51 protein-coding genes, 2 pseudogenes and 1 riboswitch (1 of these 54 only partly in view) are annotated in these 55,782 nt (G+C 71.6%); of the genes and pseudogenes, 29 read left to right on the top strand and 24 right to left on the bottom strand.

The window, feature by feature from the left end; translation table 11 throughout:
• Positions 1-241: the 3' end of a family 43 glycosylhydrolase gene (locus SGFS_RS47500; RefSeq protein ID WP_286258894.1), read on the top strand. Its footprint begins 4,967 nt before the window's first position; the window shows 241 of its 5,208 coding nt (coding positions 4,968-5,208); its start codon lies off the left edge, out of view; its stop codon occupies positions 239-241.
• 269 nt (positions 242-510) lie between these two features.
• Positions 511-1,512 carry an LLM class flavin-dependent oxidoreductase gene (locus SGFS_RS47495; RefSeq protein ID WP_286258891.1) on the top strand — a complete coding sequence of 334 codons (1,002 nt, stop codon included), beginning with the start codon at positions 511-513 and terminating at the stop codon, positions 1,510-1,512.
• Here SGFS_RS47495 and SGFS_RS47490 read toward each other — a convergent pair.
• Both SGFS_RS47490 and SGFS_RS47485 read right to left on the bottom strand, forming a co-directional pair.
• Complete coding sequence (locus tag SGFS_RS47490; protein ID WP_286258890.1) at positions 1,476-2,333, bottom strand: lysophospholipid acyltransferase family protein; 858 nt, start codon at positions 2,331-2,333, stop codon at positions 1,476-1,478. The two genes, SGFS_RS47495 and SGFS_RS47490, sit on opposite strands and share 37 nt — an antisense overlap.
• Positions 2,334-2,338: 5 nt before the next feature.
• Entirely contained in the window at positions 2,339-3,109 is a 771-nt protein-coding gene (locus SGFS_RS47485; RefSeq protein ID WP_286258889.1) for a GNAT family N-acetyltransferase, read from the bottom strand.
• 302 nt (positions 3,110-3,411) lie between these two features.
• On the opposite strand from SGFS_RS47485, the gene SGFS_RS47480 reads away from it, so the two are divergent.
• The gene (locus SGFS_RS47480) at positions 3,412-5,472 is read left to right on the top strand and encodes a HEAT repeat domain-containing protein (protein WP_286258887.1); all 2,061 of its coding nucleotides are present in this window, start codon (positions 3,412-3,414) and stop codon (positions 5,470-5,472) included.
• A gap of 66 nt (positions 5,473-5,538) precedes the next feature.
• Here SGFS_RS47480 and SGFS_RS47475 read toward each other — a convergent pair whose 3' ends face one another.
• From SGFS_RS47475 to SGFS_RS47465, 3 genes are read right to left on the bottom strand one after another with little or no spacing between them, the layout of a single operon-like run.
• Entirely contained in the window at positions 5,539-6,288 is a 750-nt protein-coding gene (locus SGFS_RS47475; RefSeq protein WP_286258886.1) for a succinate dehydrogenase/fumarate reductase iron-sulfur subunit, read from the bottom strand.
• Complete coding sequence (locus SGFS_RS47470; RefSeq protein ID WP_286258884.1) at positions 6,285-8,243, bottom strand: fumarate reductase/succinate dehydrogenase flavoprotein subunit; 1,959 nt, start codon at positions 8,241-8,243, stop codon at positions 6,285-6,287. The genes SGFS_RS47475 and SGFS_RS47470 overlap by 4 nt, the downstream gene beginning before the upstream one ends.
• 2 nt (positions 8,244-8,245) lie before the next feature.
• Positions 8,246-8,953, bottom strand: a complete 708-nt coding sequence (locus SGFS_RS47465; RefSeq protein ID WP_286258882.1) for a succinate dehydrogenase — start codon at positions 8,951-8,953, stop codon at positions 8,246-8,248.
• Positions 8,954-9,047: 94 nt separating this feature from the next.
• Between SGFS_RS47465 and SGFS_RS47460 the strand changes: the two genes are divergently transcribed.
• Entirely contained in the window at positions 9,048-9,932 is an 885-nt protein-coding gene (locus tag SGFS_RS47460) for a LysR family transcriptional regulator (protein ID WP_286258881.1), read from the top strand.
• A gap of 25 nt (positions 9,933-9,957) precedes the next feature.
• Here SGFS_RS47460 and SGFS_RS47455 read toward each other — a convergent pair whose 3' ends face one another.
• The 4 genes from SGFS_RS47455 to SGFS_RS47440 all read right to left on the bottom strand — a co-directional run bounded on the left by SGFS_RS47455 (position 9,958) and on the right by SGFS_RS47440 (position 15,511).
• Positions 9,958-11,235: a serine/threonine-protein kinase gene (locus tag SGFS_RS47455; protein ID WP_286258879.1), complete on the bottom strand. Its 1,278-nt coding sequence runs from the start codon at positions 11,233-11,235 to the stop codon at positions 9,958-9,960.
• Between the two features lie 20 nt (positions 11,236-11,255).
• Entirely contained in the window at positions 11,256-13,397 is a 2,142-nt protein-coding gene (locus SGFS_RS47450) for a putative bifunctional diguanylate cyclase/phosphodiesterase (protein ID WP_286258878.1), read from the bottom strand.
• Positions 13,394-14,206: an SAM-dependent methyltransferase gene (locus SGFS_RS47445; protein WP_286258877.1), complete on the bottom strand. Its 813-nt coding sequence runs from the start codon at positions 14,204-14,206 to the stop codon at positions 13,394-13,396. The genes SGFS_RS47450 and SGFS_RS47445 overlap by 4 nt, the downstream gene beginning before the upstream one ends.
• 306 nt (positions 14,207-14,512) lie before the next feature.
• Positions 14,513-15,511 (bottom strand): SCO0930 family lipoprotein, encoded by a 999-nt coding sequence (locus tag SGFS_RS47440; RefSeq protein ID WP_286258876.1) that lies wholly within the window; start codon positions 15,509-15,511, stop codon positions 14,513-14,515.
• A gap of 317 nt (positions 15,512-15,828) precedes the next feature.
• On the opposite strand from SGFS_RS47440, the gene SGFS_RS47435 reads away from it, so the two are divergent.
• From SGFS_RS47435 to SGFS_RS47425, 3 genes are all read left to right on the top strand, one after another.
• Positions 15,829-16,434: a hypothetical protein gene (locus SGFS_RS47435; RefSeq protein ID WP_286258875.1), complete on the top strand. Its 606-nt coding sequence runs from the start codon at positions 15,829-15,831 to the stop codon at positions 16,432-16,434.
• Between the two features lie 16 nt (positions 16,435-16,450).
• On the top strand, positions 16,451-17,215 hold the full coding sequence (locus SGFS_RS47430; protein ID WP_286258873.1) for a bestrophin-like domain: 765 nt from the start codon (positions 16,451-16,453) through the stop codon (positions 17,213-17,215).
• 305 nt (positions 17,216-17,520) lie between these two features.
• Positions 17,521-18,039 carry a hypothetical protein gene (locus SGFS_RS47425; protein WP_286258871.1) on the top strand — a complete coding sequence of 173 codons (519 nt, stop codon included), beginning with the start codon at positions 17,521-17,523 and terminating at the stop codon, positions 18,037-18,039.
• Positions 18,040-18,160: 121 nt separating this feature from the next.
• On the opposite strand, the gene SGFS_RS47420 is transcribed toward SGFS_RS47425, so the two are convergent.
• Complete coding sequence (locus SGFS_RS47420; RefSeq protein ID WP_286258870.1) at positions 18,161-18,652, bottom strand: hypothetical protein; 492 nt, start codon at positions 18,650-18,652, stop codon at positions 18,161-18,163.
• 331 nt (positions 18,653-18,983) lie between these two features.
• On the opposite strand from SGFS_RS47420, the gene SGFS_RS47415 reads away from it, so the two are divergent.
• Positions 18,984-19,658: a class F sortase gene (locus SGFS_RS47415; protein ID WP_286258868.1), complete on the top strand. Its 675-nt coding sequence runs from the start codon at positions 18,984-18,986 to the stop codon at positions 19,656-19,658.
• Between the two features lie 51 nt (positions 19,659-19,709).
• On the opposite strand, the gene SGFS_RS47410 is transcribed toward SGFS_RS47415, so the two are convergent.
• Positions 19,710-20,588 carry a polysaccharide deacetylase family protein gene (locus tag SGFS_RS47410; RefSeq protein WP_286258867.1) on the bottom strand — a complete coding sequence of 293 codons (879 nt, stop codon included), beginning with the start codon at positions 20,586-20,588 and terminating at the stop codon, positions 19,710-19,712.
• Between the two features lie 136 nt (positions 20,589-20,724).
• Between SGFS_RS47410 and SGFS_RS47405 the strand changes: the two genes are divergently transcribed.
• Complete coding sequence (locus SGFS_RS47405) at positions 20,725-21,186, top strand: universal stress protein (RefSeq protein WP_286258866.1); 462 nt, start codon at positions 20,725-20,727, stop codon at positions 21,184-21,186.
• Between the two features lie 33 nt (positions 21,187-21,219).
• On the opposite strand, the gene SGFS_RS47400 is transcribed toward SGFS_RS47405, so the two are convergent.
• A complete protein-coding gene (locus SGFS_RS47400; protein ID WP_286258864.1) occupies positions 21,220-22,404 on the bottom strand; it encodes a CapA family protein in 1,185 nt (394 codons plus the stop codon).
• Positions 22,405-22,678: 274 nt separating this feature from the next.
• Here SGFS_RS47400 and SGFS_RS47395 point away from each other — a divergent pair, with 274 nt between their 5' ends.
• From SGFS_RS47395 to SGFS_RS47385, 3 genes are all read left to right on the top strand, one after another.
• A complete protein-coding gene (locus SGFS_RS47395) occupies positions 22,679-23,224 on the top strand; it encodes a sigma-70 family RNA polymerase sigma factor (RefSeq protein WP_286258862.1) in 546 nt (181 codons plus the stop codon).
• A gap of 181 nt (positions 23,225-23,405) precedes the next feature.
• Positions 23,406-23,921, top strand: coding sequence for a hypothetical protein (locus SGFS_RS47390; protein ID WP_286258861.1), 516 nt, complete (start codon positions 23,406-23,408; stop codon positions 23,919-23,921).
• Between the two features lie 146 nt (positions 23,922-24,067).
• Positions 24,068-24,724, top strand: coding sequence for a hypothetical protein (locus SGFS_RS47385; RefSeq protein ID WP_286258859.1), 657 nt, complete (start codon positions 24,068-24,070; stop codon positions 24,722-24,724).
• Between the two features lie 89 nt (positions 24,725-24,813).
• On the opposite strand, the gene SGFS_RS47380 is transcribed toward SGFS_RS47385, so the two are convergent.
• Positions 24,814-25,683, bottom strand: coding sequence for an Fpg/Nei family DNA glycosylase (locus SGFS_RS47380; protein ID WP_286258858.1), 870 nt, complete (start codon positions 25,681-25,683; stop codon positions 24,814-24,816).
• Positions 25,684-25,759: 76 nt separating this feature from the next.
• Positions 25,760-27,850, bottom strand: a complete 2,091-nt coding sequence (locus SGFS_RS47375) for a SpoIIE family protein phosphatase (protein WP_286258857.1) — start codon at positions 27,848-27,850, stop codon at positions 25,760-25,762.
• Between the two features lie 126 nt (positions 27,851-27,976).
• Here SGFS_RS47375 and SGFS_RS47370 point away from each other — a divergent pair, with 126 nt between their 5' ends.
• The 4 genes from SGFS_RS47370 (at position 27,977) to SGFS_RS47355 (ending at position 31,642) form a co-directional block, all read left to right on the top strand.
• Positions 27,977-29,398: a lipase maturation factor family protein gene (locus SGFS_RS47370; protein ID WP_286258855.1), complete on the top strand. Its 1,422-nt coding sequence runs from the start codon at positions 27,977-27,979 to the stop codon at positions 29,396-29,398.
• A 181-nt stretch (positions 29,399-29,579) separates the two neighbouring features.
• The gene (locus tag SGFS_RS47365; protein WP_286258854.1) at positions 29,580-30,200 is read left to right on the top strand and encodes a PIG-L deacetylase family protein; all 621 of its coding nucleotides are present in this window, start codon (positions 29,580-29,582) and stop codon (positions 30,198-30,200) included.
• 25 nt (positions 30,201-30,225) lie between these two features.
• Positions 30,226-30,759 (top strand): GNAT family N-acetyltransferase, encoded by a 534-nt coding sequence (locus SGFS_RS47360; RefSeq protein WP_286258853.1) that lies wholly within the window; start codon positions 30,226-30,228, stop codon positions 30,757-30,759.
• 16 nt (positions 30,760-30,775) lie between these two features.
• Positions 30,776-31,642: a hypothetical protein gene (locus SGFS_RS47355; RefSeq protein WP_286258852.1), complete on the top strand. Its 867-nt coding sequence runs from the start codon at positions 30,776-30,778 to the stop codon at positions 31,640-31,642.
• Positions 31,643-31,741: 99 nt separating this feature from the next.
• Here the strand turns inward: SGFS_RS47355 and SGFS_RS47350 are convergent, their stop codons facing one another.
• Both SGFS_RS47350 and SGFS_RS51575 read right to left on the bottom strand, forming a co-directional pair.
• Positions 31,742-32,293: a zinc-binding dehydrogenase gene (locus tag SGFS_RS47350; protein WP_286258851.1), complete on the bottom strand. Its 552-nt coding sequence runs from the start codon at positions 32,291-32,293 to the stop codon at positions 31,742-31,744.
• Positions 32,188-32,502, bottom strand: a complete 315-nt coding sequence (locus tag SGFS_RS51575; protein WP_350284102.1) for an SDR family NAD(P)-dependent oxidoreductase — start codon at positions 32,500-32,502, stop codon at positions 32,188-32,190. The genes SGFS_RS47350 and SGFS_RS51575 overlap by 106 nt, the downstream gene beginning before the upstream one ends.
• Here SGFS_RS51575 and SGFS_RS47345 point away from each other — a divergent pair.
• Positions 32,476-32,913: pseudogene (locus SGFS_RS47345) on the top strand (GMC oxidoreductase); the annotation flags it as partial. The gene SGFS_RS51575 and the pseudogene SGFS_RS47345 sit on opposite strands and share 27 nt — an antisense overlap.
• Positions 32,914-32,989: 76 nt before the next feature.
• On the opposite strand, the gene mftR reads toward SGFS_RS47345, so the two are convergent.
• Entirely contained in the window at positions 32,990-33,619 is a 630-nt protein-coding gene (gene mftR, locus SGFS_RS47340; protein ID WP_286258850.1) for a mycofactocin system transcriptional regulator, read from the bottom strand.
• A gap of 212 nt (positions 33,620-33,831) precedes the next feature.
• Between mftR and SGFS_RS47335 the strand changes: the two genes are divergently transcribed.
• From SGFS_RS47335 to SGFS_RS47325, 3 genes are read left to right on the top strand one after another with little or no spacing between them, the layout of a single operon-like run.
• Positions 33,832-34,590, top strand: coding sequence for a GntR family transcriptional regulator (locus SGFS_RS47335; RefSeq protein ID WP_286258849.1), 759 nt, complete (start codon positions 33,832-33,834; stop codon positions 34,588-34,590).
• Between the two features lie 49 nt (positions 34,591-34,639).
• Complete coding sequence (locus SGFS_RS47330) at positions 34,640-35,425, top strand: electron transfer flavoprotein subunit beta/FixA family protein (RefSeq protein ID WP_286258848.1); 786 nt, start codon at positions 34,640-34,642, stop codon at positions 35,423-35,425.
• A gap of 19 nt (positions 35,426-35,444) precedes the next feature.
• A complete protein-coding gene (locus tag SGFS_RS47325) occupies positions 35,445-36,407 on the top strand; it encodes an electron transfer flavoprotein subunit alpha/FixB family protein (RefSeq protein ID WP_286258847.1) in 963 nt (320 codons plus the stop codon).
• A 374-nt stretch (positions 36,408-36,781) separates the two neighbouring features.
• Here SGFS_RS47325 and SGFS_RS47320 read toward each other — a convergent pair whose 3' ends face one another.
• On the bottom strand, positions 36,782-37,420 hold the full coding sequence (locus SGFS_RS47320) for an SDR family oxidoreductase (RefSeq protein WP_286258846.1): 639 nt from the start codon (positions 37,418-37,420) through the stop codon (positions 36,782-36,784).
• A 295-nt stretch (positions 37,421-37,715) separates the two neighbouring features.
• Here SGFS_RS47320 and SGFS_RS47315 point away from each other — a divergent pair, with 295 nt between their 5' ends.
• On the top strand, positions 37,716-38,423 hold the full coding sequence (locus SGFS_RS47315) for a TetR/AcrR family transcriptional regulator (RefSeq protein ID WP_286258845.1): 708 nt from the start codon (positions 37,716-37,718) through the stop codon (positions 38,421-38,423).
• An 89-nt stretch (positions 38,424-38,512) separates the two neighbouring features.
• Here the strand turns inward: SGFS_RS47315 and SGFS_RS47310 are convergent, their stop codons facing one another.
• Positions 38,513-39,373 carry a LuxR C-terminal-related transcriptional regulator gene (locus tag SGFS_RS47310; protein ID WP_286258844.1) on the bottom strand — a complete coding sequence of 287 codons (861 nt, stop codon included), beginning with the start codon at positions 39,371-39,373 and terminating at the stop codon, positions 38,513-38,515.
• A 1,020-nt stretch (positions 39,374-40,393) separates the two neighbouring features.
• Here SGFS_RS47310 and SGFS_RS47305 point away from each other — a divergent pair.
• The 3 genes from SGFS_RS47305 to SGFS_RS47295 all read left to right on the top strand — a co-directional run bounded on the left by SGFS_RS47305 (position 40,394) and on the right by SGFS_RS47295 (position 42,265).
• Positions 40,394-40,888 carry a hypothetical protein gene (locus SGFS_RS47305; protein WP_286258843.1) on the top strand — a complete coding sequence of 165 codons (495 nt, stop codon included), beginning with the start codon at positions 40,394-40,396 and terminating at the stop codon, positions 40,886-40,888.
• On the top strand, positions 40,888-41,226 hold the full coding sequence (locus SGFS_RS47300; protein ID WP_286258841.1) for a hotdog family protein: 339 nt from the start codon (positions 40,888-40,890) through the stop codon (positions 41,224-41,226). The genes SGFS_RS47305 and SGFS_RS47300 overlap by 1 nt, the downstream gene beginning before the upstream one ends.
• A 175-nt stretch (positions 41,227-41,401) precedes the next feature.
• Entirely contained in the window at positions 41,402-42,265 is an 864-nt protein-coding gene (locus SGFS_RS47295) for a helix-turn-helix transcriptional regulator (protein ID WP_286258839.1), read from the top strand.
• A 98-nt stretch (positions 42,266-42,363) separates the two neighbouring features.
• On the opposite strand, the gene SGFS_RS47290 is transcribed toward SGFS_RS47295, so the two are convergent.
• Both SGFS_RS47290 and cobN read right to left on the bottom strand, forming a co-directional pair.
• On the bottom strand, positions 42,364-43,407 hold the full coding sequence (locus SGFS_RS47290) for a 2-oxoglutarate and iron-dependent oxygenase domain-containing protein (RefSeq protein WP_286258837.1): 1,044 nt from the start codon (positions 43,405-43,407) through the stop codon (positions 42,364-42,366).
• Positions 43,408-43,619: 212 nt separating this feature from the next.
• Positions 43,620-47,210 carry a cobaltochelatase subunit CobN gene (cobN, locus tag SGFS_RS47285; RefSeq protein WP_286258835.1) on the bottom strand — a complete coding sequence of 1,197 codons (3,591 nt, stop codon included), beginning with the start codon at positions 47,208-47,210 and terminating at the stop codon, positions 43,620-43,622.
• A 70-nt stretch (positions 47,211-47,280) separates the two neighbouring features.
• Positions 47,281-47,435, bottom strand: a riboswitch (cobalamin riboswitch).
• Between the two features lie 45 nt (positions 47,436-47,480).
• On the opposite strand from cobN, the gene cobG reads away from it, so the two are divergent.
• Genes cobG through SGFS_RS47270 form a run of 3 tightly spaced genes read left to right on the top strand, consistent with a single transcriptional unit; the run spans position 47,481 to position 50,960 of the window.
• Entirely contained in the window at positions 47,481-48,776 is a 1,296-nt protein-coding gene (gene cobG, locus SGFS_RS47280) for a precorrin-3B synthase (protein ID WP_286260400.1), read from the top strand.
• 34 nt (positions 48,777-48,810) lie between these two features.
• Positions 48,811-49,473 (top strand): precorrin-8X methylmutase, encoded by a 663-nt coding sequence (locus tag SGFS_RS47275; protein WP_286258834.1) that lies wholly within the window; start codon positions 48,811-48,813, stop codon positions 49,471-49,473.
• On the top strand, positions 49,470-50,960 hold the full coding sequence (locus SGFS_RS47270; RefSeq protein ID WP_286258833.1) for a precorrin-2 C(20)-methyltransferase: 1,491 nt from the start codon (positions 49,470-49,472) through the stop codon (positions 50,958-50,960). Before SGFS_RS47275 ends, SGFS_RS47270 begins: the two co-directional genes overlap by 4 nt.
• A gap of 20 nt (positions 50,961-50,980) precedes the next feature.
• On the opposite strand, the gene SGFS_RS47265 is transcribed toward SGFS_RS47270, so the two are convergent.
• On the bottom strand, positions 50,981-51,727 hold the full coding sequence (locus tag SGFS_RS47265; RefSeq protein WP_286260399.1) for a cobalt-precorrin-6A reductase: 747 nt from the start codon (positions 51,725-51,727) through the stop codon (positions 50,981-50,983).
• A gap of 159 nt (positions 51,728-51,886) precedes the next feature.
• Here SGFS_RS47265 and SGFS_RS47260 point away from each other — a divergent pair, with 159 nt between their 5' ends.
• A complete protein-coding gene (locus SGFS_RS47260; RefSeq protein ID WP_286258831.1) occupies positions 51,887-53,020 on the top strand; it encodes a cobalt-precorrin-5B (C(1))-methyltransferase in 1,134 nt (377 codons plus the stop codon).
• 203 nt (positions 53,021-53,223) lie between these two features.
• Here SGFS_RS47260 and cobM read toward each other — a convergent pair whose 3' ends face one another.
• Both cobM and cbiE read right to left on the bottom strand, forming a co-directional pair.
• Positions 53,224-53,973, bottom strand: a complete 750-nt coding sequence (gene cobM / locus SGFS_RS47255; protein WP_286258830.1) for a precorrin-4 C(11)-methyltransferase — start codon at positions 53,971-53,973, stop codon at positions 53,224-53,226.
• Positions 53,970-55,226, bottom strand: coding sequence for a precorrin-6y C5,15-methyltransferase (decarboxylating) subunit CbiE (gene cbiE, locus SGFS_RS47250; protein WP_286258828.1), 1,257 nt, complete (start codon positions 55,224-55,226; stop codon positions 53,970-53,972). Before cbiE ends, cobM begins: the two co-directional genes overlap by 4 nt.
• Here cbiE and SGFS_RS47245 point away from each other — a divergent pair.
• Positions 55,189-55,779: pseudogene (locus tag SGFS_RS47245) on the top strand (hypothetical protein); the annotation flags it as partial. The gene cbiE and the pseudogene SGFS_RS47245 overlap by 38 nt on opposite strands.
• Positions 55,780-55,782 lie beyond the last annotated feature (3 nt).

Raw genomic sequence — 55,782 nt, 5'->3', positions numbered from 1 at the left:
GGGCAAGCTGAAGTTCCGCTCCACGGGTTCCGACTGGCTCGTGGTCACCGGTTCCAAGGCCGTGTACCAGGGCTCCGGCAAGGTCAACGGCAAGAGCGGCTACGCCTTCCGGATCACCGCGACCGACAGCCCCGACACCTTCCGGATCAAGATCTGGAAGAAGTCCAGCGGCAAGGTCGTGTACGACAACGTCGACGCCGCGAAGACGAAGGGGATCACCGTAGGAAACCACCGCCGGTAGTTCCCATCCGCCTCCGCCGAGCCGCGTCCGGACAGTCTCCGGGCGCGGCTCGGCGCGTTGCGTCTCCGCCGACGGCCAGGGGGCGTCCGTCGGGGCTCAGAGCGAGCGCCTCGATCATCACCGTTCGCCACCGGCGAGGGCGACTCCCCGCACCGGGCCGTCCGCGCACCGACCAGCGCGGGCGGCCCGGATCGCGTGCCCGGTGAGCGGCCCTCGGCCGGTGAGCCGTGACTCGGGAATCCCGGCGGCGCCGACGCGTTGAACCCCATGTGACCTCAACGCTCTCCTCCGTCCGGTTCTCCGTCCTCGACCGCTCCCGCATCCGCGAGGGGCACAGTGCCCCCGAGGCGCTGCGGGACACCGTGCGGCTGGCGCGGGAGGTGGAGTCGCTGGGCTACCACCGGTTCTGGGTGTCGGAGCATCACGGGGTGCCGGGGGTCGCCGGTTCCGCGCCGACGGTCCTCGCGGCGGCGGTCGCGGGCGCCACGGACCGTATCCGGGTGGGCACCGGAGGCGTCATGCTGCCCAATCACCAGCCGCTGGTGGTGGCCGAGCAGTTCGGGGTGCTGGAATCGCTGTTCCCCGGGCGGATCGACATGGGCCTGGGCCGTTCGGTGGGGTTCACCAACGGGGTGCGCAGGGCGCTGGGCCGCGACAAGGACGACGCCGACGACTTCGCCGAGCGGCTTCAGGAGCTGCTCGGCTGGTTCCGGGGCACCTCCCCGACCGGTGTGCACGCCCGGCCCCCGGAGGGCCTGAGCGTGCCGCCGTTCGTGCTGGCCATGGGCGAGGGCGCGGCCGTCGCCGCCCGGGCGGGCCTGCCGATGGTCATCGGCGACCTGCGCAGCCGCGAGAAGATGCGGCAGGGCATCGACCGCTACCGCGCCGGGTTCCGCCCGTCCGCCTGGGCCGAGGAGCCGTACGTCGTCGTCTCCGGCACGATCGCGGTCGCCGACACCCCGGAGGACGCCCGCCGTGTTCTCCTCCCCGAGGCCTGGGCCATGGCGTACTCACGCACCCACGGCGCCTTCCCGCCGCTGGCCCCGGCGGAGGAGATCGAGCGCCGCCCGATGACCGCCAAGGAGCGCGGCTTCTACGAGTCGGGACTGATCGGACATGTGTACGGCACCGAGGAGCAGGTCGCGCACGAGCTGGAGTCGGTGATCAAGGAGACCGGCGCCCAGGAGGTCCTGGTGACGACCAGCACGTACGACCGCGAGGCCCTGCTGGACACCTACCGCAGGCTGGCGAGGATCACCGGCCTCGGCTGATCTCCCGGGTGCCCCACGTCCTCCTCCGAGTCGGTCACCCCCGTCTGCGCGGCCCGGGCGAGCGCCCGCCGGTCGGGGTGGACGCCCGGCCCGAGCAGCGGCCGTACATCCACCTCGGCGACAAGCCCCCGCACCGACACCACCCGCCACACGGAGGCGAGCAGCGAGTCGTCGCCGACGAAGGCGGGCGTGGTGCTCGCCGCTCCCCCGCCGAACCGGTAGCGGATACGCACCGGCTGCACGGACACCCCGGCGTCGAGCGCGGCCTGGAACACGGCCCGCCGGAAGTGCCCCTGCGCCCGCCCGCACCACGTACTGCCCTCGGGAAAGGCGGCGACCGCGGCCCCGCCCCGCATCTCCTCGGCGAGCCGGGCGACCGTCTCGGGCAGCGCCCGAATGCGGTCCCGCTCGATGAACAGGACACCCCCGCGCGCCGCCAGAGCGCCCGCCACCGGCCACTGCCGTATCTCCGCCTTGGCGAGCATCCGGGCCGGCCGCACGGCGGCGAGCAGCGGGATGTCCAGCCAGGAGATGTGGTTGGCGACGAGCAGCAGTCCCCCGTCCGCCGGTGCCCGGCCGGTGATCCGTACGCGCACGCCCGAGGCCCGCACGATCCATCGGCACCAGCGGCCGACCGCCCCCGCCGGGATCCGGGCGCCGAACGGGCTCAGCAGCGCCCCGACGGCCACCAGTGCCACGACCGCCACGAGCCGCAGCGCCGCGAGGGGTACGGCCGCGAAGGCGCCGACTCGCGTCCCCGTCCTCGTCGGATCCAGGCACGCCCGGGGACTGCAGGGCGCACCGGGCAGCCAGACGCTCATGGAGGTCAGGCCGCCGGGACGAGGGAGAGGAAGTGCCGCAGATAACGCGGGTTGACGCGGCTCATCGGCAGCAGCACATACAGGTCGGCCACCCCGAAGTCCGGGTCGTGCGCGGGTTCGCCGCAGACCCAGGCGCCGAGGCGGAGGTAGCCGCGCAGCAGCGGGGGCAGTTCGACGCGGCCCGCCGGGGACCCGCCCTTCGGCAGCCAGGGCAGCATGGGCCGTACCCGGTACTCCTCGGGCGCGAGGTGGCGGTCGCGCACCCGGTCCCAGGTGGCCGTGGCGAGCGTGCCGCCGTCGGCGAGCGGGATCGAGCAGCAGCCGGCGAGCCACTCGTGGCCGCCCTGGAGCATGTAGCGGGCGATCCCGGCCCAGATCAGGCCGATGACCGTGCCGTCGCGGTGGTCCGGGTGCACACAGGACCGGCCGACCTCGACGAGCGAGGAGCGGATCGCGTCGAGCCGGCCGAGGTCGAACTCGCTCTCCGAGTACAGCCGTCCGGCGATCGCGGCCCGCTCGGGCGGCAGCAGCCGGTACGTGCCGACGACCTGGCCGGTCTCCGTGTCACGGACGAGCAGGTGGTCGCAGTACGCGTCGAACGCGTCGGCGTCGAGCCCCGGCTGCGGCGAGGCCAGCAGGGCGCCCATCTCCCCCGCGAAGACGTCGTGGCGCAGCCGCTGCGCGGCCCGGACGTCCTCCTCGCTGCGGGCGAGGGTGACGGTGTAGCGGGTGGGGGCCACCGGCTGGGGCGGGCTGTCGAGCGTGGAGGCGGTCATGGCATCTCCTGGTCACGGGCCGACTCGGCGGCGTCAGGGGCGGACCTGGGGACGTGCGGTCCGCCGCCACTCTGTTCTTCCGACACCGGCTGACACGCGCGTGACCGGTCGCGGGAGCCCGGATGTGCGCTGGTTGAACGGCTCGGACCAGGTGTCCGGGGCGTCCGACTCCGTCGACGAAGGGGTGTCGCCGCGGTGACCGGCGGGCTGCACGGGCCGACCCGAAGGGCCCGGGCCGGGCAACCTCCCGGCTCGAAAGAGCGTCTCACCAGAGCACTGATCATCGACCGGGGGGCGTACGAGTGGCGGAGCTGTCGGCGGAGGCACTGGACGCGGTGCCGTGGGACCAGCTGGAGACGATCGATCCGAAGGTCCCGCCCAAGGAGGTGCGCCGGGTGCTGCGCCGGTTGTTCCGCAAGGGGCCGGAGTCGACCGAGGACGACTGCTGGGTGCTGTTCGACAACCTGGCGACATCGACGCACGGTGTCTCCTCGGTCGCCACGGCCGCCCTGCCGTTCGTCGTCGCGCTCGCCGCCGACCCCCGGATCGGCGCCCGCACGACCCTCGTGGAACTGCTGGTCTTCCTGTCCCACGCGCAGGAGAAGACCCCGCCCGACTCGCTCGACCCCGCGTGGCCCGAAGCCTGGCGGCAGGCACACCACGCGGCTCAGGACCTGCTCACCGACCCCGATCCGGCGGTACGCCGGGAGGCCGTCCACCTGGCGGACACACCCGGCCGGCTCCTGGAGCGGTGGCGGGCCGAGCGGGACCTCTCGGTCCGGCTGCCGGTGCTGTTCGCGCTGGGCGGCCTCGCGGCCTCCGCCGGCACCGAGGGCGGGACGGCCGCCGAGATCCGTGCCGTCCTGGACGCGTTGCCGACGGGCACCGACCCCGTCCTGCGGGTGGCCGCCGTGTGGGCCTCAGCGGGCGTGGACGCCGAGGTGCCGGTCCGTGCGCTGGACACGCTGGTGGCGGCACTCACCGACCCCGCCGCACGGGCGCGTTGGGACAGTGTCTGGTACGCGCCGGGGTTCGAGCATCCCTTCAGCCGCGAGAGCGTCGCCTATCGCACGGCCGCGCTCTTCGAGGGCACGCCCGCCACGGCGACGACGTTCCTGACCCGGCTGGCCTCGGCGGCGGACCCCGCCGAGGACGCCGATCTGCTGCGGGCCGTGCTGGACCGCTGCCTCATGCTGCTGGTCGCCCACCGGTCCGTGGCGGCCGCGCTGCCGCCGATCGCCGGCCGACTGCTGGATCACCCCGATCCCTCCGTACGCGTCAGGGCGGCCCATCTCATCGCCGGACTGGGCCCGCAGGCCGCCGAGTACGCCGATCGACTGGCCGGTCTGCTCGACGACTCGGGCGAGGTGGAATTCCTGGAGGGCAGCGTCAGCGAGCACGCCTGCTGGGCGCTGACCCGGATGGACGATCCACGGGCCCTGCCCGGTCTGGTCGACCGGCTCTGCGCGCCGTTCCGCGAGCACTACGGCCGCAGTTACTGCAGCGGCGAACCGCGCCGCCCCGAGATCGTCGACGTCCTGGCACCGCTCCGGGCCCACGCGGACATCCTCCTGCCGTCGATACGGGAGGAGCTCCGCCGCAATCTGACCGACCCCGGCGCGCACGGCGCTCTGACAACGGACTTCCTGGCGACCCTCAAGGCCTGGGGTCCGGACGCGCTGCCCGCCCTGCCGGAGATCACGGCCTACTTGTCCCACCGCTTCCGCAGCTACGACGCCGTCGACGCGTTGGCGGCGTTGGGCCCCGCAGCCGCCTCCGCCGCACCCGTCCTGCGCGAGCACATGGCCCTCGAACCCCCGGGGAACCACCCGTGGTTGCAGTGGGTCCTCTGGCGGATCGGCGGTTCCGACGTGACCGAGGCTCTGCCGGCCGTCGGCGACACACTGCCGGTCGAGGGAGAGGCACCGCACGCCGGCATGGTCGGCCGCCTCGCGGACTTCGGCGCCGAGGCCTCACCCTACGTCGACCGGGTGCGGTACGCCCTGGACACCGGTGAGGGCTGGATCAGGGTGCAGGCGGCGATCGCCTTCTGGTCGATCACGGGCGATCCCGAGCCCGCCCTGCCGGTTCTGGAGGAGGAGGTCCTGGCGTTCGCCGCCGGGGGCGAGTGGTACGGCTCGTTCCGTGACGCGCTACGGACGTTCATCCGCTTCGACACACTCACCCCCGCGGTCGAGACGGCCCTGCGCACCCTCCGCGAGCAGGACCGCCGCCTCTCGCCGCACGCCGACTACCGCGCGATCCTCCAGGACGAGGAACTCCGCGCACTGATCGACGAGGCGCTGGCGATCCGCTCCCAGGGCCCGAGGAACCTTGAGGAACCTTGGCGGGGCCGGGTCTGAGCACCACACCCGGCCCCGCCCGTCCGCGCGGTTCGGCGAACGTCCACTGGAGCGCCCCCATGGGGCCTACCGCTTCCCGGCCTTACGGACAGCCCGCAGCCACTCCTTGTTCATGTTCGTGATCGACACGAGAGGAATCCCCTTGGGGCAGGCGGTGGCGCACTCCCCCGTCAACGTGCACCCCCCGAACCCTTCCTCGTCCATCTGCTCCACCATGTCCAGCACCCGGCTCTCCCGCTCGGGCGCCCCCTGCGGCAGCACGTTCAGATGGTTGACCTTGGCCGAGGTGAACAACATCGCCGCCCCGTTGGGACACGCGGCCACACACGCCCCGCACCCGATGCACTCCGCGTGCTCGAACGCGAAGTCCGCGTCCGGCTTCGGCACCGCCGTCGCATGAGCCTCGGGCGCGGCGCCGGTCGGCGCGGTGACGTACCCGCCGGCCTGGATGATCCGGTCGAACGCCGACCGGTCGACGACGAGGTCCTTCACCACCGGGAACGCCGACGCCCGCCATGGCTCGACATCGATCGTGTCGCCGTCCGAGAAGGACCGCATGTGCAGCTGACAGGTGGTCGTCCGCTCGGGCCCGTGCGCGTCCCCGTTGATCACCAGGCTGCACGCCCCGCAGATCCCCTCACGGCAGTCGTGGTCGAAGGCGACGGGGTCCTCACCGCGCAGGATGAGTTCCTCGTTGAGCGTGTCGAGCATCTCCAGGAAGGACATGTCGGGCGAGATGCCGTCCACCTCGTACGTGGACATGGCGCCGTCGGTGTCGGCGTTCCGCTGCCGCCAGACGCGCAGGGTGAGCCTCATGCGTAGCTCCGCTGGGTGGGGTGGACGTACTCGAAGACGAGGTCTTCCTTGTGCAGGACGGGAGCCGAGCCCGTGCCCGTGAACTCCCAGGCGGCGGCGTACGAGAACTCCTCGTCCCGGCGTTCCGCCTCGCCGTCCGGAGTCTGGGACTCCTCGCGGAAGTGGCCGCCGCAGGACTCGGCGCGGTGCAGCGCGTCGAGGCACATCAGCTCGGCGAGTTCCAGGTAGTCGACGATCCGGTTGGCCTTCTCCAGGGACTGGTTGAACTCCTCGCCGGTCCCCGGCACCTTGATCCGCCGCCAGAACTCCTCGCGGATCTGCGGAATCCGCTCCAGGGCCTTCCGCAGCCCGCTGTCGGTGCGGGCCATGCCGCAGAACTCCCACATCAGCTCGCCGACCTCGCGGTGGAAGGAGTCGGGCGTGCGGTCGCCGTCGACGGAGAGGAGCAGGTTCAGCCGGTCCTCCGTCTCGGCCAGCACCTCCTGGACGACGGGGTGTTCGGCGCCGATCTCCTCCTGCCCGGGGTGCCGGGCGAGGTAGTCGTTGATCGTCGCCGGCAGCACGAAGTACCCGTCGGCGAGGCCCTGCATCAGTGCCGAGGCGCCGAGCCGGTTGGCCCCGTGGTCCGAGAAGTTGGCCTCGCCGATCGCGAACAGGCCGGGGACGGTGGTCTGGAGGTCGTAGTCGACCCAGAGTCCGCCCATCGTGTAGTGCACGGCAGGGTAGATGCGCATCGGCACCTCGTACGGATCCTCGTCGGTGATCCGCTGGTACATGTCGAAGAGGTTGCCGTACTTGGCCTCGACGGCCTTCCGCCCCATGCGCGTGATGGCGTCGGCGAAGTCCAGGTACACGCCCTGTCCGCCGGGGCCGACCCCGCGTCCCTCGTCGCAGACGTTCTTCGCGGCGCGGGAGGCGATGTCACGCGGGACGAGGTTGCCGAAGGACGGGTAGATGCGCTCCAGGTAGTAGTCGCGCTCGTCCTCGGGGATCCGGTGCGCGGGCCGCTGGTCGCCCTTCGCCTTCGGCACCCAGATACGGCCGTCGTTGCGCAGCGACTCGCTCATCAGCGTCAGCTTCGACTGGTGGTCGCCGGTGCGCGGGATGCACGTCGGATGGATCTGTGTGAAGCAGGGGTTCGCGAACAGCGCGCCGCGCCGGTGCGCCCGCCACACGGCGGTGGCGTTGGAGTTCATGGCGTTGGTGGACAGGTAGAAGACGTTGCCGTAGCCGCCGCTCGCCAGCACCACGGCGTCGGCGAAGTACGTGTCGACGCGACCGGTGATCAGATCCCGCGCCACGATCCCGCGCGCCCGTCCGTCGACCACGATCAGGTCGAGCATCTCGGTCCGCGGATGCATCTCCACGTTGCCCGCGGCGATCTGCCTGCTGAGGGCCTGGTAGGCGCCGAGCAGCAGCTGCTGCCCCGTCTGCCCGCGGGCGTAGAAGGTCCGCGACACCTGGACGCCGCCGAAGGAGCGGGTGTCGAGCAGACCTCCGTACTCCCGGGCGAACGGCACACCCTGTGCCACGCACTGGTCGATGATCTCGACGGAGATCTGCGCGAGCCGGTGGACGTTGGACTCGCGTGCCCGGAAGTCGCCGCCCTTCACGGTGTCGTAGAACAACCGGTGGACGGAGTCGCCGTCGTTGCGGTAGTTCTTCGCGGCGTTGATACCGCCCTGCGCGGCGATCGAGTGGGCGCGGCGCGGGGAGTCCTGGTAGCAGAACTGGACGACGTGGTAGCCCTGTTCGGCGAGCGTGGCGCCCGCGGAGCCGCCGGCGAGACCCGTGCCGACGACGATCACCGTGTGCTTGCGGCGGTTGGCGGGGTTGACCAGCTTGGCCTCGAAGCGGCGCTTGTCCCAGCGCCCGGCGATCGGGCCTTCGGGCGCCTTGCCGTCGACGACCGGCTCACCGGTCGCGTAGTCCGCGTATTCGGAGGACGTAGTCATACTCAGCTCACCACTCCGGTCATGACGGCGACGGGTACGGAGACGAAGCCCAGGGTCAGTACCAGCGCGAGGACGTTCGCGGTGGTCTTCAGGGCACGGTCGCGGGTGCGGCTGCCCGCGCCGAGGGTCTGCGCGGCGCTCCAGAAGCCGTGCCGGACGTGCAGGCCGAGCGCCAGCATCGCGACGATGTAGACGACGTTGCCGTACCAGGTGGAGAAGGTGTCGATGACGTTCTGGTACGGGTGACCGGACTGGAAGCCGCCCGGGTGCACGGTGCCGGTCGTCAGGTCCAGGATGTGCCAGACGATGAACAGGCCGAGGATGACGCCGCCCCAGCGCATGGTGCGCGTGGCGTAGCTCGCCCGGGGCCTCTTGTGCACGTACTTGGTGGGCCGGGCGCCGATGTCGCGGCGGCTCAGCTGGTAGGCGGCCGTGGCGTGGGCGACGACCGCGGCGACGAGGACCACGCGGGCGATCCACAGGGCCCATTCGTGGTGGAGGAAGGGCTCGCCGAGGGTGCGCAGCCAGTGCGCGTAGCCGTTGAACTCGTCCGAGCCGAAGAAGATCTTGAGGTTGCCGAGCATGTGGACGACCAGGTACGCCAGCATGATCAGTCCGCTGACGGCCATGACCGTCTTCTTGCCGAGGGAGCTGTCCCACACGGTGCGCGCCATGGACGGTTTTCGTTCCGTCCGCGTTGCCAGAGCCATGGAACAAGACGCTAGGGCCGGAAACACTCATCGGTCCAAGACATGGTATGGCTCGTTTCGATAGTCGGAAACTATCGTGATCTATCGTGGAGGGATGCAGTTCCAGCAGCTTCAGTACTTCGTGGCGGTCGCCGAGACCCGGCACTTCACCCGCGCCGCCGACCTCGTCCATGTGGCCCAGCCGTCGCTGTCGCAGCAGATCAAGGCGCTGGAGCGGGAGTTGGGGGCGGACCTGTTCCTGCGGGCTCGCGGCAACATCACCCTGACCGACGCCGGTGAGGCGCTGCTGCCGCTGGCCCGCCGCATCCTGGCCGACGCGGACACCGCCCGGCACGAGGTGCAGGAGCTGGTCCAGCTGCGCCGGGGCCGGGTCAGGCTGGGCGCGACCCCGAGCCTGTGCACCGGCCTGCTGCCGGACGTCCTGCGCGCCTTCCACGACCGCTATCCGGGAATCCAGCTGCTGATCGAGGAGGGCGGCTCGCACGACCTCGTCCGGGAACTGGCACGCGGCGCCCTGGATCTGGCCCTGATCGTGCTCCCGCTGCCGACGCCCGCCCCCGCGCTCACCACGGTGGAGCTGCTGCGCGAGGACCTGGTGGTGGTGTCGTCCCCGGACTCACCGAAGCCTGGCGACGGGGGCCGTACCGTCCGGATCCCCGATCTGGAGGGCGAACGGCTGGTCATGTTCCGGCACGGCTACGACCTGCGGGAACTCACCGTCGCGGCGTGCCGTGCCGAGGGCTTCGAGCCGGACTTCGCGGTGGAGGGCGGCGAGATGGACGCGGTGCTCGGCTTCGTACGGGCGGGGCTCGGGGTGGCCGTCGTCCCGCGCATGGTGGCGACGAGGTCCGGACGAGGGCTGCGGGTGACCCCACTCGCCCGGCCCGGGCTGCACCGGACGATCGCACTGGCCCATCGCAGCGACGTGGCTCCGCCGAGGGCCGCGCGGGAGTTGCAGCGCATGCTGCTGAATCGGTGAGGGTCAGGCGTTCAGGGCCGTGCGGTCACTGGTGTCTTCCCTGGTAGTAGCCCTGCTGGAAGTGCTTCCGCCCACGCGTCACCAGGTACGCGACGACCCCCACGGCGAGCAGGCCCCCGCTCATCTTCCAGGACACGAAGAGCACGGCGAGGAGCCACAGCGAGGTCAGCGCCACGTAGAGGAGTGGGGGTACGCGCACGCCCTTCGGCGCACCGGCGGGTGATGTCACCGGCTGCGCCACGGGATGCCGAGCCGCGGGCTGCGCCGGTGGGGACGACAGCGGGTTGTGCGCGGTACGGGTGTCGGCCCGGGCGAGAGCCGTCGGGCTCGGCCGGTACGGAGGCGGTGCCGGGGTCGAGGGCCTTGCCGGAGGCGGGGGCGGCGCCTTCACCGGCGCCGGCGCGCGGTGGACGGCTGCCGTACGCCCCGTGCGCCCGCGCAGTTCCCCGAGTCTCCGGCGCACCTCCGCCGCCCGCTGCGGCCGGTCCGCCGGCTTCTTCTCCAGCAGCGCCAGGATCAACTCGTCCCAGTCGTGGGGCAGTTCGGGCCGGTGGCGGCTCGGTGGGACGGGCGGTTCGTCCATGTGCTTGCGGAGGAGGACATGCCAGGCGGAGGCCTCGAACGGGAGCCGACCGGTGACCAGTTCATAGAGGATGCAGCCGAGGGAGTACAGGTCGGTGCGCTCGTCCACGGGGACGTCTCCGTGCGCCTGCTCCGGTGACATGTAGGCGGGGGTGCCCACGACCGACCCCGTGGTGGTCAGCGCCGTGGGGGCTCCCGCGCTGTCCAACAGTCGGGCGATACCGAAGTCGAGGACCTTGACCAGGCTGTCCTCGCGGTCGGCCGGGTCGGCGCCCGTCACCAGCACGTTCGCCGGTTTCATGTCGCGGTGCACGACCCCGGCCGTGTGGGCCGTGTCCAGCGCCTTGCACATCTGACCGCCCCAGTGGGCCACGTCGTCGAGGGCGAGCGGACCGGACGCGCCGCGGACGATCCGGTCCAGGCGCCGCCCGTCGATCAGCTCCATCACGAGGTACGGGAACGCCGGGCCGTCGTCCTCCGACGCCGTGCCCAGCTCGTACACCGTGACGATGTGCGGGCTCGACAGCCGCGCCACGGCACGGGCCTCGCGTACGAACCGTGCCGTGATGCCGGGGTCGTCGCCGTGCCCGAGGCCCTTGACCAGCTTGACGGCCACATCGCGGTGCAGGTGCTCGTCGTGGGCGCGCCACACCTCGCCCATGCCGCCGTCACCGATCGTGCCGAACAGGCGATAGCGCCCGTCCAGCATCCGCTCCGCCATCCGTCCCCCTCGTGCCGGGCTCACCCCGTCGCGTCCACCAGGGCCAGCTCGTGCAGCCGGTCCGGCGGGCCCGGGCGGGCGTAGTACCAGCCCTGGGCCGTGTCGCAGCCCAGTATGCGCAACTGCTCGGCCTGGGCGCCCGTTTCGACGCCCTCCACGGTGACCGTGAGGTTGAGGCTGTGGGCGAGCGAGACGATCCCGTCGACGATCTTCAGGTCGACGGGATCGGCCGGGAACCGCTGCATGCTCTGGGTGAAGGAACGGTCCAGCTTGAGGACGCTCACGGGCAGGCGGCGCAGATTGGCCAGGTTGGAGTAGCCGGTGCCGAAGTCGTCGAGGGCGATGTCGACGCCCATCTCGGCGAGTCGGCGCAGCGGTTTGAGCAGGCTGTCGTCGGCGCCGATGAGGGCGGACTCCGTCACTTCCAGGCAGAGCGCCTCGGGTTCGAGGCCCGCCCGCTCCAGGATGTCGACGGTGTCCTGGACCAGCCCGGGATGGGTGAGCTGGCACGGCGACAGGTTGACGTTGACGCGCAGCGGCTTGACGGCCGTGCCGCCGTTTCGTTCCTGCCACGCACAGGCCTGGCGCACCGACTGCTCCAGGACCCAGCGGCCGAGCGGCACGATCAGTCCGGTGCGCTCGGCGAGCGGGATGAAACGGTCGGGGCCGAGCACGCCGTGCTGCGGGTGCAGCCAGCGGACCAGGGCCTCGGCACCGTGCACCGTGCCGTCGCCGAGGTGGACGAGCGGCTGGTACTCGATGAAGAACTCGCCCCGGTCCAGGGCCGCGGGCAGCGCGGTGGTGAGTCCGTGCCGGGTGATGGCGCGGGCGTCGGCCTCCGCGTCGGCGACCTCGTAGCGGTTGCCGCCCGCCGACTTGGCCCGGTACATCGTGATGTCGGCGCTGCGCAGCACCTCCGCCGGGCCGCGCTCCCCCGCCGGGCCCTCGACGATGCCGATGCTGCCCCGTACGAGGAGTTCACGGCCGTCGATGCGGACGGGGGTGACCAGCGCGTTCATGATGCGGTCGGCGAGTTCGTCGACCTCGCGCTCGGTGTCGGTGCCGGTGGTCAGGGCCACGAACTCGTCGCCGCCGAGCCGCGCGACCATCTCACCGGGGGCGGTCGCGCAGGACTGCAGCCGGTCGGCGACCTCGACGAGCAGCCGGTCGCCGGCCGCGTGGCCGAGGCTGTCGTTGATGGCCTTGAAGCCGTCGAGGTCGAGGTAGCACAGGCCGAACCGCTGGCCGTCGGCCGCCGCCAGGGCCTTCTCCAGTCGCTCGAAGAAGAGGGTGCGGTTGGGCAGTCCGGTGAGCGCGTCGTGCGTGGCCTCGTACCGCAGGCGGAGGTTGAGCAAACGGCGCTCGGTGGTGTCCTCCATGAGGGCCAGTTGGTACTGGGGGCGGCCGTCGGCGTCGCGCAGGAGGGAGACCGTGAGGTTGGTCCACAGGACCGTTCCGTCGGGCCGGTTGAACGCCTTTTCGGTGTGGTAGTGCTCGCGCTCGCCGCGGACCAACTCCTCGTACAGGCGCCAGACCTGGGGCGCGTCCTCGCCGTGGGTCAAGGCACGGACGGGACGTGAGCGCAGGGTCTGCTCGGTCATGCCGAACATGCGCTGCAGGGCGCCGTTGGTCTGGAGGATGTTGCCGTCGAGGTCGGCGATGCCGATGCCTATGGCGGCGCCCTCGAAGACGGCGCGGAAGCGGGCCTCGGTCGCGTGCAGGGCCCGGGCGACGGCACCCTGGGCCTCCAGTGCCGCGCGGGCGATGGCCTCCTGCTCGGCCAGGGTGCGCTGCCGCAGTGCCTCGGCGTATCCGGCGGCCATCGCGGACTGCAGCCGGGCGGCGCGGGCGCGCAGATCCTCCTGGGGGCCGTCGCCGCCGCAGTAGAGCACCAGGTAGGCGTCCACGCAGTCGAGGCTGCGGCCGAGGGCCTCGGGTTCGGTGCAGTGCGCCTCGACGAGGGCCGCGCCGACCGCCCTGCCCTCCTCGGCGCCGTACGTGCGGGCCTTGAGCGCCTCGCTCAACCGCCGTGCGAGCGGCAGGAGCAGTTCCTCGAACTCGGGGCGGGTCAGCGACGTGGAGGTCACGGGGAACACGGCCCGGCTCCAGATCGTCGCGAACCTGCGGAGTCTGTCCTCCGGCCCGTCCGGCTCCGCACTCACGCCGTACGTCCCACGCCGGCGAACCCCGAGAGGGCGTACGGATCCTCGTCCTCGGGAGCCGTGTCGGGCCGCCACTTCGCCGTCGGCACCAGTCCGGGTTCCATCATGTCGTACCCCTCGAAGAACCGCGCGATCTCCTCGCGAGAGCGCATGATCAGCGGATTGCGAATGTCCTTGTACACGTCCACCGCGCCCTCGACCCGCTCCCTGGGCAGCGGGATTCCCTCGTAGGAGGCGTGCGCGACGACGAGCGCGCTGCCGGGCGCGAGCGCGTCGCGCAGTTCGGCCACCGCTCCGTACGGGTCGTCCGTGTCCTCCACGAAGTGCAGTATGGCAACCAGGAGCAGGGCCACCGGACGGTTCAGGTCGATCAAGCGCTCGACACGGGGGCTCGTGAGGATGTCCAGGGGCTTGCGCAGATCGCCCGCGAAGGCGTCCGCGCCGTCGTCGCCCTCGAGAACGGCCTGGCTGTGGGCCACGGCCACGGGGTCGTGGTCCACGTGGACGACCCGCGCGCCGGGGGCGACGGACCGGGCGACCTCGTGCACGTTTCCGAAGGCGGGGATCCCGGATCCGATGTCCAGGAACTGGGTGATGCCCTCACCGGCCGCGTAGCGCACGGCCCGGCGGGTGAACGCCCGCTTGGCCTGCATGATCTTGGGCAGTCCCGGCACGAACTCCATGGCCCTGCGGGCCGCTTCCCGGTCGACCTCGAAGTTGTGCGATCCGCCCAGGTAGTAGTCGTGCATACGGGCCACGGAGGGCACCGAGATGTCGATGCTCCGTGGGGCCCAGGCGGGGCGCTCCATCTGTCTCTCCAACGCGTCGGGGGCGGCGTGGGCGATCCGGTGTTCGAGCTGAGGCTACTGATCGTCCGCCAAAGGAGCGAGCAAAAACGGAAATTGACGATCCGTTCCTGTTCACTGCCCATGGCACATGCCCAACCGGCGTCCCGACCATGCCCGTCGGCCCGGGGAAGGACGAAACGCCCGTCCGTTTCCGGGCACGCCAAGCGGTCCGCCCCCTCCGTATGGCACGGAGGGGACGGACCGGGATAAGTCCTGACAAGGCGGGTGATCGACCCTGGGGAAAAACGATCCTGGGGAAAGCGATCCTCAGCCCTGCGCGCCGATCGGCTCCCCGTTGGGGTTGATGGCGAACCAGGTGCCGCCGACGCCCTGGCCGTTGGTGTCGCCGGGGGACTTGTCGTTGGCGAAGGTGTACAGCGGGATGCAGTTGATGGTCTGCTGCTTGATGCCGTCGGGACGGTCGAAGACCGTGTAGCCCTTCAGCAGGATGCCCTTGGTGTCGTTCTTGTCGACCGGGGCGACGACGGGCCACTTGTCGAGGCAGGCGCCGGTGCACTTGGTGGACATCGGCCACTGCTTGTCCTTGAGGAACCGGTAGACCGTCATGCCGTTCTTGTCGACGACGATCTCACCGAGCTTGGGGTCCTCGGCGGTCGTCAGACCGGCCTGGTCGACCGCCTCGCCACCCGCTTCGCCGGCGCTGTCACTGCCGCCGCTGCCGCCGGCGCTCGCGCCCTTGGTGGAGGCCTTCTTGCCGTCGGGGGCGGAGGCGTACCACGTGCCCTTGACGCCCTGGCCCTTGATGTCGCCGGCCTTGGTGTCCTTGTCGAAGTAGTACATGGGCCAGCCGCCGACCGTGAGCTGCTTGGTGCCGTCGGGGCGGGTGACCTCGCCGAGCAGCGACTTGTCGACGCCGTCGGCGGCGGTGGCGCCCGACGCCGGCACGGGCGGCCACGTGGTGGCGCAATCGCCCTCACAGTTCGTCTTCGGGGGCTCGGCGGTGTCCTTGTCGAAGCGGTAGAGGGTGCGCCCCGCGCTGTCGGTGAGGACCTTGCCGTACTCGTCGCTGTTCCACACGGTCAGCTGACCGGCCGAGGCCGCCGTGGTCGACTGGGCCTGACTGTCGGATCCCGCGGCACCCGCGCCGGCCACCGTGCTGGTGCCACCGAGGCCCGTCGCGGCGGGGGCCGCACCCACGTTCTGACTCGAGGACGTCGAGCCCTGGTCGGAACCGCACGCCGTCGTCAGCGCCAGCACAACCGCAGCCGTCGCTACGAGTGAGGCGCTCCGCCAGGAGGTCTTCATTCCAGCTCCCCGTGATTCTGTGGGTGTTGCAGCGCCCTGCTGCGCCGCTCGCTGGTCCTAGGTACGGACAGGGGTGGTGGATGTGTTCAACGAAGGCCGAAATTCTTTCGGAAGCCTGTGACATCGTCCGTGGCAGGAAGCCCGAACACCCCGTGGCCGACGGCTCGAACAGCCCGCGACGGGACGCTCGAACGGGCCGGACAGGGGTCAGCTTCCAGCCCGGTGGATCAAACCTTCCGGGATGGTTTTTCGCTCCTTTGGAGCAATCTGTTCGCACTCTCGCGTACGCGCGGGCGCGAGCACCGATGCTCTTTCGGGTGTACGGACCCCAGCGGACCCGATCCGCCCTCGCCATACGTCTGTCGGCCCTGCTCGCCCTGACCTGGCTGCTCGCCGTGGCACCGAGCGGCACGGCCGCGGCGGACGTCTGCGTGTACTCCTCGGTGGGCCCGGAGGGCGTCGGCGTGGTCGTGGAGATCGCGGACGTCGCCCTGTGCGAGCCGGTTCCGGCGACCACGCCGTCGCCCCCGCCCACCCCCACACCGACCTGCCCGCCCGAGCCGACGCCGACCCCCACACCGCCTCCCCCGCCGAGGCCGGACCCGCCGCCGTCGACGCCCGACCCCACTCCCGACCCCACACCGCCACCGCCGCCCAGGCCCAAACCGACGCCCACACCCACCCCGCCACCGAGGCCCGCGCCGCCGCCCGTGGCCCCGCAGCCCGTCGTCAAGGCGCCGAAGCCCACGCCCACACCCAGGGCGACCCCGCGCCCCACGCCGTCGGCGACCCCGGTGAACTACCCGCCGTACCGGACGCCGACCCGGACGCGCGCCTCGCGCTCGGGGCCGTCCCTCGTCTCCCTCGCCCTGCTCATCACGGCGCCGGCGGTACTCGCCGTCGCCGCGCTGCGCCCACGCTGACCCCTGGAGGAACCTCTTGTCGGAATGGCTCGTTCTCGCCCTCGCGATGGGGGCGGCGTGTCTGGTCGTCCTCATCGTGGCCGTCGTACGGCATCACGCCGCGCCCGCGGACGAGGACCCCTCCGAGACCCCGGACGTGATCGAGTACATCACCATGATGATCGGCGTCGTCTACGCCATCGTCCTGGGCCTGGCCATCGCTGGCGTCTGGGAGGCCCGCAGCGTCGCCCAGGACCATGTGCAGGCGGAGGCGCAGGCGCTGCACGAGATCACCGAGCGGGTGCGGATCTACCCGGCGGACATCCGTGACCGGGTGCGCGCCGACGTCGACGCCTATGTCGGCCATGTGGTCTCCACCGAGTGGAAGTCCATGACCGAGAAGGGCCAGGTGACCGAGCGCGGCGCGAAGCTCCTGGAGCGGGTCCGGCACGACGTCACCGACTACGAACCGAAGAACGAATTCGAGGCACAGGCCTACCAGCCGCTGCTCGACCAGGTCTCGACGGCCGACGCGGCGCGCGGCGCCCGCGCCGACTCGACGGAGGCGACCATGCCGGGTGTGGTGTGGTTCGGGCTGATCGCCGGTGCCGTCGTCACCGTGGGCATGGTCTTCGCGCTGCAGATCCGGCGCACCCCCCGCGAGCTGATCCTCGCGGGTCTGTTCTCGGCGCTCATCGCGTTCCTGCTCTTCCTGATCTGGGACTTCGACGCGCCCTACAGCCGGGGCATCGCGGCCACGGCGGATCCGTTCCTCGTGTTCTTCCCGAAGGCAGGCGGGTGACGGACTCCCGGACGGGGCCCCGGTGACGGCCCCTCAAGCCGATCGTACGGCCGGGGAAGCGGGTGGCACAGCCGGTCGTACGGCCGGGGAAGCGGGTGGCACGCCGCCACCGTCCCCGGCCGTACGGCTTTCCCGTCCCCCGGTCGTACGTATGAGTCCCCTGTGCGGAGCACACCCTTGCTCCATTCGCGCGACACCGATCGCGCCGTCCCGCGCGCCTTCCTAGCGTTTCGATCATCGAGGTGCATCTCAGGCGCAGGCGGAAACGGTCCGCAGCAGGCTCCTCGGAGACCCGGAGGCTCATCATGCGCGCGATACGCGTCGCTTCAGCCGCTCTGCTGGGCGCGACCGCCCTTTGTCTCACCCCTCCCGCCGCGCACGCGGCGCCCACCGGCGACATCACGTCGTTCGGCTTCAGCGTCCTGCCCTCGACGATCGCGGCCGGCGGGCAGGTCACCCTGCGTGTCGACAACTGCGACTCCCATACGACGGTCTCCTCGGGTGTCTTCGACACGGTCACCATCCCCAAGGGGCAGTCGTCGGCCACGGCCAAGGTCGACTGGGACGCCAAGCCGGGCGCGGTGTACGAGGTGACGTTCCAGTGCGGCAAGGAGAGCGGGCAGACCGATCTCACCATCGCCGGCGGCACCCCGACCCACCACCCCACCCATGTGCCGCCCCGGGGCTCGCACGCCGGGGCCGGTGGCACCGCCGCCGGGTTCGACCTGCGGGAGATCGGCCTCGGCGCCGCGCTCGTCGCGGGTTCGCTGGGGGTGACCTGGCGCCTCTCGCGCCGCCGTCCCGCCGGGGAGGACGGCTCCTGAGGGCCACGCGTCGGAGCGGCCCTTCGCCCCGGTACCCGTGAGGGTCCGGGGCGAAGGGCTGCTCACGTGCGATCCGCGCTCCGAAGGGGGTGGAACCGGATACGGCCGGCGAGGTGCCGGGTCAGGCCTTGTTCTCCGAGCGGCGGCGCATCCAGAACACCCCGCCGCCGATGGCCGCGGCGGCCACGAGCCCGCCGCCGATCGCGATGTCGGTCGGCGTGGCCCCGCTGGTGCTGCTGCCGCCGAGACCGCCGCGGACGCCGCCGATGACGGTGAAGACGCCGTTGAACGTCTTGCGCTGGCCCTCGCAGTTGGTGGTGACGCTGTACGAACCGGGGCTGGCGTTGGCGTTGACCCGTACGGTCGCCGTGGCGGTCGTGCCGCCCATGGAGGTGAGGTTGGTGGTGGGGAAGGCGTTCGAGCTGATCGTGCTGCCGGGCGTCGTGCACGCGTCACCGCCGCTGACGGTGAGGACGAGCTGACCGCCACGGGCGATGACGTTGGGGGCTGCGGTGACCGAGGTCGGCTGGTCCCAGGCGGCGGCCGTGGGCGCGGCGATACCGACCAGGGCGACCGCGGCGGCCGAGGCCGCCAGGGCACGAGTAGTACGCATGTGATCCTCCGCGGAAGACGCCCCGGGTCCGGTCCCGGTCGATCGGCGAGTAAGCGCCTCCCAGAAAGACCCTCAGTTGCCCTGCGCGGGCCCGCATTTCGACAATGGTCCGTCCTGGTGAGAGGACACGCCGGAAGAATTCCGGATGATCGGATATCGCCGCAGGTCACGGCCCGTCAGAAATTTCCCGCGCACGGCAACTCGGATGGCGCATGCTCCCTCTTCGCCACCACCCGTTCGTACCTGACCTTTCGCCGACGCCGCGCGCCGCCCTTAGCGTTTCCGTATGCGCGACTGACGTGGCGACGGCCGTGTCGAGAGGGGATGGCGAATGTCTTCGTCCGAGCTGGCCGAAGTCGAGGAAGAAGAGGAGCGGCGGCGCAAGCGCGCCCCGTGGGGCGTGATAGCGCTTGTCCTGCTGACCGGCCTCGCCCTCATCCGGAACGGTTCGGGGGAGTTCGACGTGGGCCCGCCACAGCCCGCGTCCGCGGCGGCGGCCGACAGCCGCAGCACCCCGCACGGCACCTTCGTCAGGTCGCCGGACCCGCTGCCGTACGCCGTGGTCGACCGGGTGCGGATCCCTTCGATCCAGGTGGACGCCCCGACCATGCCCGTCGGTCTCGACGTCGAGGGCTGGGTCGACGCGCCGCCGGCCGCGGACCCCAACCTCGCGGGCTGGTTCACCGGCGCGGTCTCCCCCGGCGAGCAGGGCACGGCCGTGATCGTGGGCCATGTCGACAACCAGCAGGGGCCCGCCGTGTTCTACGGTCTCGGGGCGCTCAAGAAGGGCAACAAGGTCGAGATCCAGCGCGGTGACGGAAAGACCGCGGTGTTCGAGATCTACGGCATCGAGGTCTTCGAGAAGAACAACTTCCCCGGCGACCGCGTCTACGGCGACAACGGAGTCCCCGAGTTGCGGGTCATCACCTGCGGGGGCGGTTTCTCCAAGCAGAGCGGCTACGACGGGAATGTCGTCGTGTTCGCCCGCCTGGTCGAGGTTCGCTGAGCGATCCCCGGCCGGGCGGGCGAAAGCCCGTTTGGAAAAAGGCTCCGGGTCCTAGGCGTATTTCCGTCGGGGCACGGTCACGTGATAGCCCGCATCCAGCAGGTCCGGCAGATATTCGCGCAGGGCCTTGACGCTCTGCGAACGGTTGCCGCCGGCGTCGTGGGAGAGAACGACGACACCGGGGGCCGCGCCGTGCTCCACGCGGTCGGCGATGGTGCGCGCCGCCGTGCCCCGCCAGTCGAGCGTGTCCAAGGTCCAGGCCAGCGGCTCCATGCCGAGTTCGGCGCCGAGCTTGAACGTCGCCCGGTTCCAGGCCCCGTAGGGCGCGCGGAACCACTGGGGCGGCTCGCCGTACGCCTCCTCGATGACCTCGCAGGTGCGTTCCATCTCGGAGCGGATCGCGGACCGCGAGAGCCGGGTGAGCAGCGGATGGGACCATGTGTGGTTGCCGACCACATGCCCGTCGTCGGCCATCTGTCGCAGCAGATCCTTGCCGGCGACGGCCATCTCGCCGCACACGAAGAACATCGCGCGGACGTCGTAGCGGCGCAGGATGCTCAGGATGTCGGGTGTATAGCGCGGATCGGGGCCGTCGTCGAAGGTCAGCACCATGGTCCGGCCGCGTCCGTCCACGCGGCGGAGCGGTTTGCGCCGGACGGCGGGCTTGGCGAGGGTGCGCCGGGCGGGGCCGTATCCGGCGATGGGCTGAAGGCGGTACGCCGAGGGCTTGAGCGCCCGCTGGGCCTGTGGTCCGGCGGCGGAGTCGGCGGCCGACGCGGCGGAGCCGGTGGCCGCCGGGGCGGAGTCGGTGGCCGCCGGGGCGGAGGCCTCCTCGCCGGTGAGCCAGACGCCCGCCGTACCGGCCGTCCCCAGCAGGGCCGCGCCGCCGATGAGCAGGCGGCGCCGCGTGAACATCTGATCCTTCGTCATGACTCATGAGTCGACCAAGCAGAGGACGACTCACCACGATGACACCGGGATGGGGGCACGAAACCACACGATCGAAGCAGTTACGTGCGCTCCGCTGATCGTTCGGCGACCTGGGATGTCCGATAGCCTCGCCACCGTGACCGATCAGCAGACTCACCGGTTCGAACGGGGCACGGACGGGCCCAGGGTGATCCTCGTCGGGGTGGACGGATCCGACTCCTCACTGCGCGCCGGCGCCTACGCGGCCGGCCTCGCCCGGCGCCAGCGCGCGCTGCTCGCCATCGTGTACGTGCAGCCGGTGCTGGCGGCGGGCGCGGCGCTCGGGGTGCCGGTCGCGGAGACGACCGACGCGATCGCCGAGGACCTCGTCGCGCAGATCCGGCAGGCCATGGAGCAGTCCAAGGACACCTTCGACGTGCGCTGGGAGTTCCACACGTTCCGCGGGGACCCGTACAACGGGCTGGTGGCGGCTGCGGACGAACTGAAGGCGGACGCGGTGGTGGTCGGCGCCTCCGAGCAGGCGGGGCACCGGATCGTCGGCTCGGTGGCGGTACGCCTGGTGAAGGCGGGCCGCTGGCCGGTCACGGTGGTGCCCTGAGCCCGGTCGGCGGGGGGAGCCGCGCGGGGGCTGCTACTTCCCCATGACCAGCCCGTCCTGGGCCGCGCCCCGGCTGAGCACGACGTCCCGGATGCGGTCGCGGACGCGGGTGACCTCCTCCCCGGATGCGGACCCTGACCCGGAGGCGATAGCGGAGTTGAGGTTGACGACCCGCCCGGCGCCGATGTCGAACCACTGCGGGACGAACTCGGCCTCGGTCACCTCCCAGCGGGCGCCCTCGTGGACGGGCGGGGCGAAGGTGAAGCGGGCCAGGGTGCCCTGGTTGCCGCGCGGGTCCTCGGCACCGGAGTGGTTGAACATGGTCCCTGCGATCTGATCGCCCATGCCGTAGACGACCCAGGTGCCGTTGACCTTCTCGTACGCCTGCGGGACGTGTGCGTGGGTGCCGAGGATCAGGTCGATGTCGGGCCGTCCGGCAGCGCCGGCCGCGGTCAGCTCCTCCCCCAGGCGCAGCTGCTGGGCGTCGGGCTCGTCCTGCCATTCGCTGCCCCAGTGCAGGGAGACGACCACGACGTCGGCGCCCGCCTGCCGGGCGGCTCGGGCGTCGGCGAGGATCCGGTCGCGGTCGATGAGGTCGACGGCCCAGGGGCGGTCCGCGGGCAGCGGGATGCCGTTCGTGCCGTAGGTGTACGCGAGGTGGGCGACCTGGGCCGTACCGGCGCGCAGGAGTGTGGGGCTGCTCTCCTCGAGCGCCGTGCGCGCCGAGCCCGCGTGCCGTACGCCGGCGCGGTCGAGGGCGTCGAGGGTGCGGTGGATACCGGCCGCGCCGTCGTCCAGGGTGTGGTTGGAGGCGGTGGAACAGGCGTCGTAGCCGGTGGCGGCGAGGGCCTCGGCCACCTGGGGCGGGGACTTGAAGCTGGGGTAGCCGGTGTAGTTCCCGTCCGCGCCGTACACGGTCTCCATGTGGCAGATCGCCAGGTCGGCGCCGGACACCACGGGCTTCACCCCGGCGAGCATGGGCTTGAAGTCGTAGCCCTCGCCGCCCGCGTCCACATAGGCCTTCTCGATGATCGACATGTGCGGGAGGACGTCGCCGGAGGCGACGAGCGTGAATCCGCGGGGGCTGGAGGTGGCGGGGGTGGGGGCGTTCGTGCGGGCGGGCCGGTCGGGTGGGGCCGCGACCTGGCAGGCGGCCGCGGTCGCGAGGAGGAGGGCCGCGAGGGCCAGGGTCGTGGGTCGCCGTCGTGCGGTGGTCAATGGACACCCCGTAGCGGTCGTATTTAATTACGAGTCGGTACGAATCCACATACAGCGGCACACACGAGTCAAGTAGGCATACCGGCGCACCGGGGCACGATTAGCCCGTCCGGCGTGCGAGGGCGAGGCAACCCGGGCCGATCGGGGATCCGGAGGCGGAGCCCCCGCACCCGGTAGACCGTTCGTCGCACCGTTCGTCGACAGGTTCGACCGCCCGCCGCACACCCGTGACCGCCCTCTGTGCACACGGAGCGCCCCGCGTTCCCATACGGCCATGACGGCCGGAACCACGATCACCGACGGGACGACCGCCGAACACGAGCTGGCCGAGCTCCAGCGCGAACACGGCCGCCCCCTCTTCGCCCTCCTCCTACGGCTCTCCGACGGGGACCGGCATCGCGCCGAGGACCTGGTCCAGGAGACCTTCGTACGCGCCTGGCAGCATCCCGAGGCGCTGCGCGCGGACGACTTCGACTCCGTGCGGCCCTGGCTGCTCACCGTCGGGCGGCGGCTCGCCATCGACGCGCGGCGGGCCCGGCAGGCGCGGCCCGCCGAGGTCGGGGACGCGGTGCTGGAGAACGCCCGCGTGATAGCCGATCACGCCGAACGGTCCGCGGCGGCCCTCGACGTACGCGAGGCTGTGAAGACACTCACTCCCGAGCACCGTGAAGTCCTGGTGCAGGTGTACTTCCAGGGGGCGAGTGTGGCGGAAGCCGCCGAAGCCCTCGGCATCCCGCCCGGTACCGTGAAGTCCCGCGCTTACTACGCGCTGCGCGCCCTGCGCCGGGTGCTACCGGGATACGCGGCCGACCTGCGCTGAAACCAATGGTCGAGTCAAACCTCCGTAAAGCGCCTTGCCGAGGACCACGATTGAGTAATCGTCTGTCTTCAGCCGTGTTCCGGATGGGGGCCCGGCGCCGCCGGGCAGGCGGGAATCCGGCGTAGGGCCCCCATGTCCCGGGGTCGGGCGACGTGCACGTACCGGAGGAAGGCAGGAAGGGATGCTGCACAGAGGTCAAGAGAGCACGGACGGCGCCGGTGGCGGTCAACTGGCCGTCCCCATGGCGTGGTTCTACGCCGAGTACATCGCCGAGGAGCTGCTGCGCACCGGTGATCTGATGCCCCCGACGTCCTTCGAGTTCCGTGCGGGGCGGGATGCCCTGGCGCTGACCATCTTCCTGTCCGACACCGGTGGTGAGCTGTCCGGCATCCGCGTCGTCTCGCAGCTGGAGACGTGGCTGTCGCTGACGGCGTACGACCAGCCGTGGCAGGACTGGGTGTGCGAGCGGATGGCCGGCCTGACCGCCGAGGCGCTGGAGGCGGGCGGCCCGGCTCCGGACCTGGAGCTGGCGGCGGCGGCCTGGCGCTGGCTGGAGGAGACGGAGCTGCTCGCGCCGGATCTGGACGCGGTGCCGGGCGGCGGCGCGGTCTTCGGTGAGGACGACGGGCCGAAGGTCTGGACACCCGCCTGGCAGCTCGGGCTGCCCCTCGGGCATCTGGCGATCCATCTTTTTTAGATCTTCCGAGTCGCGACCAATCCGCGGGGCCACCGGCTCCGAATCTTTTGGTTGCAATCCCGTGGGGCTTGAGTGATTCGACGGTCTGGTCCGTACCGGTGGGGGCAGGAAGCAACCCCCACCGCACACCGGCCCGAGGAATTGCCATGTGGTCCCAGGATCGTCATCACGACGTCGGCGCGTACGCGTTGGGCGTGCTGGACGAGGTGGAGTCGTTCCACTTCGAGGACCATCTCCGCGACTGCCCGCAGTGCGCAGTGCAGGTCACCGAGTTCCGTCCGGCCGCGCGGCAGTTGATGTTGTACCGGAACGCGACTCCGCGTGCCGTTCATCCCTTCGCCGCGCCCGGCCCCCGGTTGCTCGGCCGACTCCTCGACGAGGTGTCCGCCCGGCACCGGGCCAAGCGCAGGCGCTGGCTGTTCGCGGTCGCCGCCTCTGTGGTCATCGCGGCGGGCGGCCCCGCGATCGCCGTTCTCGCAGGTCCGGGCGAGCCGCCGAAGACGGTCGCCGCCACGGACCCGACGACGCACGTCTGGGCCGAGGTCAAGGCCGAGGAGCGGGTCTGGGGCAGCGACATCGAGCTGAAGATCAAGGAGGCCGAGGGCGCGCACGCCTGTCGGCTGGTCGCCATCGGCAAGGACGGCTCCGAGGAGACCGTCGCCAACTGGAAGACGCCCGAGGACGCCGAGGACGCCTCCACCATGCTGGGCGGCACGGCGATGCAGCGCAACGAGATCAGCCACTTCGAGGTCCGCAGCCAGGAGGGTCAGCTTCTGGTGCGGTTGTCATCGCCCTGGAAGTGAGGCCGTGGACGCGTGATCACCCGGCCCTTTCGGCCCCGGATTGGTCCGTACCTTCAATGGTTGCGAATTGGTTCACACGATGGTTCGGACTACTTGAGCAACCGTGACAGGCGTCGGTCCGCGAGCGGCTTGCCACCGGTCTGACAGGTCGGGCAGTACTGCAGCGAGGAGTCGCTGAAGGACACCTCGCGGATGGTGTCGCCACACACCGGGCAGTGGTCGCCGGTACGGCCGTGGACCCGCAGCCCGCTCTTCTTCTCCGCCTTGAGCCGCCCGGCCGCGAGCCCCCGGGACCTCTCCACGGCTTCGGTGAGCGTGGCGCGCAGCGCCGCGTACAGCTGCCGGGTCTCGTCCGGCGTCAGCGAGGACGCCAGCTTGAACGGCGACATCCTCGCGGCGTGCAGGATCTCGTCGCTGTAGGCGTTGCCGACGCCGGCGATCAGGCCCTGGTCGCGCAGGGCGCCCTTGAGCTGTCGTCGCTCGCCGGAGAGCAGCTCGGCGAAACGGGTCTCGTCGAAGTCGGCGGCGAGGGGGTCGGGCCCCAGCCGGGCGACTCCCGGTACCTCCTGCGGATCCCGTACGACGTACACCGCGAGCCGTTTCTGGGTGCCCGCCTCGGTGAGGTCGAAGCCCTCGCCGGTCTCCAGGGCGACGCGTAGGGCGAGGGGGCCCTTGCCCGGCTTGGGCGGGCCGTCGGGAAGGTGGTCCCGCCAGTGGAGCCATCCGGCACGGGCGAGGTGGGTGACGAAGTGGAGCGGGCCGTCGCCGCCGGCCTCGATGTCCAAGAACTTTCCGTGCCGGTGCACGGCTGTGACCTCTCGCCCCTCGAAGGCGCCGATCGGCGGGTCGTACGTCTTCAGCACGCTGATCGCCACGGGGAGGACACGCACGATCTCGTGCCCGACGAGATGCTCGCCGAGGAAATCACGCAGTGCCTCGACCTCCGGTAGTTCCGGCATGGGTCCAGGGTGCCACGGGGCGCGGGAGGTGACACGGCTGCGACCGGGTCGAAGGGACGGCGAGGGAGAGACCCTCCTACGTCGCGTGACCGGGGACATTAAACTCGCACCACACGCACTTCCCCCCACCCCGTGCCTCCACCCCCCACACATCGGCAAGCCGATCCACCAGCAACAACCCCCGCCCCGAGACCCCGGACTCCCCCGCCTCCCGCCGCCGCGGCAACGCGCTGGACGAGTCCTCCACCTCCACCCGCAGCCGCCGATCGGGCCCGGTCAGCACCCGCATCGTGACGATCGCGGACCCTTCGGTGTGCATCAGCGCATTGGTGATCAGCTCATCGGCGACCAGTTCGATCTCGTCGGCACGACGATTACCGCCCCACGCCCGCACCGCCGCCCGGATCATGTGGCGAGCCTCGGTGAGCGCCTCCGGGTCACCGAGCGCCACATGCTGCTGGAGCCGGCCCCCGGGCTGCTCTGCGCTGGGACTGCGGCGGCGCAGCAGAAGCAGTGCCACGTCGTCGTCGCCGCCCCGTTCCTCGGCCACGTCGATCAGCCGGTCGGCGAGGTCGTCCACGTCCTCCGGCCCTGCGCTGATCAGTTCCTTCAGGGTCCGCATCCCGTCGTCGAGGTCGGCGCCGGGCTCTTCGATGAGCCCGTCGGTGCACAGCAGCAGCGTCTGGCCGGGGTCCAGCTCGACCGTGCTGACGGGGTACTCCAGGCTGCCGAACTCGGCGGACAGCCCGAGCGGCAGCCCCCCCTCCACGGTGACCCGGCGGCAGTCACCGTCGGTCTCACGGATCAGCGGGTCGATATGGCCGGCCCGGACCACCTGGACCACTCCGGTGGACAGGTCGGCCTCGGCGTACAGGCAGGTCGCGAAGCGGTCGGTGTCGAGTTCGTGGAGGAAGACGGAGGCCCGGGCCATCACGGTGGACGGGGTGTGCCCCTCCGAGGCGTAGGCCTTGAGGACGATGCGGAGCTGGCCCATGACGGCCGCCGCGTGTGTGTCGTGGCCCTGGACGTCGCCGATGACCGCGCCGACCCGGCCGCCGGGCAGTGGGATGAGGTCGTACCAGTCGCCGCCGATGTCCCGGCCGAGGGAGCCTCCGATGGAGGCGGCGCGGTAGCGGACGGCGATGTCGGCGCCGGGGACGCTGGGGATGGACCGGGGCAGCATGGCCTGCTGGAGCCCTTCGGCAAGGTCCTTCTCCTCCTCGTAGAACATCGCTCTCTGCAGGCTCTGGGCGATGCTGCTGCCGAGCGCGAGAATGACGTTCCGGTCTTCCGCGGTGAAGCCCCGGCGGTCGTTGTAGAGCAGGCCCATCGCGCCGATGGGCCTGGCCTGAACGATCAGCGGCAGATAGGCGGCCGAGGTGATCTTGAGGTCGGTGATGTGTGGCCAGAGCAGCGGGTACGACTCGGCGAACTCCTCCGGTGACTCTATGAAGTGCGGTACCAGGGTCCGTACGACCTCGTTCATCGGGTACTTGGTGTCGAGGCGGGTGACCCGGGTGCCGGGCACATAGCTGTCCTCCGGCCCGGCGGCGACCATACGGATCCGGCCCGCCTCCACCAGGCCCATGACGAGGCTGGCCGCACCCAGGTGGGTGACACCGTGGGTGTCCTCCAGGACGTCGATGACGTCCTGGACGGTGCGGGCGTGGGCGAGGGCGGCCGTGGTGATCTGGACGACGTTGCTCTGCCGGCGGCTGGCCTCGTCGCGGGCGGCCTGTTCGGTGCGGGCGCGGGCCTCCCGGAGTTCGTCCGTGGCGTCGCGGACGATGCCGATCACCCGGCGCGGGCGGCCCGTCGCGTCGCGTCGGATGTAGCCCTGGGTGTGGGTCCAGCGCAAGGTGCCCTCGCGGGTGCGGATGCGGAAGTAGGCGCCGTAGTTCTCGCTGCCGTCCTTCATCGCCTGGGCGACGATGGTGTCGAGCCTTCGCCCCTCCATCGGAGGGACACTCCGCGAGAGGGATTCGGGGTTGCCGTCGTACTCCTCCGGGCGGATGTCGAAGACCTCGTATGCCCTGGCGTCCATATGGAAGTGGCCGGTGTCGAGATCCCAGTCGAAGCTGCCCATCAGGTTGAGCGCCAGAATCGGGTCCGGATGGGCGGGCCAGTCGTCCGGGCTCGCCGACCCGCTCGTTCCCCGATCAGCCATGGGGACACTTTGTCAGGATCTGCCGGATTATTCGACTGGTGTGCTCGGGGTGAGCGATAAGGAAATCGGGTCACTATCGTCGGTAGTGCACCTCCTTTCGTCCTCGACCCGGGAGCGCGAGAGCCCATGGAGTGGTTCACCGCACCCGACTACTGGCTGAGCCGTCTGCTCTTCCAGCGGGCTCTGGCCGTGGTCTATCTGGTCGCCTTCCTCGGCGCGGCCCTGCAGTTCCGGGCACTGATCGGGGAGCGCGGAATGCTGCCGGTCCCCCGCTACGTCGAACGGGTGCCGCTGCGGTACGCGCCCGGTGTCTTCCACCTGCACTACTCGGACCGTTTCTTCGCGGGCTGGGCCTGGGCCGGCTGCGCGGTGTCGGCGGCGCTGCTCGCGGGGCTCGACTCGCGGCTTCCACTCCTCGCCGGGATGGCCCTTTGGCTCGTGCCATGGGCGATGTATCTGTCGATCGTGAACGTCGGCCAGACCTGGTACGCGTTCGGCTGGGAGTCGCTGCTCCTGGAGGTCGGCTTTCTCGCCGTGTTCCTCGGCAATGACGAGGTGGCGCCGCCGGTCGTGGTGCTGTTCCTGCTGCGGTGGGTGCTGTTCCGGGTGGAGTTCGGCGCCGGGCTGATCAAGATGCGCGGCGACCCGTGCTGGCGCGAGCTGACCTGTCTCTACCATCATCACGAGACGCAGCCCATGCCCGGCCCGTTCAGCTGGTTCTTCCATCATCTGCCGAGGCCCCTGCACCGGGTCGAGGTCGCCGCGAACCACGTCACCCAACTCGTCGTCCCGGTGCTGTTGTTCACCCCGCAGCCGATCGCGACGGCCGCCGCCTCGCTGATGATCGTGACCCAGCTGTGGCTGATCCTGTCGGGCAACTTCTCCTGGCTGAACTGGATCACCGTCGTGCTGGCCCTGTCCGCCGTCGACTTCGGGGGCACGCCACCGGACACGCCCTCGGCACCAATCTGGTACGAGAGCGTCGTTCTCGCGGTCGCCGCGCTGCTCCTCGGGCTGAGCTACCGCCCGGTCCGCAACATGCTCTCCCGCCGCCAGGTCATGAACCGCTCCTTCGACCCGCTCCACCTGGTCAACACCTACGGCGCCTTCGGCAGTGTCAGCCGCGTCCGCTACGAGGTGGTGGTCGAGGGCACGGCGGACGACGTACCGCGCGAGGACTCGGACTGGCGGGAGTACGAGTTCAAGGGCAAGCCGGGCGATCCACGGCACTGGCCGCGCCAGTTCGCGCCGTACCATCTGCGGCTCGACTGGCTGATGTGGTTCGCGGCCCTCTCCCCCGCGTATGCCACCCCCTGGTTCGGCGGTCTGGTGGAGCGGCTCCTGGACAACGACCACGACACACTCCGCCTGCTGCGGCGCTCCCCGTTCCCGGCGGACGCCCCGCCGCGCTATGTGCGCGCCCGGCTCTTCCGCTACCGCTACACGACCTGGCGGGAGTGGCGGGAGACAAGGGCGTGCTGGGAGCGGACGTACGTGCGCGAGTATCTGCCGCCCACGCGGCTGGCCGGTGTGGCTCGGATCTCCTGAAATCGGCCGGAGGGCAGAGTGGGGAGGACCGCAGAGATCAATGCTGCATCAGCAGGTGATGAATTAGCCGTAGTTGGCTGCCAATTCGGCGCTCCTTTCAGGACTTTCCCGATCTGTCCACCTCATAGTTGAACCCGCAAGATTCAGGCCATGTGCTCATGTGCTCGACGGGGGACGCGCGATGTGGGATCGAGTGCTGGCGGTCGGAGCCCATCCGGACGACATCGAGTTCGGGTGCGGCGGTGCGCTGCTGCGCCACGCGGCTCAGGGTGCCTCCATCACGCTGGTCGTCGTGAGCGACGGAGCCCGTGGTGGTGACGCCACGGAGCGCGCCGCCGAACAGACCCGGGCCGCCGAGGCCCTCGGCGCCAAAGTTGTCATGCTCCGGCTACCCGATGGCCGTCTGGGGCCGCTGGACGAACTGGTGACGCTCCTGGAGGAGGAGATAGCGAGCGCCGACCCGGACCTGGTCTACACGCACTTACCCGAGGACACCCACCAGGACCACATACAGACGCACCGAGCGATGCGGATCGCCGCCCGGCAGCTCGCCAACGTACTGCTGTTCGAATCCCCGCGCTCTCCGCTGCTGTCCTCCGGCATAGGCGTGAACATCGGATCGGTGATCAAGGAGAAGGCCACTCTCCTGTCCACCCACGCCTCTCAGGTGCGTACCCGCCCGGAGCTTCGGAGCAAGTCGGTCCGGGCACGGGCGTTCCTGCACGGCACGCGATTCGGCTGCGACTTCGCCGAGATGTTCGTACCCCTCCGGTTCGCCCTGCCGCTCGGTTCGGCCGAGTGACACCACACACGGAAGGCGGGTCATCGTGTCGATCACCATCGAGACACGCACCACGGAAGAACTAGGGAAGGGCGGCCGGGCCGAGCTGCGCACGATGCTGGAGGGCTGCTTCGGCGAGCGGTATGGCGACACGGCCTGGCAGCACTGTCTCGGAGGCATCCACTATCTCCTCCGCTACCGGGGCGAACTCGCCGCCCACGGTTCCCTGGTACCACGGTGGTTCAAGCAGGGGAACGTCGCTCTCCGGGGAATGTACGGGGAGTCGATGGCGACAGTGCCGCACCTGCGGCACCGTGGACTGGGCAGCATCGTCGTCGCCATGGCCACGGCGGAGATCCGACTGCATCATGAGATCGGCGTTTTCGCGGCCAGCAAGTACGAGTTCTACGAACGCCAGGGCTGGCAGAAGTGGCGCGGACCGACCTTCGTCCGGACCGACGAGGAGACCCTCCCCGCCGCGCCCGCGCGCGGAGCCGTCATGTTCCGCCTGCCGGTCGACAGCAGCGTGAACCCCGACGCGGATCTGACCACCGACTGGCGGGACGGAGACATCTGGTGAAGCCTTCGGGACCGGCGTGGCACTCATGGAGGTGACGGCGATCATCGACAATCTTGCGGCGGACCTGATCTGGTCGGTGCTGGCCATCGGCTTCGGTTATGTGCTCCTGCGCCGACAGACACGGGGCCTGGCACACCTGCTCGGCGCCACCGGCGACCGGCGCCTGCTGATCGTGCTGCCCGACATGCTGGTACGCGAGGGCGGAACCGTCGGCAGCTACCGGCAGAACGGATTCGTCGGCAATGTGGTGTCCCGGCGCGAGTTCGAGGCAGCGATCGCCCTGCGCGAATCGCTGACCGATCCGCTGGTACGGCTGCTGCGCCCGCGCACGCCTGTCCTGCCGTCCGGCCGGATCGGGGCGTCCGGCCCGGTGGAGGGAACCGAGTTCTGTCCGCCGAGCAGCGCTCTCGCCACCGCCTCGGCGGCCACGGAACCCTTCGCCCATCTGCCCAGCCAGGTGGCGGGCCGCAGTCTCGTCCTGATCGGCGGCCCCACCTACAACCATCTGACCGCCCTGGGATTCAGGCATCCGTCGGCGCAGGCGGTCCCCGAGCAGCAGGGCGGCGACGGCGAATGGGGGCTGCGGGTCAGGTCGGGTCCGTTGGCCGGTCAGTTCTTCGCGGGCAGGGGTAACGCGCCCGACACCGAGATAGCCACCATCCAGTCCTTCGCCACCGAGGCCTCCGGCCCCCGGGTCACGATCTGCGCCGGCAGCAGCGATGTGGCGACGCAGGCCAGCGTGACGTTCCTGCTCGCCAACTGGCGCCGTATCAGCCGAAAGTGCCACAACCACCCGTACGCCTTTCTGCTCCATGTCGACACCCACAGCGGCAGCGCCAGGCTGCAGACCGGCATCGTGGACGGGCGCCCCTTCACGCTGTAGAAGCCGGGGCGCCCGGTGGGCACGGACGTCACAGGCCGTAGACGACGCGAGGCCCCGGCGTACGTCCGGGTGGAGCAGCCACCACGTTCTGACCGGAGTTCACGCTCGCCACGTCATGTCGATGACCACCTTGCCGGTGGTGCGCCGTTCCGCCACGTCGGTCAGTGCGGACGCCACCTCGCCGAGGGGGTGGACGCGGGAGACGAGCGGGCGCATCCCGTCCCGGACCATCCGGGCGAGCGCCCGATCGCCGGCGGCCACCGACTGCGGGGCGTACTGGCGCAGCATGCGGATCTCGAAGCCCCGTACGACGGCGTCCTTGAGCAGTACGAGGTTTAGCGGGATCCGGGGGATCTTCCCGTCGGCGTAGCCCACCGTCACGAACCGGCCGCCCCGCCGCAGCGCGCGCAGGGCGGCCTCCGCGTGGTCGCCGCCCACGGGGTCGACGACGAGGTGGGCGCCCTCGCCGCCGGTCAGCTCGCGGATCCGCGTCTTCAGGTCCTCGTGGGCGTAGTCGACACCGGCCTCGGCGCCGAGCTTGCGGGCTACCGCGAGCCGCTCCTGACTCGACGCCGCCGCGACGACCCGCATCCCCAGCCGGGTCGCGATGTCGACGGCCGCGCTGCCGACCCCGCCCGCGGCCCCGAGCACCGCTGTCCACTCCCCCGCCGCGCCCTGCCCGACGGTGACCAGGGAGCCGCCGAGCTGGTGATGACGGTCGAGCCGCCCTCCCCCGCCTCGATCATCCAGGGGATCGCGGCCCGTGCCGTGTTCCAGGCGCCCTTGAGGTTGACGTCGACGACGACGTCCCAGGCGTCACGCCGCGGACGAGCGGCCGGATGCGCACGCGTTCCGCCGATCCCGCGACACCCCCGAGCATCGGCTACGGCTATCTGTCGACCCCGGAGGACCGGCGGCGAATGCGCGAAGTGGTCCGTGTCACCGCCGAGTTGGTCGGTACGAGTGATTTCGGGGAGGTCTCCGGCGGGCTCACGGAGCCGGGGGCACGGGTACTGGGCGACGACCGTCTGCTCGACGAGTGGGTCCTCGGGCATCTCGGCACGTCCCAGCACACCTGCGGCACGGTTCCCCTGGGCCCCGTCGGCGATCCCCGGGCGGCCGTCGATCCCTACGGAAGGGTGCACGGTGTCGCCGGTCTGCGTGTCGCCGACACGTCGATCCTGCCGACGCCCCCGCTACGGGGCCCGGCGGCGACCGCCGTCCTCATCGGGGAACTCGTCGCCGACGCCATGCGCCGCGGCGTGACGTGAACCGTCCAGGCACCATGCGCCGCGGCCTGACGTGAACCGTCCAGGACCACGGGCGGCCCGGGAGCCGGAAGCGGCACTACCCGCTGCCGAGGTCCCCGTACCCGGCCGCGAGTTGCCGGACGGCCAGGTCCAGCAGGTCGCTCAAATCGGCGTCCTCGTCGGTCAGCCACTGCTCGTACGCGGCGACGCACGCGGCCAGGACGGTACCGCCGATCAGCCGGGGCAGCAGGTCGGAGGCGGGCCGGTCCAGGCGCCGGGCGGCGAACTCCGTGACGAGCGTCCGCCACGACGCGTAGCGCACGGCCGAGTCCGCCTGGAGGGTCGGCACCCGCAGGATGAGCGCCATGCGCTGGCGGTGCCAGGGCACCAACGCCGGGTCGAACCGGTTGAACTCGACGACCGCCTCGCGCACCGCGTCCATCATCGGCGTGTCCGGGTCCGCCGCCGCCAGCAAGGCGTCGAGCCTGGCCAGCTGCGCTTCGAAGTCGCCCCACACGAGGTCGTTCTTGGAGGCGAAGTACCGGAAGAAGGTGCGGCGGCCGATCCCCGCCGCGTCGGCGATGTCGTCGACCGTCGTGCCGTCGAACCCCTGCCGTGCGAACAGCTCGAAGCCCAGCCGTTCGAGTACGGGCCGTGATGTCGCGTACGGCCGGCCGGTTCGGGCGGAGCCCGTGCGGGCCGCCGCCTTCTTCTGGAGCGGCTCCATCCGCGGTCCCTTCCTCCCTTTCCTTCCTTCGGCACGACATTGTTGCGTACAAAGGCGCGCCCGTCTGCCGGTGCTTCCCCGCCGAGCGTTCCGCGATTAGAAAGGTCACAGTTCAGCGGGCGGGGACAGCGTTGACAGCGGATTGGATTTGGCCGTACAAATCTGCTGACAGGGCTGATCGACACGGGCAGCTCATGCCCGGGAGGAACTCGATGGCTGACGTCGCAAGCGGTGACGGGGTGCGGGAGAGCGCGTACCTCAGGCTCGCCCGTGACCTACGGGCGTCGGTCCTGCGGCACGACTACCCCGACGGGGTGCGGCTGCCCACGGAGGCCGAACTGGCCGAGCGGTACCAGGTCAGCCGGCAGACCGTGCGCCGGGCGTTCCAGGACCTCGTCGCGGAGGGCCTGGTCTACCGGGTGGCGGGGCGCGGCACGTTCGCCACCCCCCGTGAGCAGCAGTACCTGCGCCAGATCGGCTCGGTGGACGACCTCATGGGGCTGTCCCTGGACACCCGCATGGCCGTCGTCACGCCTCTGCACCGGCGGGTGGACGTCGACGCGGCGGGCCGGCTGGGCCTCCACACCGACCGGGTGCACAAGCTGACCTTCCTGCGGCTGCACGAAGACGTCGCGTTCTGCCACACCGCGGTCTGGCTGCCACCCGCCGTCGGCCGGTTGCTGGAATCGGTGCAGGAGCTGTTGCTGCCGGGCACGCCCAACGCCCTCACCGTCCTCGGGCTGCTCGACCAGCGTCTGCCCGAGCCGATCGCCGAAGCAGAGCAGAGCATCACGGTCGCCGAGGCGACGCCCGAGATCGCGAGCCACCTGAACTGCGAACCGGGCAGGCCGCTGCTGCGCATCGACCGTGTCTACCAGTCCGTCACCGGACAGCTCGTGGAGCTGGCCATCAGTCACTTTCTGCCGGAGCACTACTCGTACCACGTGCGGCTGCGACGCAGTGGCCCATGACGGCCGAGACAATCCCGGACACCCATCAGGAGACCAGAGGAGATCGATTGTGAGCTTGAGGATCGTTGTCACTGTGAAGTACGTGCCCGACGCCACCGGCGACCGGCACTTCGCCGATGACCTGACCGTCGACCGTGACGACGTGGACGGTCTGCTCTCCGAGTTGGACGAGTACGCGGTCGAGCAGGCGCTGCAGATCGCCGACGAGGCCGACGATGCCGAGATCACCGTGCTGACCGTGGGTCCCGAGGACGCCAAGGACGCGCTGCGCAAGGCGCTGTCGATGGGCGCCGACAAGGCGATCCACGTGGAGGACGACGACCTGCACGGCACGGACGCGATCGGTACGTCGCTGGTGCTGGCCAAGGCGATCGAGAAGGCCGGCTACGACCTGGTGATCTCCGGCATGGCGTCCACCGACGGTACCGGCGGTATCGTCCCGGCGCTGGTCGCCGAGCGTCTGGGTGTCCCCCAGGTGACCCTGCTGTCCGAGGTCTCCGTCGAGGACGGCGTGGTCAAGGGCCGTCGGGACGGTGACGCGGCGTCGGAGCGGCTGGAGGCGTCCCTGCCGGCGGTCGTGTCGGTCACCGACCAGTCGGGCGAGGCGCGTTACCCCTCCTTCAAGGGCATCATGGCGGCGAAGAAGAAGCCGGTGGCGTCCTGGGACCTGTCCGACCTCGACATCGAGGCCGAGGAAGTCGGTCTGGAGGGCGCCTGGACGGCCGTCGACTCCGCGGCCGAGCGCCCGGCGCGTACCGCCGGGACGATCGTCAAGGACGAGGGCGAGGGCGGCAAGCAGCTCGCCGGGTTCCTCGCGAGCCAGAAGTTCATCTGAGAAAGGGTGCTGAAGATCCATGGCTGAAGTTCTCGTCTACGTCGACCACGTGGACGGTGCCGTCCGCAAGCCCACCCTGGAGCTGCTGACCCTGGCCCGCCGCATCGGCGAGCCCGTCGCCGTCGCGCTCGGCAACGGCGCCGCCGACACCGCCGCCGCGCTCGCCGAGCACGGCGCGACCCGCGTCCTGACCCACGACGCCGCCGAGTACGCCGACTACCTCGTCGTCCCCAAGGTCGACGCCCTCCAGGCCGCCTTCGAGGCCGTCTCCCCGGCCGCCGTCCTCGTCCCCTCCTCCGCCGAGGGCAAGGAGATCGCCGCCCGCCTCGCCCTGCGCATCGGCTCCGGCATCATCACCGACGCCGTCGACCTCGAAGCCGGCGACTCCGGCCCCGTGGCCACCCAGTCGGTGTTCGCCGCCTCCTTCACCACCAAGACCCGTGTCTCCAAGGGCACCCCGGTCATCACGGTCAAGCCGAACTCCGCCGCCGTCGAGGCCGCCCCGGCCGCCGGCGCGGTCGAGGCGCTGGAGGTGACCTTCGGGGCGCTGGCCACCGGCACCAAGGTCACCGCCCGCACCCCGCGCGAGTCCACCGGACGCCCGGAGCTGACCGAGGCCGCGATCGTCGTCTCCGGCGGCCGCGGCGTCAACGGCACCGAGAACTTCGCGATCATCGAGGCCCTCGCCGACTCCCTCGGCGCGGCCGTCGGCGCCTCGCGCGCCGCGGTGGACGCCGGCTGGTACCCGCACACCAACCAGGTCGGCCAGACCGGCAAGTCCGTCTCCCCGCAGCTGTACATCGCCAACGGCATCTCCGGCGCCATCCAGCACCGCGCCGGCATGCAGACCTCCAAGACCATCGTCGCCGTCAACAAGGACGCCGAAGCCCCCATCTTCGACCTCGTCGACTACGGCGTCGTCGGCGACCTCTTCGACGTCGTCCCCCAGCTCACCGAAGAGATCAACACCCGCAAGGGCTGACCGTGCGGTGACCCGTGGCCACAGCGGTCACGGGTCACTCGGCCCGGTTCCGGTGAACGCGGTGCACGGCGAAGGAGAAGCGTTCACTCGGCCCAGCACCCCGGCCGAGGATCCGGGCCGTGTCGGCGCCCATCGCGGCCGCCCTCCCTTCCGGTACCGGCGCGCGCGGCGGAAGTACCTTCTGCGTCCGGCCGAACTCCGGGCCCTCCACGACCCATCCGCGGCGGTGGGCCGTACCGGATGCGGGGTACTGACGCGGTCGTTCCGGATCACTCGTCCCGCAGGGCGGCGCACAGGCCACCGTCGACGACGACACCGCTGACGTAGCTCGCCTCGTCCGACAGCAGGAACGCGGCGACGGCGGCCACCTCCTCTTACCGGCCGGTGCGGCCCAGCGGTGTGCGCTGGATGAGTTCCTGTACCGACTCGTGCCGCGCCGCCTCCAGCCGGGTCTGCGGGGTGTCGATCGCGCCGGGCGACAGCGAGCACGCGCGTGCGCCCACCGGCCCCAGCCGCACCGCCTCGGCCCGGGCGAAGCGCTGCACGCCGTAGGTGGCCCACGGATACGCCCACGCGGCATCCTCGACAGCCGGGCCGATCGCGTCACGGATCCGGTCGAGGAAGCCCTCCTGCGGCGGGTCGTCCAGGACGGCCGCGACCACCGGGTCGGGTTCGATGTGAGCGATCAACGGGGACACGGAGGCGCAGTACACGAACGCCGTGCCGGCGGTGGCCAGGGGGCGGAGCGCCTCGGCGAGCAGCACGGTTCCGACGAAGTCGACCTCGATGATCCCGCGCCAGTCGGCGTCCTCCGGCGCGACGCCCTCGGCATGTGCGACGGCCCGTAGTGTGCCGAGCTCACTGACTCGCTCGGCCAGCCGGGCGAGGTCCTCCCGGTCGGTGACATCCACTGCGAACGGCTCGACGACGGCTCTGCCGGAGCCGGACAGATCCTTCGCGAGCGCGGCCACGGCCGCGTCGTTCCGGTCGGCGAGCAACAGCACGTCCACCATGTCGGCGAGACGCCTCGCGCAGGCCCTCTCCCACCCCGCGACCGGCACCGGTGCCAATACCTACCGTGGTCATGCGCCACTCCTCACTCGGGACACTCGTCACAGGTCGAGTGCCTCGCGAGCTCTCAAGCAACGGTGTTCGGACTGGCTGGATCTTTTGACGTACCGTTTGGTCCAGCAAACAAGGTGATGCCCCCGGATTCCGCTTCCCCCGGATGTGCGGAAAGCCGTCCGACGTGGTCCCGGGAGTCGGTTTTGATCGGTATTTCGTCATTATCGAGCGGGGAGAGAGTCCATGCCACGACCGCCGGGCCACGGACCGGGCTTCGAGATCAGACGGCAGAAGATCATCGATGTCGCGGCGGAGTTGTTCGCGCGACAGGGATACGCGGCGACATCGATCAACGACCTGGGCCGGGCGGTGGGGCTCGCCAAGGGAGCCCTGTACTACTACATCGGCTCCAAGGAGAACCTTCTCCTCGAGATCCAGTCGCGGGTGATGGGGCCGCTGCTGTCCCGGGCCCGGCAGATCGCGGAGCTCGACACGGATCCCCTGCTGCGACTGCGCCTGCTGTCGGAGTCGCTGCTGACGATCATCTTCCGCAGGCTCGACCACATCTGGGTGTACGAGCACGACTACCGCAGCCTGAGTGGTGCGGAGCTGAAGGCACTGCTGGGCCAGCGTTCCGAGTTCGAGGAGCTGATCTCGGGGCTGCTCGCCGAGGCCGTCGACCAGGGCACGTTCCGTGCGCTGCCCCCGCGGCTGGCCACCCTGCAGTTCCTCAACCTCCACAACCACACCTACCAGTGGGTCAAACCGGACGGAGAGTGGGACGCGAACTTCCTGTCGCACGAGTACTGCGCGACCCTGTTCCGCGGCTTCGGCGCGCCGGACCACGCTCTCCCGAGGGTCGAGGAACAGGCCGAGGCGTTCAAGCGCGACCGGCCCGGTCTGCCGCTCGATCCCGAGGCGGTCTGGGAGCCCGTGGCCATCACCGGCTGACGGAAGGGACGGGGCGGTGGTGTCGGCCGCCCCCGGCCGACACCACCGAGGCGGTCCACACCACCTGGCACGCACCCGGCGTCGCGTGGTCATGGCAGCAGTCCCGCCCGGCGAGCCGCGGTGACGGCTTCGAAGCGGGTGGTGGCGCCGAGCTTGCGCATCACCGAGCGCAAGTAGCCCTTCACGGTCTCCAGACCGATGTCCAGCCGGTCGGAGATGTCGAGGTTGGTGCAGCCCTCGGCGACCGCCGCGAGGACGTCGAGTTCGCGGGGCGACAGGCGCGTCGCCGACTTCTCCGGTGGTGGTCCCTCGGCGCAGCAGCCCTGTTCCAACAGGAAGCACACCTCGTGGAAACGTTCCTTCAGGTGTCCCTCGTCGAGTGTCGAGGCAAGGTTCAGCAGGTCGGTGTGGACTTCGTGCACGCGCTCCATGGCCGCCCTGTCAGGGGGCTGGGCACTGTTGCGTACGGCCCGGGCCTCCGAGAGCAGCCGGTGCACCTGTTCGTGGGAGGCGAGGAACTGCTCCAGGTCGCGCGCCGCCGCCGTCACCGCGGTCAGCACCCGGTCACCGAGCCGTACCGCGTCGCGCGATCCCACGAAGAGAACGGCCCGGACGGTGGTGCCCACGATCACGGGTGCCGCCGCCATCGCTCTCACCCCCTCGGCCGCGACGAAGGAGTCGTACTCGTGGCCGGCCTGGGGGGCCGCCCCGTAGTCGCTCACCGCCGCCGGCCGGCTGGTCGCCAGCACCTTGCCGATCAGTCCGGACCCGGCCGGCACGGTCAGCCCCCGGCGGTCCCTCGACCGCACCCCGCTCGTCTCGGCGATCCGTAACTGCCGCGGGCCGACGACCCAGGCTGCCCCGGCGACAGGCATCCCGCTTTCCCTGCGCAGAGCCAGGACCGCGGCACGGGCGGCCGCGGCCTCCTCACTGTCTTCTGCCGGCAACACGACAGGGATGACTCCTTGGCCGACTGCTCCCCCGTAGTCAGGAGAACAGTTCTTCAAGCGACTCGACCGCGTCAAGAGGCCACAGCAGAAAGTCAATTGACGAACAGTCAGCTCATTCTGAGGTGACACGTGCACATACGGCGGAGCGGTCGGGCAGCTCGTCGACCCCAGCCGCCACCGACGTTGAATTGACCCGGTTTTTAGATATCCATCCCCTCCGCTTTACCCTCATACGGGGGTAGCTGGGGAGCCCGGTTTACCTCATGGTGGTGCCAGCGACAAGCCGCCCAAGGCGGGGGCGAGCCTCGCTCACTCCCCCACCCCCCTCCGAATCAAGGCCCGCCGAACGCAGAGCCGTTGTGTGCCCCCAGCAGCTCCGAGCCTGCGCGCACAGAGAGGCGCCCCCCTTGCTTTTCTCGTACTCTCCACGTCTCGCACAACTCAGGGAAAGCGCTGTCGACCTCGCCCGGAAGATCAGGGCGTACGAGGACGAAGCGGCTCTGGTCGGCCTTGCTCCGGAGCAGCGCGGGCGCCACCTCGTCCCGGAGAACCGGGACGATCGGTTCGGGGCCGGGGCCATCACCGGGCCCGAGGCCGGTTCCGACCCCCGGCGCCTCGCGACGATCGTGCTGGTGGTCGTCCAGCCCGACGGGGCTTCGACCATGTTCCGCGTCGGCGAGGACGTGCCGGGCGTACGACTGGGGGAGCGGGTCCTGAGCGCGGCGCGCGCCGTGGGCACCGTCGGGCGTGCCCTGCGGTGGGTGTCGGACTGGGCGCGCGAGCGGGTGCTGGGCGGACAGTCCATCCTCATGGGCCGTTCGTCGCCCGCACGGCGTCCCGGTCGTGACTGCGGCCGGGGGCGCGCCGACGACCCCCGTGGGGGTGCCCGGAATCGATTTCGGTCCCTCACGCCTCGTCGCATCGCCTGCGGGAACCACGGCCTCAGGGCAGAGCGCGGCCTTCGGGAACGCGGTGGTGGAAGCGCATCACCACGCCGCGTCGGTCCATCGGCACCTCCTCATGTCCACCATGTACGGCCCCCTGTTCGCCCCAGCGGACCGGTACCTCCGGCAGCCCCGGATGCCCGCACCCCTGCCGCTGCCGCTGCCGCTGGACCGTGTCACAGGGATCGCCGCCGAACCCGGTTCCATGGGCACAAGCACCCGCTGGACCGAGACCGGCGTCCGGTTCGACAGCGGGCACCTCGGCCCTGTCGGACGGATGCCGGCCGGCATCGTGGTCGAGGCGGGGCAGGCCCATCCACCCGATCGGGGTGAGCGCGTGTACCGCCTGCTCGGCTGCGAGCCGACCCACCACGGCAGCCCTCCCCTGCCGGGCGAGGCCCTCCAGTACGAGGTCCCTGTCGACGGTCACGGCGGCGTACGGCTTTTCTTCCCCCACGACTGCTGCGTCGGCGGCGGCGCACTCCGGCTGAGCATGCGCGACGGTCAGGCGTGCTTCCTCACCGACGACGTACTCGCCCGGGCTCACATCCGTACGCCCCGGGAACCCTGATGCCCGACGGCTGTCCGCAGGCCATGGCCTTCCTCCTCGGCGCCGCCGCCGAGTGCACGATCGACCGCGTCGGCCGACGCTTCGAACCCGGCCGGGACGGACCCGTGCCGATGGTGTGCGGCGGCCAGGTCACCCGGGCCGGCGAGCGGCTGACGTACCAGGTGTTCGTGGCGGTCCGGCGCACCGGAGCACCGGTCCCGCCCAGAGCCCTCGGCGGTCTGACGGACCACCGCGAGTCGGCGAAGGTCGCCGAGGTCCGGGGCTGTCGCCACGGCCACTCCGCCATGCTCGCCCGCGCCCGGGACAGGCCGAGCGAGGTGTTCGGCGCCACTTCATGAGCCGGGGCTCCGCGGTGGAGGGCTGCTTCGAGCCACAGGCGCCGCAGAGTCGCGGACCCCGTCCTTACGTACCTGTTCACAGCAGTCGCACAACAGCAGCACATCTCCCGCACGAAGCCCGCGCACACGGCGGGCGGGGGCGCAGACCGGCCCCCAGGCAGATCGAGGAACCCGCATGACACTGAAATCACCCTCCACTTCGGACGACGACCGCCAGGTCAAACGTGGCATCAAGGCGTTACGTGACGCCGCCGGCGTGGACCTCGCCTTCGGTGGCGTCGTGGTCCGAGGGCGGCACGCGCAACTCACCGAGTTCACGGGCAATTCCACCAACGCCCTGTACGGACTGACCCTCGGATTCGGCATGGGGCTCGGCGGCAAGGTGGTGGCCCTGCACCGCCCCATCGCCGTCAACGACTACGCGAACTCCAAGCAGATCAGCCACCACTACGACCTGATGGTCGCCGCGGAGGGCATCCATGCCGTCGTGGCCGCCCCCGTGGTGGTGAACCGGACGGTGCGGGCGGTCATGTACGGGGCGGTCCGCCAGTCCGTCGGGCTGGGCGACCGGACCGTGGACGCCGTCATGCAGGCCGCCCGCGGTATGGAACAGAACATGGCGGTGCGTGACGAGGTGATGCGCCGCCTCGACGCGCTGAACGAGCCCACGGAGGGCGACGACCTGCCGGAGGGCCCGTTGTCCCCCCGGTGGGAGACGGTTCGCGAGGCCTACGCCGAGCTGCGGATCCTCGCCCAGCGGCTCGCGGACCCCGACCTGCGCGACCGGGTCGTCGAAGTGTCCGCCAAGCTGGCCGGCGCGGGAGCCCCCGTCTCCCGCCACCTCAGCGCCCTCTCCTCGCGGGAACTCGACGTGCTGTCGTGCGTCGCGCTGGGGCGGACCAACGCCGATGTGGCGGACGAACTCGGCCTTCGGGCGGAGACGGTGAAGAGCTATCTGCGCAGCGCGATGCGCCGACTGGGATGCCACTCACGTATGGAGACCGTCGTGACGGCCCGCAGTCTGGGCCTGCTGCCCTGAGAACCGTTCTGCGAACTGCTTATGTCTGAAGCCGCCCGACTGGTTGCCGGGCGGCTTCAGGGCGTGCCGGTGGGGGGACGGCCCGCCGTGGATGTGGTTCAGGAGTTGAGGGCTTCCTTGCGGAGGCGCTCAAGGACGGCCAGCCGGTCCTCGTTCTCGATGCGCGCGGTGGCGGTGCGCTCGGGGTAGCAGCGCATGAACATGTTGGTGAAGTGCGTGCCGTAGTGGATGAACTCGTCCGGCCCGGCCGCTTCCAGAGGTCGCGCGACGGCCTGGAAGGACGGCTCGTGGAAGTACGCGATGGTGTACCGCTCACGATCGGCCAGGCGCACCTTGTGCGGAGTGGAGAGGAGGGTTCCGCCGGTGATGAACTGCATGATGTCGCCCGGGAAGACGGTGAACACCGAGGGGACCGGGGTGACGAAGGTCCAGGGCTCCTCGTTCTCGTACCGCCCGGCCATGGACTCGTCGGGCAGCCAGTTGCGTCCGCGGGCCTCGCCCTCGACCGGGGGACGGATGTAGAGGCCGCCGACGTCGTCCTGGACCGCGATGACCAGCAGGCCGTAGTCGGTGTGGGAGCCGATGCCCCGTTCGGAGGTCGCGTCGGCCTGCGGGAAGCGCAGGACCCGCATGTGGTGCCAGCCGTCCTCGGTGAGCTTCGTGAAGTGCTCCATGTCGCCCAGGCCGAGGCCCAGCGCGGTCAGTTGGAGCAGCCGCCGGCCGATGTCGCCGACGGTGCCCATGTAGTCCTTCATGGCCGTGGCGTACTGCTCGGAGGGCCAGGGGGCGGGGCCGTGACACGGCCACCTGTCGAGGACGCGGGGGTCGTCCTCGGGGATGTCGGGGCAGACGGTGAAGATCTCCGAGCCGTCCTTCTCCCCGGCGGTCTCCTCCTCACCGGAGGCGACGTATCCGCTGTAGGTGAGGTCGGAGACGTGTTGGGCCTTCTCCTTGAACGGGCGGCCGAAGAAGTCCCGGGAGGCGTCGAGGGTCCGGTCGGTGACGGCTTCCTGTTCGGGCGTGGCCACGATCTGGAAGATGCCGTCGACCTGCCAGGCCGCGATCAGGGCCTGGCCCAATGCCTTGTCCGCGTCGCTGCCCTCAACCGTCGCGGGCAGTACGAAGGTTTGCAGATCTGTCATGCCCCTCACCATGAACCGGACACACTTCCTCCACTACCCCCGTCTGAGGGGCCTCCTCACGGGAAGCGTGCACATCAGCGTCCTGACCAGGGAAGGAGCGGGGAAGGGCTCCCGCAAGTCACGTCCTCGCGGGAGCCCTTCCGTCGCGGGTCCTGTGTCGTGCAGAAACTATTGCAAACTACTCGCAATGACTGCCGGGTGCGCCGCCCCCATCACCCCTCCCCCTCCAGGTCCCCCTCCGTCTCCAGGTACACCTGCCGCAGCCCCTCCAGCACCGCCGGGTCGGGCTTCTCCCACAGGCCCCGCGACTCCGCCTCCAGCAGCCGCTCGGCGATGCCGTGCAGCGCCCAGGGGTTGGCCTGTTGCAGGAACTCGCGGTTGGTGGGGTCCAGGACGTAGGTCTCGGTGAGCTTGTCGTACATCCAGTCGGCGATCACGCCGGTGGTGGCGTCGTAGCCGAACAGGTAGTCCACGGTCGCGGCGAGTTCGAAGGCGCCCTTGTAGCCGTGGCGGCGCATCGCCTCGATCCACTTGGGGTTGACGACGCGGGCGCGGAAGACGCGGGAGGTCTCCTCGACGAGGGTGCGGGTGCGGACCGTCTCGGGGCGGGTGGAGTCGCCGATGTACGCCTCGGGGGCCGTGCCGCGCAGGGCGCGGACCGTGGCCACCATGCCGCCGTGGTACTGGAAGTAGTCGTCGGAGTCGGCGATGTCGTGCTCACGCGTGTCCGTGTTCTTCGCGGCGACCTCGATCCGCTTGTACGCCGTCTCCATCTCCTCGCGGGCCGGGCGCCCGTCGAGTTCGCGGCCGTACGCGTAGCCGCCCCACACCGTGTACACCTCGGCGAGGTCGGCGTCGGTGCGCCAGTCGCGGGAGTCGATGAGCTGGAGCAGCCCTGCGCCGTACGTGCCGGGGCGGGAGCCGAAGATGCGGGTGGTGGCCCGGCGTTCGTCGCCGTGCGTGGCCAGGTCGGCCCGGACGTGGGCGCGGACGTGGTTCGCGTCGGCCGGTTCGTCCAGGGACGCGGCCAGGCGTACGGCGTCGTCGAGCAGCCCGATGGTGTGCGGGAAGGCGTCGCGGAAGAAGCCCGAGATGCGCAGGGTGACGTCGATGCGGGGGCGGCCCAACTCCTCGTACGGTATGGCCTCAAGGCCGGTCACCCGGCGCGAGGCGTCGTCCCAGACGGGGCGGACGCCGAGCAGGGCGAGGGCCTCGGCCACGTCGTCGCCGGCCGTGCGCATGGCGCTCGTGCCCCACAGCGAGAGGCCGACGGAGGTGGGCCAGTCGCCGTTGTCTGCGCGGTAGCGCTCCAGCAGGGAGTCCGCGAGGGCCTGGCCGGTCTCCCAGGCGAGGCGGGAGGGGACGGCCTTGGGGTCGACGGAGTAGAAGTTGCGGCCCGTCGGCAGGACGTTGACCAGGCCTCGGAGCGGGGAGCCCGAGGGGCCGGCCGGGACGAAGCCGCCGTTGAGTGCGTGCACGGTGTGGTCGAGTTCGGCCGTGGTCGCGGCGAGCCGGGGCACGACCTCGCGGGCGGCGAACTCCAGGATGGCGGCGACCTGCTCACCGTGCTCGGTGGGGACGGCTGCCGGGTCCCAGCCCGCGTCCTCCATCGACTGGACCAGGGCGCGGGCCTTCTCCTCCGCCTCGTCGGCGGTCGTACGGGTCGCGGCGGACTCGTCGAGGCCGAGGGCCTCGCGCAGGCCGGGCAGGGCCGTGGTGCCGCCCCAGATCTGACGGGCGCGGAGGATGGCGAGGACCAGGTTGACGTGGTCGTCGCCGGTGGGCGGGGTGCCGAGCACGTGCAGGCCGTCGCGGATCTGGGCGTCCTTGACCTCGCACAGCCAGCCGTCGACGTGCAGGAGGAAGTCGTCGAAGCCGTCGTCCTCCGGGCGGTCGTCCAGGCCGAGGTCGTGGTCGAGTTTGGCGGCCTGGATGAGGGTCCAGATCTGGGCGCGGATCGCCGGGAGCTTGGCGGGGTCCATGGAGGAGATCTGGGCGTACTCGTCGAGGAGTTGCTCCAGACGCGCGATGTCGCCGTAGGAGTCGGCGCGCGCCATCGGCGGGACCAGGTGGTCGACGAGGGTGGCGTGGACGCGGCGCTTGGCCTGGGTGCCCTCGCCGGGGTCGTTCACCAGGAAGGGGTAGATCAGAGGGAGGTCGCCGAGGGCGGCGTCGGGGCCGCAGGCGGCGGACAGGCCGGCGTTCTTGCCTGGCAGCCACTCCAGATTGCCGTGCTTGCCGAGGTGGATCATCGCGTCCGCCCCGAAGCCGCCCTCCGCCTGCGCGGCGGCGATCCAACGGTAGGCGGCCAGGTAGTGGTGGGAGGGCGGGAGGTCCGGGTCGTGGTAGATCGCGATCGGGTTCTCGCCGAAGCCGCGCGGGGGCTGGATGAGGATCAGCAGATTGCCGAAGCGCAGGGCCGCGAGGACGATGTCGCCCTCCGGGTTGCTGCTGCGGTCGACGAACATCTCGCCGGGTGCCGGGCCCCAGTGTTCCTCCACCGCCGTGCGCAGCTCCTCCGGGAGGGTGGCGTACCAGCGGCGGTAGTCGGCCGCCGGGATCCGGACGGGGTTGCGGGCCAACTGCTCCTCGGTGAGCCAGTCCTGGTCGTGGCCGCCCGCCTCGATGAGGGCGCGGATCAGCTCGTCGCCGTCGCCGGAGGCCAGCCCGGGTGCGTCGGCGCCGCCGAAGTCGTAGCCCTCGTCGCGGAGTCGGCGCAGGAGGGCGACCGCGCTGGCGGGGGTGTCCAGGCCGACCGCGTTGCCGATGCGGGAGTGCTTGGTCGGGTAGGCGGACAGGACGAGCGCGAGGCGCTTGTCGGCGTTGGCGATATGCCGAAGTCGGGCGTGGCGTACGGCGATTCCGGCGACGCGGGCCGCGCGTTCGGGGTCGGCGGCATAGGCCGGGAGGCCGTCCTCGTCGATCTCCTTGAAGGAGAACGGGACCGTGATCAGGCGGCCGTCGAACTCGGGTACGGCGATCTGGCTGGCCGCGTCGAGGGGGGAGACGCCCTCGTCGTTGGCGTCCCAGTCGGCCCGGGAGGACGTGAGGCAGAGCGCCTGGAGGATCGGGACGTCGAGGCCGGTCAGGGCGCCCGCGTCCCAGGACTCGTCGTCACCGCCGGCCGACGCCTCGGCGGGCTTCGTGCCGCCCGCCGCGAGCACGGTGGTGATGATCGCGTCGGCGGAGCGGAGTTCGTCGATCAGCTCGGGCTCGGGGGCGCGCAGGGAGGCGACGTACAGCGGAAGGGCACGGGCGCCCGCGTCCTCGATGGCCTCGCACAGGGCGCCGACGAAGGCGGTGTTGCCGCTCATGTGGTGGGCCCGGTAGTAGAGCACGGCGACGGTCGGGCCGTCGGTGCCGTCACGCGGGGTGCGCTCCAGCGGGCCCCAGGCCGGGGCGGGGGCGGGGGCCTCGAAGCCGTGGCCGGTGAGCAGGACCGTGTCGGAGAGGAAGCGGGCCAACTGCTCCAGGTTGGCCGGGCCGCCGTGCGCGAGGTAGGCGTGGGCCTCGGCCGCGAGGCCGACGGGGACGGTGGAGGCGGCCATCAGCTGGGCGTCGGGCGCCTGTTCGCCGGTGAGGACGACGACCGGGCGGCCGTCGGCGAGCAGCAGGTCGAGGCCGTCCTGCCAGGCCCGGATGCCGCCGAGGAGCCGTACGACGACCAGGTCGGCGCCGTCGAGGAGCGCCGGAAGGTCGTCGAGGGCCAGGCGGGAGGGGTTGGCGAAGCGGTACGGCACCGGACCGGCCGCCGCGCGGGCGCTGAGCAGGTCGGTGTCGGACGTCGACAGGAGCAGGATCATGTGGCGGCTGGGCCTTCCTCGGGGTCCGCGCCCCGGGCGGTGTCGGATCGGGTCTCCCCTGCTCGGGCGGGCCGAGTGCTCGGGGAAGGGAGTTCCTGGCTCGCCCGGCTCCAGGGCGTGGAGTGGGCTCACAGTGGCGGGACCGCGCCGGACTCACACCGGCTTCCTCCCCTGTCGCCGTCGTGGCGTCGGTGGACCGGATGATCCACCACGCAGCATAGTAAGGGGCGCCTCAAGAGGGCGGGGCATACAGCCGTGGTGGGGGTGGGTATGCTCGCCGCCATGTCCACAGCAGCTCTCCGTTCATCGTCCCAGGCCACAGCGGCCCCACGGGACCGCGGCGACGCCTGCCCGGGCACACTGCGGCTGCACACCGCGGACGACGGGGCGCTGGCCCGCGTACGGGTCCCGGGTGGCGTACTGACCGTTCGCCAGGCGGAGGCGCTCGCGGACGCGGCACGGCGGCTCGGCGACGGTGAGCTGCATCTGACCTCGCGCGGCAATGTGCAACTGCGGGGACTGGCGGACGGCTGCGGGGCGGAGCTGGCCGAACTGCTGGCCGCGGCCGGGCTGCTCCCCTCCCCCGGGCACGAACGGGTGCGCAACATCGTCGCCTCTCCGCTGTCGGGCCTCGACGGTCGGGGCCTGACCGATGTGCGGCCCTGGCTGTCGGCCCTCGACGCGGCGCTTTGTGCGAGCGGGGCGGCGCGGGCGCTGTCGGGCCGGTTCCTGTTCGCGCTCGACGACGGGCGGGGGGATGTGGCCGGGCTCGGCGCCGATGTGACGGTACGGGCGGACGTGGACGGCGGCGCGCTGCTGAGTCTCGGCACGGCCGACGAAGCGCTGCTGGTGCCCGGTGAGGACGCGCCCCGGGCCGCCCTGGTCGCTGCGGAGACGTTCCTGGAGGCCGTACGCGCGAGCGGCACCCGCGCCTGGCGGCTCGACGAACTCGCGCTGCCTGACGGCGAGTTGAGCCGTACGGTCGGTCGCCGACTCGCCGCCTGGGGCATCAGCTGCGAAAAGCGGGTGCGGGAGACCGCCGCCTCGGACGGGCCGCCGCCCGGGATCGTCGGCGACGCCCTGTCCGTGCACGTTCCGCTGGGGCGTCTCGCGGTCCTCCCCTGGCGGGAGTTGACGTGCGTCGCCGCCGGTGAACTGCGTCTGACCCCCTGGCGCGGCGTCGTCGTCCCCATGCCGGGCATGGGTGCCGCGCAGGTGTCCGCGTCGCTCGCCCGCCTCTCCGCCGCGGGCCTTGTCACCGATCCCGCCTCCCCGTGGCTCCGCGTGGGTGCCTGTATCGGCCGGCCCGGGTGTGCCAGATCGCTGGCGGACGTGCGGGCGGACGCGGCCGGACGCCTCGCCGCGGCCGGACGCGGCGGCCTCCCCCTGTACTGGTCCGGATGCGAACGCCGCTGCGGGCATCCGCGAGGCGACCGGATCGACGTGGTCGCCACGGCGGACGGCGGCTACCGGCTCGCCCTCACCGCCCGGGGACGAGAACCGCGAACCGCCTCCGTCGACCACCCCTCCCGACTCGCCGCCGCCCTGGCGGAGATCACCTCATGAGCCGCACGACGACAGCCGCACGAACAACAGCCGTATGACACCCGAGAGCAGCGAGAAGACCACCGTGACCACGTACGACTACGAGAAGGACGGCCCGGCCATCTACCGGCAGTCCTTCGCCACCATCCGCGCGGAGGCCGACCTCGCGGCCCTGCCCGCCGACGTCAGCCAGGTCGCGGTCCGGATGATCCACGCCTGCGGAATGGTCGACCTCGTACAGGACTTGGTGTACACGCCCGACGTGGTGGCCCGGGCCCGCGAGGCCCTGCGGGCCGGCGCGCCCATCTTCACCGACGTCCGGATGGTGGCCAGCGGCGTGACCCGCAAGCGGCTGCCCGCCGACAACGACGTGCTGTGCACCCTTTCCGACCCGGCCGTCCCGGACCTCGCGGCGCGGCTCGGCACCACGCGCAGCGCCGCCGCCCTCGAACTGTGGCGGGACCGGCTGGAAGGCTCGGTCGTCGCCGTCGGCAACGCGCCCACCGCCCTCTTCCGCCTCCTGGAGATGATCGACGAGGGCGCGCCCCGCCCCGCCGCCGTCATCGGCGTCCCGGTCGGTTTCGTCGGCGCCGCCGAGTCCAAGGACGCCCTGGCCGCGCACCCGTCGGGCCTGGAGCACATCGTCGTACGCGGCCGTCGCGGGGGCAGCGCCATCGCCGCCGCAGCGCTCAACGCGATCGCGAGCGAGGAAGAGTGAGCGGCAAGCTGTACGGGGTGGGGCTCGGCCCCGGTGACCCCTCCCTGATGACCGTACGGGCCGTCGAGGTCATCGCCGAGGCGGACGTGATCGCCTACCACAGCGCCCGCCACGGCCGGTCCATCGCCCGCTCGATAGCGGCGAAGCACATACGCGCCGACCATGTCGAAGAACCGCTGGTCTACCCGGTGACGACGGAGACCACCGACCATCCCGGCGGCTACAAGGGCGCCATGGAGGAGTTCTACACCGAGGCGTCGGCCCGGCTGGCCGCGCATCTCGACGCGGGGCGCACGGTCGCGGTCCTCGCCGAGGGCGACCCGCTCTTCTACGGCTCCTACATGCACATGCACAAGCGGCTCACCGACCGCTACGACACCGAGGTGATCCCCGGTGTCACCTCCGTGTCGGCCGCCGCGGCCCGGCTGGGCACGCCGCTCGCCGAGGGCGAGGAGGTGCTGACCATCCTGCCGGGCACCCTGCCCGAGGAGGAGCTGACCGCGCGGCTCGCCTCGACGGACGCGGCCGTGGTGATGAAGCTGGGGCGCACCTTCCCCAAGGTGCGTGGCGCGCTGGAGAGTTCGGGGCGGCTGGGCGAGGCCCGGTATGTCGAGCGGGCCACCATGGCCGGGGAGCGGGTCGCCGAACTGGCGGACGTGGACGCGGAGTCGGTGCCGTACTTCTCGGTGGCCGTGCTGCCCAGCCGGGTCGACGCCGAGCGGCCCGAGGCCCGGGAGCGGGGCGAGGTGGTCGTGGTCGGCACCGGGCCCGCCGGTCCGCTGTGGCTGACGCCCGAGACACGGGGTGCGCTCACCGCCGCCGACGACCTGGTCGGTTACACCACCTATCTGGACCGGGTGCCCGCCCGCGCGGGCCAGGTCCGGCACGGCTCGGACAACCGGGTGGAGTCGGAGCGCGCCGAGTTCGCCCTCGACCTGGCCCGGCGCGGGCGGCGGGTCGCGGTCGTCTCCGGCGGCGATCCGGGCGTCTTCGCCATGGCGACCGCCGTGCTGGAGGCGGCCTCGCAGAAGGAGTACGCGGACGTCCCGGTGCGGGTGCTGCCGGGCGTGACCGCCGCCAACGCGGCCGCCGCCCGCGCGGGCGCCCCGCTCGGCCACGACTACGCCACGATCTCCCTCTCCGACCGGCTCAAACCCTGGGAGGTCATCGCCGAGCGGCTGCGCGCGGCGGCCTCGGCGGATTTGGTACTGGCCCTCTACAACCCCGGCTCCCGCAGCCGCACCTGGCAGGTGGGCAAGGCGCGCGAGCTGCTGCTGGAGCACCGGGCGCCGGACACCCCGGTCGTGGTCGCCCGGGACGTGGGCGGCTCCGGCGAGCGCGTCCGGATCGTACGGCTGGCCGACCTGGACCCGGCCGAGGTCGACATGCGCACGATCCTGCTGGTCGGCTCCTCGCAGACGCGGGCCGTACGGCGTGGGGACGGCGAGGAGATCGTCTGGACGCCGCGCCGGTATCCGGAAGGGTGAGCGCGCTCGGCCGGTGAGGTTCAGCGGGCGGGGAGTCGCTCTTCGATCCAGCGGGCCGCCGCCTCGGGATGCGCCACCACGGGGACGCCCTCGGGCACGGGCGGTCTGCGCACCACGACGACGGGTGTCCCGGCCTCTCGGGCGGCCGTCAGCTTCGGCGCGGTGGCGGCTCCCCCGCTGTCCTTCGTCACGACGACGTCGACGCGGTGGCGGCGCAGCAGCTCGCGCTCCCCGTCGAGAGTGAACGGGCCACGGTCGAGCAGCACCTCCATACGGGGCGGATGTGGGGCCTCCGGCGCGTCGACGGACCGTACGAGGAACCACAGCTCCTCCAGGTCCGAGAAGGCGGCCAGGCCCATCCGTCCCGTGGTGAGGAACACCCGGCGGCCGAGCGTGGGCAGCAGATCCGCGGCCTCCTCCAGCGAGGCGACGTCGTGCCAGACATCGCCCTCGACCGGGGCCCAGCCGGGGCGGCGCAGTGCGAGCAGGGGAACATGGGCGGTGGCGGCCGCCCGTGCCGCGTGGAAACTCATGGTCCCGGCGAAAGGATGGGTGGCGTCGATGAGCAGGCCGACCTTGTGCTCGCGCAGCCACCCGGCCAACCCCTCGGTCCCACCGAAGCCTCCGACGCGGACCTCGCCCGGGGGCAGCCGGGGGCTGGCGACGCGTCCGGCGAGGGAACTGGTGAGCGTCAGGCCGGGCGTCCCGTGGAGCAGTTCGGCGAGGCGGCGGGCCTCCGTGGTTCCGCCGAGTATCAGTACGTGCATGGGGGTCCGGGTCCGTTCATGAGCGGTGACGTGCGAGGGGTCGGCGGGGCGCCGGGTTTCGGCGGGGTTGAGGGTGAGGCCCGGGCGCCCGAGGTCGGCGGGGCGAAGGGCGGAGGCGGGGCGCGTGGAGGCGGCGGCGCGGTGGACAGGAGCAGCGGCGTGCAGGGCGGAGGCGGCGGTGGTGAAGTCAAGGGTGGTCGTGGTGCCCAACTCAAGCACACCGGCCTGCGGCACGGCTGGACCACCGGCGCCTGTGCGACCGCGGCCACGACGGCCGCGTACACCGCGCTGCTGACCGGCGAGTTCCCCGACCCGGTGACCATCACCCTGCCGAAGGGGCAGACCCCGTCGTTCGCGCTCGCGGTCGAGGAGCTGAGCGGCGCGTCCGCGATGGCGGGGGTCGTGAAGGACGCGGGCGACGACCCGGACGTCACACACGGCGCGCTGGTCCGGGTGACGGTACGGCGTCTGCCCGCCGGGGCCGGGGTGGTCTTCAGGGCCGGACCCGGCGTCGGGACGGTCACCCGCCCGGGCCTGCCCCTGTCCGTCGGGGAACCGGCCGTGAACCCGGTCCCCCGCCAGATGATGCGGGACCACATCGCCGAGGTCGCCGCCCGCCACGGCGGCACCGGCGACGTCGAGATCACCGTCTCCGTCGACCACGGCGAGGAGATCGCCCGCTCCACCTGGAACCCGAGGCTCGGCATCCTCGGCGGCCTGTCCGTCCTGGGCACGACCGGGATCGTGGTCCCGTACTCCTGTTCGGCGTGGATCGACTCCATCAGGCGGGGCGTGGACGTGGCGCGGGCGGCCGGGCGGACACATGTGGCCGGGTGCACGGGGTCGACGTCGGAGAAGACCGTCGTCGCCGAGTACGGCCTGCCCGAGGACGCGCTGCTCGACATGGGCGACTTCGCGGGCGCCGTGCTGAAGTACGTGCGGCGGCATCCCGTCGACCGGCTCACCGTCTGCGGCGGCTTCGCCAAGCTGTCCAAGCTCGCCGCCGGGCATCTCGACCTGCACTCCGCCCGCTCTCAGGTCGACAAGGGCTTCCTCGCCGAGCTGGCCCGGCGCGGCGGCGCCGACGAGGCCCTGGCCGCCGCGGTGACCGCCGCCAACACCGGGCTGGCCGCGCTCCAGCTGTGCCTGGCGGCCGGGGTGCCGCTCGGCGACCTGGTCGCGACGGCGGCCCGCGACGAGTCGCTGGCCGTGCTGCGCGGGGCGCCGGTCGCGGTGGACGTCATCTGCATCGACCGGGCGGGGACGGTGGTCGGCCGCAGCACGGTCGCCTGAGGACCGCGCGACGAGGGGGCCCGGTGAGTTCCAGGGGGCGCCCAACTGCGCTCCCACTGCTGGACGAGCCCATGAGGTGCTCCCCTCCCCCGGGCGTCGGCGGCATCAACTGCGGCCCGGTGGGGGCGAGTCGCGCGGTTCCCGCGCGAGCAACCACAACGAACCCGCACCCACACCCACACCCACCAACGCCTCGCAAGGCTTCAGCAGACGTGCCGCTCGCGCTCCGGCGAGTACAGGTGGCTGTCCCCGAACTGCTCCGCGCCCAGCGTCCGACCCACCATGATCACGGCCGTGCGCAGCACACCCGCCTCCTTCACCTTCCCGGCGATCTCGTCCAGCGTGCCCCGGATGATCAGCTCGTCGGGGCGGGAGGCGTAGGCGACGACCGCGGCGGGGCAGTCGGCGCCGTAGTGCGGAAGCAGTTCGTCGACCACGCGGTCCACGTACTTGGCGGCCAGGTGCAGCACGATCAGCGCGCCGCTCCGGCCGAGGGTCGCCAGGTCCTCGCCCTCCGGCATGGCGGTGGCCCGGTTGGCGACCCGGGTGAGGATGACGGTCTGGCCGACGGTCGGCACGGTCAGCTCCCGCTTCAGGGCGGCCGCCGCGGCGGCGAAGGCGGGGACGCCCGGCACGACCTCGTACGGCACGCCCGCCGCGTCCAGCCGCCGCATCTGCTCGGCGACCGCGCTGAACACGGACGGGTCCCCGGAGTGCAGCCGGGCCACGTCGTGCCCCTCCTCGTGCGCGCGGACCAGCTCGGCGGTGATCTCGTCCAGGTTCAGCTGCGCGGTGTCCACCAGCCGGGCGTCCGGCGGGCATTCGGCCAGCAGTTCGCGCGGGACGAGGCTGCCCGCGTACAGACAGACCCGGCACGCGGCGAGCGTGCGGGCGCCGCGCACCGTGATCAGGTCGGCGGCACCGGGGCCCGCGCCGATGAAGTACACGGTCATCTGTCTGCTCCTGAAGCGGTGTCGAGGGTCTTCTGTACGGCCCACTGGGTCACCGGCATCGCCTGCCGCCACCCGGTGAAGCCGCCCACGGGCACGGCGTGCGCCACCGCGAGCCGCACCAGCTCGCCGCCGTGGCGTCGGCGGGCGTCGGCGAGCAGTGCCTCGGACTCCAGCGTCACCGTGTTGGCGACCAGCCGCCCGCCGACTTGCAGCGCCTCCCAGCAGGCGTCGAGGAGCCCGGGCGCGGTGAGCCCGCCGCCGACGAACACGGCGTCGGGCGGCGGCAGTTCGGCCAGTACGGCGGGCGCTGCGCCGGTGACGACCCGCAGCCCGGGCACGCCGAGCCGGTCGGCGTTGCGGCCGATGCGCTCGGCCCGCACCGGGTCGCGCTCGACGGTGACCGCCCGGCAGGAGGGGTGCGTACGCATCCACTCGATCGCGATCGCCCCCGAGCCGCCGCCGATGTCCCACAGCAGCTCACCGGGGGTCGGGGCGAGCACGCCGAGCGTGGCGGCGCGCACATGCCGCTTGGTGAGCTGCCCGTCGTGCTCGTACGCCTCGTCCGGGAGCCCAGGTACCGTGCCGAGCCGCAGCGCGTCGGGGGCGCGGCGGCACTCGACGGCGACGAGGTTGAGGGGATCGCCGGGCGGATGCGCCCACTTGTCGGCGGTGGCCTCGACGGTCACGCGTTCCCGCTCCCCGCCGAGCTGTTCGAGGACCCGCATCCGGCTCGGTCCGAAGCCGCGGTCCCGCAGCAGGGCGGCGACCACGCCCGGGGTGCCGGCGTCCGCGCTGAGCACGAGGAGCCGTCGGCCGTCGTGCAGGGCGGCGGCGAGCCTGGCCGTCGGCCGCCCGACGAGGGTGACGACCTCGACGTCCTCCAGCGGCCAGCCGAGGCGGGCGGCGGCGTAGGAGACGGAGGAGGGGTGCGGCAGGACGCGCAGCTCACCGGTCTCCTCGGCGAGGGCGCGGCCGATGCCGTAGAACATGGGGTCCCCGCTGGCCAGTACGGCGATCCGGCGGCCGGCGTGCGCGGCGAGCAGCCCGGGGACGGCGGGGCGCAGGGGCGAGGGCCAGGCGATCCGCTCCCCCTCGCACTCCGGCGGCAGCAGGTCCAACTGTCGCGGGCCCCCGATCAGGACCTCGGCGTCACGCAGGGCCGTACGCGAGGCATCGGGGAGGCCCCGCCAGCCGTCGGCTCCGATCCCGACGACGGTGACGGCGGGGGGCGGTCCTGGTCGTGCGGGGGTCACTACTCGGTACCTCGGGATTCGGGGGCGGATCTGGGGCAACAGGGGCGCACTCTACTGGGCGGTGACCTGCGCATGTGTGCCCGGGTGCTGCGGCGGCGCCGTGTCCGACCCACCGCCCCCGCACCCACATGTCGGGGCCGGGCGGACCGGCCGCCGCCCCGCCCGTACGACTCCTGGCCGCGACCGGCGGGACTCGGCAGGGACTCGGCAGGGACTCGGCAGGGACTCGGCAGGGACTCGGCAGGGACTCGGCAGGGACTCGGCAGGTGCCGAAACGAGTCGTTCACCGTGCGAGGGCCTTCCGGGAAACAAGCGTTTTCTATCGTGTCCGCTCATAGATTCCACGCTGCACGCGCAGTCGGACACGGTCCCGGATCCCACCGCACCGCCCGCTCCCCCACTGCGCGAGGCGGTCCATGCGAAGCTGCGCCCGCCCGTGCTCGACGGCGCGTTCGGCCCACGCGAGCGCCTCGGTGAGCTACGGACGGCGGCTCGGCTCGGGGTATCGCGGACCCCGGTGCGGACGGCGCCGGCGCGGCTGCCGGCCGACGGTCCG

Origin of the sequence: Streptomyces graminofaciens (genome assembly GCF_030294945.1) — a bacterium.
GTDB classification, from domain to species: Bacteria; Actinomycetota; Actinomycetes; order Streptomycetales; family Streptomycetaceae; genus Streptomyces; species Streptomyces graminofaciens.
Note: the sequence above shows the minus strand (reverse complement) of the source record. Positions and strands in the feature narration are given on the sequence as shown.

Excerpts from the sequence above, each read along its gene's own strand:
- SGFS_RS47490 (WP_286258890.1), bottom strand. The coding sequence starts at position 2,333 with ATGAGCGTCTGGCTGCCCGGTGCGCCCTGCAGTCCCCGGGCGTGCCTG.
- SGFS_RS47485 (WP_286258889.1), bottom strand. The coding sequence starts at position 3,109 with ATGACCGCCTCCACGCTCGACAGCCCGCCCCAGCCGGTGGCCCCCACC.
- SGFS_RS47475 (WP_286258886.1), bottom strand. The coding sequence starts at position 6,288 with ATGAGGCTCACCCTGCGCGTCTGGCGGCAGCGGAACGCCGACACCGAC.
- SGFS_RS47470 (WP_286258884.1), bottom strand. The coding sequence starts at position 8,243 with ATGACTACGTCCTCCGAATACGCGGACTACGCGACCGGTGAGCCGGTC.
- SGFS_RS47465 (WP_286258882.1), bottom strand. The coding sequence starts at position 8,953 with ATGGCTCTGGCAACGCGGACGGAACGAAAACCGTCCATGGCGCGCACC.
- SGFS_RS47460 (WP_286258881.1), top strand. The coding sequence starts at position 9,048 with ATGCAGTTCCAGCAGCTTCAGTACTTCGTGGCGGTCGCCGAGACCCGG.
- SGFS_RS47455 (WP_286258879.1), bottom strand. The coding sequence starts at position 11,235 with ATGGCGGAGCGGATGCTGGACGGGCGCTATCGCCTGTTCGGCACGATC.
- SGFS_RS47445 (WP_286258877.1), bottom strand. The coding sequence starts at position 14,206 with ATGGAGCGCCCCGCCTGGGCCCCACGGAGCATCGACATCTCGGTGCCC.
- SGFS_RS47440 (WP_286258876.1), bottom strand. The coding sequence starts at position 15,511 with ATGAAGACCTCCTGGCGGAGCGCCTCACTCGTAGCGACGGCTGCGGTT.
- SGFS_RS47425 (WP_286258871.1), top strand. The coding sequence starts at position 17,521 with ATGCGCGCGATACGCGTCGCTTCAGCCGCTCTGCTGGGCGCGACCGCC.
- SGFS_RS47420 (WP_286258870.1), bottom strand. The coding sequence starts at position 18,652 with ATGCGTACTACTCGTGCCCTGGCGGCCTCGGCCGCCGCGGTCGCCCTG.
- SGFS_RS47415 (WP_286258868.1), top strand. The coding sequence starts at position 18,984 with ATGTCTTCGTCCGAGCTGGCCGAAGTCGAGGAAGAAGAGGAGCGGCGG.
- SGFS_RS47410 (WP_286258867.1), bottom strand. The coding sequence starts at position 20,588 with ATGACGAAGGATCAGATGTTCACGCGGCGCCGCCTGCTCATCGGCGGC.
- SGFS_RS47395 (WP_286258862.1), top strand. The coding sequence starts at position 22,679 with ATGACGGCCGGAACCACGATCACCGACGGGACGACCGCCGAACACGAG.
- SGFS_RS47390 (WP_286258861.1), top strand. The coding sequence starts at position 23,406 with ATGCTGCACAGAGGTCAAGAGAGCACGGACGGCGCCGGTGGCGGTCAA.
- SGFS_RS47385 (WP_286258859.1), top strand. The coding sequence starts at position 24,068 with ATGTGGTCCCAGGATCGTCATCACGACGTCGGCGCGTACGCGTTGGGC.
- SGFS_RS47380 (WP_286258858.1), bottom strand. The coding sequence starts at position 25,683 with ATGCCGGAACTACCGGAGGTCGAGGCACTGCGTGATTTCCTCGGCGAG.
- SGFS_RS47375 (WP_286258857.1), bottom strand. The coding sequence starts at position 27,850 with ATGGCTGATCGGGGAACGAGCGGGTCGGCGAGCCCGGACGACTGGCCC.
- SGFS_RS47370 (WP_286258855.1), top strand. The coding sequence starts at position 27,977 with ATGGAGTGGTTCACCGCACCCGACTACTGGCTGAGCCGTCTGCTCTTC.
- SGFS_RS47365 (WP_286258854.1), top strand. The coding sequence starts at position 29,580 with ATGTGGGATCGAGTGCTGGCGGTCGGAGCCCATCCGGACGACATCGAG.
- mftR (WP_286258850.1), bottom strand. The coding sequence starts at position 33,619 with ATGGAGCCGCTCCAGAAGAAGGCGGCGGCCCGCACGGGCTCCGCCCGA.
- SGFS_RS47335 (WP_286258849.1), top strand. The coding sequence starts at position 33,832 with ATGGCTGACGTCGCAAGCGGTGACGGGGTGCGGGAGAGCGCGTACCTC.
- SGFS_RS47325 (WP_286258847.1), top strand. The coding sequence starts at position 35,445 with ATGGCTGAAGTTCTCGTCTACGTCGACCACGTGGACGGTGCCGTCCGC.
- SGFS_RS47320 (WP_286258846.1), bottom strand. The coding sequence starts at position 37,420 with ATGGTGGACGTGCTGTTGCTCGCCGACCGGAACGACGCGGCCGTGGCC.
- SGFS_RS47315 (WP_286258845.1), top strand. The coding sequence starts at position 37,716 with ATGCCACGACCGCCGGGCCACGGACCGGGCTTCGAGATCAGACGGCAG.
- SGFS_RS47305 (WP_286258843.1), top strand. The coding sequence starts at position 40,394 with ATGTCCACCATGTACGGCCCCCTGTTCGCCCCAGCGGACCGGTACCTC.
- SGFS_RS47300 (WP_286258841.1), top strand. The coding sequence starts at position 40,888 with ATGCCCGACGGCTGTCCGCAGGCCATGGCCTTCCTCCTCGGCGCCGCC.
- SGFS_RS47295 (WP_286258839.1), top strand. The coding sequence starts at position 41,402 with ATGACACTGAAATCACCCTCCACTTCGGACGACGACCGCCAGGTCAAA.
- SGFS_RS47290 (WP_286258837.1), bottom strand. The coding sequence starts at position 43,407 with ATGACAGATCTGCAAACCTTCGTACTGCCCGCGACGGTTGAGGGCAGC.
- cobN (WP_286258835.1), bottom strand. The coding sequence starts at position 47,210 with ATGATCCTGCTCCTGTCGACGTCCGACACCGACCTGCTCAGCGCCCGC.
- cobG (WP_286260400.1), top strand. The coding sequence starts at position 47,481 with ATGCTCGCCGCCATGTCCACAGCAGCTCTCCGTTCATCGTCCCAGGCC.
- SGFS_RS47275 (WP_286258834.1), top strand. The coding sequence starts at position 48,811 with ATGACACCCGAGAGCAGCGAGAAGACCACCGTGACCACGTACGACTAC.
- SGFS_RS47265 (WP_286260399.1), bottom strand. The coding sequence starts at position 51,727 with ATGCACGTACTGATACTCGGCGGAACCACGGAGGCCCGCCGCCTCGCC.
- cobM (WP_286258830.1), bottom strand. The coding sequence starts at position 53,973 with ATGACCGTGTACTTCATCGGCGCGGGCCCCGGTGCCGCCGACCTGATC.